Source organism: Veronia pacifica, assembly GCF_001707825.1.
GTDB classification, from domain to species: domain Bacteria; phylum Pseudomonadota; class Gammaproteobacteria; order Enterobacterales; family Vibrionaceae; genus Veronia; species Veronia pacifica.
In genome coordinates this window covers 1-57671 of sequence record NZ_LYBM01000007.1, presented here as the reverse complement: position 1 = coordinate 57671, position 57671 = coordinate 1, and the positions used below count along the sequence as shown (strand labels likewise).

Annotated in this window: 52 protein-coding genes and 2 pseudogenes (1 of these 54 running past the window's edge); 31 read left to right on the top strand and 23 right to left on the bottom strand. The window is 42.7% G+C overall.

Annotated elements, in window-relative coordinates; genetic code table 11:
- The 5 genes from A8L45_RS05910 to A8L45_RS05890 all read left to right on the top strand — a co-directional run.
- A protein-coding gene (locus A8L45_RS05910; protein ID WP_068900204.1) for a 5-deoxy-glucuronate isomerase crosses the window boundary here: on the top strand, positions 1–271 show its final stretch. The gene continues 590 nt to the left of window position 1, outside the view; 271 of the gene's 861 nt are visible here — the last part of the coding sequence; its start codon lies off the left edge, out of view; its stop codon occupies positions 269–271.
- Positions 272–301: 30 nt separating this feature from the next.
- Entirely contained in the window at positions 302–1135 is an 834-nt protein-coding gene (locus A8L45_RS05905; RefSeq protein ID WP_068900202.1) for a class II fructose-bisphosphate aldolase, read from the top strand.
- Positions 1136–1144: 9 nt separating this feature from the next.
- The gene (locus A8L45_RS05900; RefSeq protein WP_068900201.1) at positions 1145–2317 is read left to right on the top strand and encodes a Gfo/Idh/MocA family protein; all 1173 of its coding nucleotides are present in this window, start codon (positions 1145–1147) and stop codon (positions 2315–2317) included.
- Between the two features lie 160 nt (positions 2318–2477).
- Entirely contained in the window at positions 2478–2942 is a 465-nt protein-coding gene (locus tag A8L45_RS05895) for an NUDIX domain-containing protein (protein WP_068900199.1), read from the top strand.
- Positions 2943–3170: 228 nt separating this feature from the next.
- Positions 3171–3668 carry a GNAT family N-acetyltransferase gene (locus tag A8L45_RS05890; protein WP_068900198.1) on the top strand — a complete coding sequence of 166 codons (498 nt, stop codon included), beginning with the start codon at positions 3171–3173 and terminating at the stop codon, positions 3666–3668.
- A 242-nt stretch (positions 3669–3910) separates the two neighbouring features.
- On the opposite strand, the gene A8L45_RS05885 is transcribed toward A8L45_RS05890, so the two are convergent.
- Positions 3911–4333: a VOC family protein gene (locus A8L45_RS05885; RefSeq protein WP_217492126.1), complete on the bottom strand. Its 423-nt coding sequence runs from the start codon at positions 4331–4333 to the stop codon at positions 3911–3913.
- A gap of 794 nt (positions 4334–5127) precedes the next feature.
- Between A8L45_RS05885 and A8L45_RS05880 the strand changes: the two genes are divergently transcribed.
- Together A8L45_RS05880 and A8L45_RS05875 are read left to right on the top strand one after the other, a co-directional pair.
- Positions 5128–6858, top strand: a complete 1731-nt coding sequence (locus A8L45_RS05880; protein WP_068900194.1) for a DUF1800 domain-containing protein — start codon at positions 5128–5130, stop codon at positions 6856–6858.
- On the top strand, positions 6855–8372 hold the full coding sequence (locus tag A8L45_RS05875) for a DUF1501 domain-containing protein (protein ID WP_068900192.1): 1518 nt from the start codon (positions 6855–6857) through the stop codon (positions 8370–8372). The genes A8L45_RS05880 and A8L45_RS05875 overlap by 4 nt, the downstream gene beginning before the upstream one ends.
- 437 nt (positions 8373–8809) lie before the next feature.
- On the opposite strand, the gene A8L45_RS05870 is transcribed toward A8L45_RS05875, so the two are convergent.
- Positions 8810–14167 carry a hypothetical protein gene (locus A8L45_RS05870; protein ID WP_068900191.1) on the bottom strand — a complete coding sequence of 1786 codons (5358 nt, stop codon included), beginning with the start codon at positions 14165–14167 and terminating at the stop codon, positions 8810–8812.
- 811 nt (positions 14168–14978) lie between these two features.
- On the opposite strand from A8L45_RS05870, the pseudogene A8L45_RS25670 reads away from it, so the two are divergent.
- The 6 genes and pseudogenes from A8L45_RS25670 to A8L45_RS05845 all read left to right on the top strand — a co-directional run.
- Positions 14979–15125: pseudogene (locus tag A8L45_RS25670) on the top strand (HD domain-containing protein); the annotation flags it as partial.
- Between the two features lie 915 nt (positions 15126–16040).
- The gene (locus tag A8L45_RS05865; RefSeq protein ID WP_068900189.1) at positions 16041–16478 is read left to right on the top strand and encodes a GNAT family N-acetyltransferase; all 438 of its coding nucleotides are present in this window, start codon (positions 16041–16043) and stop codon (positions 16476–16478) included.
- Between the two features lie 352 nt (positions 16479–16830).
- Positions 16831–17754 carry an alpha/beta hydrolase gene (locus tag A8L45_RS05860; protein WP_068900187.1) on the top strand — a complete coding sequence of 308 codons (924 nt, stop codon included), beginning with the start codon at positions 16831–16833 and terminating at the stop codon, positions 17752–17754.
- A gap of 371 nt (positions 17755–18125) precedes the next feature.
- Positions 18126–18755: a LysE family translocator gene (locus tag A8L45_RS05855; RefSeq protein ID WP_068900185.1), complete on the top strand. Its 630-nt coding sequence runs from the start codon at positions 18126–18128 to the stop codon at positions 18753–18755.
- Between the two features lie 690 nt (positions 18756–19445).
- Positions 19446–20198, top strand: a complete 753-nt coding sequence (locus tag A8L45_RS05850) for a class I SAM-dependent methyltransferase (protein WP_068900183.1) — start codon at positions 19446–19448, stop codon at positions 20196–20198.
- Positions 20199–20355: 157 nt separating this feature from the next.
- Positions 20356–20874, top strand: coding sequence for a GNAT family N-acetyltransferase (locus A8L45_RS05845; protein WP_068900181.1), 519 nt, complete (start codon positions 20356–20358; stop codon positions 20872–20874).
- Positions 20875–21188: 314 nt separating this feature from the next.
- On the opposite strand, the pseudogene A8L45_RS05840 reads toward A8L45_RS05845, so the two are convergent.
- A pseudogene (locus A8L45_RS05840) lies at positions 21189–21443 on the bottom strand (hypothetical protein); the annotation flags it as partial.
- Between the two features lie 186 nt (positions 21444–21629).
- Here A8L45_RS05840 and A8L45_RS05835 point away from each other — a divergent pair.
- Positions 21630–22115 (top strand): hypothetical protein, encoded by a 486-nt coding sequence (locus A8L45_RS05835; protein ID WP_068900177.1) that lies wholly within the window; start codon positions 21630–21632, stop codon positions 22113–22115.
- A gap of 266 nt (positions 22116–22381) precedes the next feature.
- Here A8L45_RS05835 and A8L45_RS05830 read toward each other — a convergent pair whose 3' ends face one another.
- The 5 genes from A8L45_RS05830 to A8L45_RS05810 form a co-directional block, all read right to left on the bottom strand.
- On the bottom strand, positions 22382–23023 hold the full coding sequence (locus A8L45_RS05830; protein ID WP_068900176.1) for a YdcF family protein: 642 nt from the start codon (positions 23021–23023) through the stop codon (positions 22382–22384).
- Between the two features lie 331 nt (positions 23024–23354).
- Positions 23355–24737 carry an ABC1 kinase family protein gene (locus A8L45_RS05825; protein WP_083228224.1) on the bottom strand — a complete coding sequence of 461 codons (1383 nt, stop codon included), beginning with the start codon at positions 24735–24737 and terminating at the stop codon, positions 23355–23357.
- An 85-nt stretch (positions 24738–24822) separates the two neighbouring features.
- On the bottom strand, positions 24823–25215 hold the full coding sequence (locus tag A8L45_RS05820; protein ID WP_068900172.1) for a DUF2750 domain-containing protein: 393 nt from the start codon (positions 25213–25215) through the stop codon (positions 24823–24825).
- Between the two features lie 128 nt (positions 25216–25343).
- Positions 25344–25682, bottom strand: a complete 339-nt coding sequence (locus A8L45_RS05815; RefSeq protein WP_068900169.1) for a zinc ribbon domain-containing protein YjdM — start codon at positions 25680–25682, stop codon at positions 25344–25346.
- A 172-nt stretch (positions 25683–25854) separates the two neighbouring features.
- On the bottom strand, positions 25855–27036 hold the full coding sequence (locus A8L45_RS05810; protein WP_068900168.1) for a quinone-dependent dihydroorotate dehydrogenase: 1182 nt from the start codon (positions 27034–27036) through the stop codon (positions 25855–25857).
- Between the two features lie 124 nt (positions 27037–27160).
- Between A8L45_RS05810 and A8L45_RS05805 the strand changes: the two genes are divergently transcribed.
- Positions 27161–27805, top strand: a complete 645-nt coding sequence (locus tag A8L45_RS05805; RefSeq protein WP_083228223.1) for a hypothetical protein — start codon at positions 27161–27163, stop codon at positions 27803–27805.
- A gap of 108 nt (positions 27806–27913) precedes the next feature.
- On the opposite strand, the gene A8L45_RS05800 is transcribed toward A8L45_RS05805, so the two are convergent.
- Positions 27914–28882 (bottom strand): ABC transporter substrate binding protein, encoded by a 969-nt coding sequence (locus A8L45_RS05800; protein WP_068900166.1) that lies wholly within the window; start codon positions 28880–28882, stop codon positions 27914–27916.
- 632 nt (positions 28883–29514) lie between these two features.
- Here A8L45_RS05800 and A8L45_RS05795 point away from each other — a divergent pair.
- Positions 29515–31839 carry a M4 family metallopeptidase gene (locus A8L45_RS05795; protein WP_068900165.1) on the top strand — a complete coding sequence of 775 codons (2325 nt, stop codon included), beginning with the start codon at positions 29515–29517 and terminating at the stop codon, positions 31837–31839.
- A 104-nt stretch (positions 31840–31943) separates the two neighbouring features.
- Here the strand turns inward: A8L45_RS05795 and pcp are convergent, their stop codons facing one another.
- On the bottom strand, positions 31944–32579 hold the full coding sequence (gene pcp, locus A8L45_RS05790) for a pyroglutamyl-peptidase I (protein ID WP_068900163.1): 636 nt from the start codon (positions 32577–32579) through the stop codon (positions 31944–31946).
- A gap of 171 nt (positions 32580–32750) precedes the next feature.
- Here pcp and A8L45_RS05785 point away from each other — a divergent pair, with 171 nt between their 5' ends.
- From A8L45_RS05785 to A8L45_RS05770, 4 genes are all read left to right on the top strand, one after another.
- The gene (locus A8L45_RS05785; protein ID WP_068900161.1) at positions 32751–33473 is read left to right on the top strand and encodes a YebC/PmpR family DNA-binding transcriptional regulator; all 723 of its coding nucleotides are present in this window, start codon (positions 32751–32753) and stop codon (positions 33471–33473) included.
- Positions 33474–33563: 90 nt separating this feature from the next.
- Positions 33564–33914 carry a hypothetical protein gene (locus A8L45_RS05780; RefSeq protein WP_068900159.1) on the top strand — a complete coding sequence of 117 codons (351 nt, stop codon included), beginning with the start codon at positions 33564–33566 and terminating at the stop codon, positions 33912–33914.
- A gap of 216 nt (positions 33915–34130) precedes the next feature.
- A complete protein-coding gene (locus A8L45_RS05775) occupies positions 34131–34682 on the top strand; it encodes a YtfJ family protein (protein ID WP_068900158.1) in 552 nt (183 codons plus the stop codon).
- A gap of 344 nt (positions 34683–35026) precedes the next feature.
- Entirely contained in the window at positions 35027–36067 is a 1041-nt protein-coding gene (locus tag A8L45_RS05770; RefSeq protein ID WP_068900156.1) for an endonuclease/exonuclease/phosphatase family protein, read from the top strand.
- A gap of 40 nt (positions 36068–36107) precedes the next feature.
- On the opposite strand, the gene A8L45_RS05765 is transcribed toward A8L45_RS05770, so the two are convergent.
- Positions 36108–36374, bottom strand: a complete 267-nt coding sequence (locus tag A8L45_RS05765) for a hypothetical protein (RefSeq protein ID WP_068900154.1) — start codon at positions 36372–36374, stop codon at positions 36108–36110.
- 413 nt (positions 36375–36787) lie between these two features.
- On the opposite strand from A8L45_RS05765, the gene A8L45_RS05760 reads away from it, so the two are divergent.
- On the top strand, positions 36788–38008 hold the full coding sequence (locus A8L45_RS05760; RefSeq protein ID WP_068900152.1) for a NupC/NupG family nucleoside CNT transporter: 1221 nt from the start codon (positions 36788–36790) through the stop codon (positions 38006–38008).
- 75 nt (positions 38009–38083) lie between these two features.
- Here A8L45_RS05760 and A8L45_RS05755 read toward each other — a convergent pair whose 3' ends face one another.
- From A8L45_RS05755 to A8L45_RS05735, 5 genes are all read right to left on the bottom strand, one after another.
- Positions 38084–38380, bottom strand: a complete 297-nt coding sequence (locus A8L45_RS05755; RefSeq protein WP_068900150.1) for a hypothetical protein — start codon at positions 38378–38380, stop codon at positions 38084–38086.
- 62 nt (positions 38381–38442) lie between these two features.
- Positions 38443–38739: a hypothetical protein gene (locus tag A8L45_RS05750; protein ID WP_068900148.1), complete on the bottom strand. Its 297-nt coding sequence runs from the start codon at positions 38737–38739 to the stop codon at positions 38443–38445.
- Between the two features lie 59 nt (positions 38740–38798).
- Positions 38799–39095, bottom strand: coding sequence for a hypothetical protein (locus A8L45_RS05745; protein WP_068900146.1), 297 nt, complete (start codon positions 39093–39095; stop codon positions 38799–38801).
- Between the two features lie 59 nt (positions 39096–39154).
- Positions 39155–39451: a hypothetical protein gene (locus A8L45_RS05740; RefSeq protein WP_068900144.1), complete on the bottom strand. Its 297-nt coding sequence runs from the start codon at positions 39449–39451 to the stop codon at positions 39155–39157.
- A 1001-nt stretch (positions 39452–40452) separates the two neighbouring features.
- Positions 40453–40680 (bottom strand): glutaredoxin family protein, encoded by a 228-nt coding sequence (locus tag A8L45_RS05735; protein ID WP_068900333.1) that lies wholly within the window; start codon positions 40678–40680, stop codon positions 40453–40455.
- A 213-nt stretch (positions 40681–40893) separates the two neighbouring features.
- On the opposite strand from A8L45_RS05735, the gene A8L45_RS05730 reads away from it, so the two are divergent.
- A complete protein-coding gene (locus tag A8L45_RS05730) occupies positions 40894–41682 on the top strand; it encodes a protein-tyrosine phosphatase family protein (RefSeq protein ID WP_068900142.1) in 789 nt (262 codons plus the stop codon).
- Between the two features lie 263 nt (positions 41683–41945).
- Here the strand turns inward: A8L45_RS05730 and A8L45_RS05725 are convergent, their stop codons facing one another.
- Positions 41946–42488: a DUF5943 domain-containing protein gene (locus A8L45_RS05725; protein WP_068900140.1), complete on the bottom strand. Its 543-nt coding sequence runs from the start codon at positions 42486–42488 to the stop codon at positions 41946–41948.
- Entirely contained in the window at positions 42488–42703 is a 216-nt protein-coding gene (locus A8L45_RS05720) for a hypothetical protein (RefSeq protein ID WP_068900138.1), read from the bottom strand. The genes A8L45_RS05725 and A8L45_RS05720 overlap by 1 nt, the downstream gene beginning before the upstream one ends.
- Positions 42704–43493: 790 nt before the next feature.
- Between A8L45_RS05720 and A8L45_RS05715 the strand changes: the two genes are divergently transcribed.
- From A8L45_RS05715 to A8L45_RS05680, 8 genes are all read left to right on the top strand, one after another.
- Complete coding sequence (locus tag A8L45_RS05715; RefSeq protein WP_068900136.1) at positions 43494–44450, top strand: AAA family ATPase; 957 nt, start codon at positions 43494–43496, stop codon at positions 44448–44450.
- Positions 44447–45391 carry a DUF58 domain-containing protein gene (locus A8L45_RS05710; RefSeq protein ID WP_068900134.1) on the top strand — a complete coding sequence of 315 codons (945 nt, stop codon included), beginning with the start codon at positions 44447–44449 and terminating at the stop codon, positions 45389–45391. Before A8L45_RS05715 ends, A8L45_RS05710 begins: the two co-directional genes overlap by 4 nt.
- The gene (locus A8L45_RS05705; protein ID WP_068900133.1) at positions 45391–45945 is read left to right on the top strand and encodes a DUF4381 domain-containing protein; all 555 of its coding nucleotides are present in this window, start codon (positions 45391–45393) and stop codon (positions 45943–45945) included. The genes A8L45_RS05710 and A8L45_RS05705 overlap by 1 nt, the downstream gene beginning before the upstream one ends.
- Positions 45938–46906, top strand: coding sequence for a VWA domain-containing protein (locus A8L45_RS05700; protein ID WP_068900131.1), 969 nt, complete (start codon positions 45938–45940; stop codon positions 46904–46906). The genes A8L45_RS05705 and A8L45_RS05700 overlap by 8 nt, the downstream gene beginning before the upstream one ends.
- Entirely contained in the window at positions 46899–47432 is a 534-nt protein-coding gene (locus tag A8L45_RS05695; RefSeq protein WP_068900129.1) for a vWA domain-containing protein, read from the top strand. Before A8L45_RS05700 ends, A8L45_RS05695 begins: the two co-directional genes overlap by 8 nt.
- 83 nt (positions 47433–47515) lie before the next feature.
- Positions 47516–48697 carry a tetratricopeptide repeat protein gene (locus tag A8L45_RS05690; RefSeq protein ID WP_245680656.1) on the top strand — a complete coding sequence of 394 codons (1182 nt, stop codon included), beginning with the start codon at positions 47516–47518 and terminating at the stop codon, positions 48695–48697.
- A gap of 116 nt (positions 48698–48813) precedes the next feature.
- Complete coding sequence (locus A8L45_RS05685; RefSeq protein ID WP_083228221.1) at positions 48814–50337, top strand: BatD family protein; 1524 nt, start codon at positions 48814–48816, stop codon at positions 50335–50337.
- A 646-nt stretch (positions 50338–50983) separates the two neighbouring features.
- Positions 50984–51790 (top strand): helix-turn-helix transcriptional regulator, encoded by an 807-nt coding sequence (locus A8L45_RS05680; RefSeq protein ID WP_175401922.1) that lies wholly within the window; start codon positions 50984–50986, stop codon positions 51788–51790.
- 21 nt (positions 51791–51811) lie between these two features.
- On the opposite strand, the gene A8L45_RS05675 is transcribed toward A8L45_RS05680, so the two are convergent.
- From A8L45_RS05675 to A8L45_RS05660, 4 genes are all read right to left on the bottom strand, one after another.
- The gene (locus tag A8L45_RS05675; RefSeq protein WP_068900121.1) at positions 51812–52855 is read right to left on the bottom strand and encodes a S66 family peptidase; all 1044 of its coding nucleotides are present in this window, start codon (positions 52853–52855) and stop codon (positions 51812–51814) included.
- A gap of 339 nt (positions 52856–53194) precedes the next feature.
- Positions 53195–54052 carry a sterol desaturase family protein gene (locus tag A8L45_RS05670; protein ID WP_068900119.1) on the bottom strand — a complete coding sequence of 286 codons (858 nt, stop codon included), beginning with the start codon at positions 54050–54052 and terminating at the stop codon, positions 53195–53197.
- 59 nt (positions 54053–54111) lie between these two features.
- Positions 54112–55131: a DUF2804 domain-containing protein gene (locus A8L45_RS05665; protein ID WP_068900331.1), complete on the bottom strand. Its 1020-nt coding sequence runs from the start codon at positions 55129–55131 to the stop codon at positions 54112–54114.
- Between the two features lie 876 nt (positions 55132–56007).
- Complete coding sequence (locus A8L45_RS05660; RefSeq protein ID WP_068900117.1) at positions 56008–56490, bottom strand: glutathione peroxidase; 483 nt, start codon at positions 56488–56490, stop codon at positions 56008–56010.
- 263 nt (positions 56491–56753) lie between these two features.
- On the opposite strand from A8L45_RS05660, the gene A8L45_RS05655 reads away from it, so the two are divergent.
- A complete protein-coding gene (locus A8L45_RS05655) occupies positions 56754–57179 on the top strand; it encodes a MarR family winged helix-turn-helix transcriptional regulator (protein ID WP_068900115.1) in 426 nt (141 codons plus the stop codon).
- 95 nt (positions 57180–57274) lie between these two features.
- Here the strand turns inward: A8L45_RS05655 and A8L45_RS05650 are convergent.
- Positions 57275–57671 (bottom strand): SDR family oxidoreductase (locus A8L45_RS05650; RefSeq protein ID WP_139122316.1); only part of this gene is annotated, 397 nt, incomplete at its 5' end.

Sequence of the window (57671 nt, the reverse complement as noted above, 5' to 3'; positions counted from 1 at the left end):
TCGGTTCAACCCTGACCACGGCTTCGGTGCCCAATTTCTGTATGAACATCATGACGATCATGGGCCTGTCTATCACGTGAAAACCGGCAGTGTCATTGCCATCGATAAGGGTTATCACCCCAGCGTGGCTGCACCCGGTTATGAGATGTACTACTTCACCATTATCGTTGGCGAGTCCAGCCAGTCATTGGTGCAGTATTTCGACCCTAATCACGCCTATCAGGTTGAGACGATTCCTGGAATCAAAGATATGGTCGCAAAATTTAAATAACTGATACTTTTCAGGGCAGGGATTGTCATTATGTTGGTTTCATTACAGGATATTTCACCTGAGGCGTCGCGCTCAACCGGCGCTATTGCTTGTTGTAATGTATTTGGTATTGAAGAAGCTATCGCCGTTATTTCCGCCGCGGAAGAGGCAAAACGTCCGGTCATTCTGGCTGTAAACAAAGACATGGCAGAACTGGCTGGGGTTGAGGCCATGGCAGGCTTACTACTCCCGCTGGCAAAGGCATCATCAACAAAAGTCTGCATTCATCTCGACCATTGCTATGAGGAAGAAACTGTTTACCGGGCCATTCACTCAGGCTTTACCTCTGTGATGTTCGATGGCTCGCAATTACCTCTATCTGAAAATATACGAAGAACCCGTCAGGTCGCCAATGTCACCAAATCGCTGGGTATTTCTCTCGAGGGAGAGCTGGGTTCAGTGCCTTATCAGGAAGGACGTGATCATATAAGGTCCGCGCTGACCGATCCTGATGAAGCCAGCATTTATGAGGAACAAAGTGGTATTGACGTGCTTGCCATTTCTGTCGGCAATGTCCATCGAATGGCAGAGGCAGGGACACCAATCAACTTCGACCTTGTCAGCAAGCTGGAACAAGCTGTGTCACTCCCCCTCGTCATACACGGTACGACAGGGATCACTGAACAAGACATACGCGCCCTGAAGAAGCGGCGTATTGCAAAATTCAACGTGGGCACGACTCTGAGGCAAGCGTTCGGTTACGCTATTCGCGAACGAATGAAAAATGAACCCGACAAATATGACAGACAATATTTTGCGGGCACGGCAATTGATGCACTCAGAAAGGAAGCTAAACGAGTGATCACCCTGCTGGCACCTGAATAGGGAGAGACTATGAGCAAAGCGACAGAAACACTGGGTCGACGACTGCGCCTTGGCGTTATTGGCGGTGGTCCCTCCTCTTTTATCGGCAAAGTGCATCGTTCCGCGGCAACCATTCATGAAGAGTTTGATGTTGTTGCCGGGGTATTTTCGTCTGATCCCGAACGCTCATTGCAAGCAGGACACGCGATGGGCATTCCGCGCCCTTATGGAGATGCTAATGCACTCTTCGCAGGAGAAGATCGCTGCAAAGAGCCTATTGATGCACTGGCAATTATGACCCCCAATAACAGTCATTTTGATCTTTCTGTTAGAGCGTTGGAGGCAGGTTTCCATGTGTTTTGCGAAAAACCACTAACAACGTCACAAGAGCATGCGATATCACTGGTGCAAAAGGTGCGTCAGTCAGGGAAGCGGTACTGCGTTGCTTATGCCTACACAGGCTTCGCCATGGTCAGACAAGCTCGGGCAATGGTTGCTGCGGGAGAACTCGGCGAAATAAAAATGGTACAGAGTAACTATACGCAAGGCCATCTCGCGACGCTGACGGAATCAGAACAGACAGGAAAAAACTGGCATATGGATACGTCGCTTGCCGGACCATCACTAATTTTGGGTGATATTGGTACCCATAGTTATCACCTCGCAGCCTATGTAACAGGTATGGAACCCAGCTCTATAAGTGCAGATGTAACCGCACTGGTTGATGGACGTAATGCCGATGATTTCTGTGCCGTTATGATGCGATATCCTAACCGCGCGAGGGGCATGCTATGGGTCACACAGGCCGCAGCAGGAGGAGTTCACGGATTATCACTCACCCTTTTTGGCACCAAGGGCGGGATTGAATGGCACCAGGAACAACCCAATGAGCTAGTTGTTCGCCCTCTTGGCAAACCCGCTTATACTTTGACAAAGGGTGGTGCCGGACTGGCAAAACCTGCGCAACGTCTATCACATATTGCAATTGGTCATCCAGAAGGTTACAGAGAAGCTTTTGCCAATTTGTATCTGGATTTTGCTTCTAACATTACTGACGATATCGCCAAGCGAACACCTGATCCATTGTCTCTCTGGAATCCGAGTATAGAGGAAGGTGCTCAGGGGATGGCTTTTATCTATGCCGCCCTGAATTCACGAGACAACAACGGACAGTGGACACCTGTCCCGAATCTTACTGACTGAAATCAGTTCATAGGTAGTCATCGGCAACGCACAGGAAATCCGTTGTCATTTTCACTTACACCAGAAAAAAGATAAATGTCTCTCAATATTTGTCCGACAAAATCAGCGCAAACTCATTACTGGTAATATGTGTTCTTATTTGTTCATAAATTATTTGAGTATGTCGGCATCAAACTACATCAAACAACTTCGAGCAAAAGTAGGCAGTATGCCTATCATGATCCCTGGTGTAGCCGCCGTTATTTTGAATGACGACAGAGAGTTGTTACTGCAACAGAAAGCCGATGGCAGTTGGAGCTTACCTGCCGGAATGATTGAACCGGGCGAATCACCCAAACACGCTTTAATTCGAGAAGTTGCGGAAGAGACAGGATTTGAGGTGAACATTGAAAGACTGATTGGTCTCTTTGGTGGAGAGGGTTTTGGTTTTACCTATCCAAATGGTGATCAGGTTGAGTACACCGCTTTACTATTTCGCTGCAAAATAATCGGTCGCTCAATAAAGCCTATGGATACAGAAACAGTAACACTTAAGTATTTTGGCAAACACTCGATGCCTCAACTGGCATTACCCTACCCTATGTCATGCCTTTTTGATGAACTGTCAGTGACGACCATCTTGTAAACGCACTTAAAGTTCGCGGTAAGATAGCTTCAGTTTGTGCTTCAACACCAGTGTTCACGCTGATTTTTAGTTAGCATATCCTAAAATAATATTACGCATATTTCTTTGGGATTTAACTCCAATCATGTTTATCTGAAGTATTAACTGCTTCCAAGTTTTGAATATAAAAGTATAAACAGAAGCCTAAACACATAAAATAATAAAACGTAAATCTATTCGACGTTAAAAATGACCACTATTATTCCCGGTAAAAATGTACATATCCCAGAGATAACTGAAATTTTCAATCATTACATACTTCATAGTAATTCACGATTTGAAACAGAACCGTTTACTGAGGAGAATAGAACGACCTGGTTTGAACAGTTTTCAGAAGAACTTCCTCATCAAATCTACTGTGCAATTGAAAACAACAAAGTGGTTGGATTTGCCTGTACTCAGCCTTATCGTCCATCAACAGCTTTTTCTGATACTGTTGAGATAACTATTTACCTCTCGCCAGATGTTATGACGAAAGGTATTGGATCAGCTCTGTATAGTCGGCTGCTCTCTCACGTCAAAAGCCATAATGTTCATAAGGTATTGTCTGGAATTGCAGTTCCTAACGTTGCATCTATTGCTTTACATAAAAAATTTGGATTTAAAGAGATTGGAATCTTCAATGAATACGCCAAGAAAAATAATCAATATGTAAGTTCAATGTGGATGGAACTGAGTATATCGTGACTCACTATGTAGGATGAAATCTGCTTTAGAGAAATACTAAGGTCATTATATCTATTCGAAGTTTACACAGATAAAAATTAGCCGCCAAAAAAATATGAGCTCAAACTATTTAGCTAACACCTAGACAATTTAACAGTCCAGCATTATAAAATAAGCAATTAAATGGTTTGAGCACCAATATAAATAAAGTTTAACCTTTAAGTTTTCCACAGAAATCGTAAAACAAAATACATAAATTAGAGCTAAGTAAGTGTATTATTTCTCTCCTCAGGTTTCTCGCTGAAATACTGAACAAACTCAACCTCAAAGCCATTAGGGTCAACAAGGTATATATTTCTTCGAAATGGATTTTCTACGCCTACCTTATCAATGCTATACCCAGCTCTCGTCAAGCGGAGAATAAGTCCATCCATGTCGTCTGTGACATATGCAAAATGTCCTAATCCTGTCTGATGCCCGGAGAGATCTCTGTTTTCCCCCTCTCCATTATCACTGAAAGCAATGTAGTGGTAATCATCACCGAAATGAATCCACTGTCTTGGCTTATCTAACCACGTACCTCGCCCTTCAGCTCGCACTTTCCATTCAGGAAAAATAGTTTGATAAAAGTGTAGTGTCTTCTCAATATCTCGAACTACCAGATTTACGTGCTCTAATCTCATTATCATTACCTCTCGATTTACAGTCATACAAAGCTGAGGTCAAACAATCTATAAACAAGATTTACATTTCCTTTTTTCCAGGTGACCCGCTAGCTGATGAAGAGACTATAAAACCTTAACCTAACATGAGGTAAAGCATTAATTTAAAATAATTTATTCAGTGGCCATGTGAGAAGGATTCGACAAAAAAAATGTATATATTGGTTTCAATTTTATCGCTTGAAATTAACTAATATTCGAGCGGCTTACCTGGCTGGAATACGTTGTTGGTAGAGGTTGCGCTGATAAAGAAAGCTATCAGTCACTCTGAAAGCGAGGTGTCTACTGAGTGAAGCAAGCACAGCTCTCAAGGTATAGTAAAAAATATAACGGAGATTTGAACTGGTCGATGCTTCTCAATGACACCAATTCAACGCTTTTTAAATAGTTTATTGATTATTGCATACGGATAGATTATTAATTGTCAGTGATATAGCAACTTATTTTTCTCAGAGTCGATGTAGACATCTCATTTATATCTGCCTTAGTTTTTAATTAACAACCCAGTCATAGATATAAGCATTAAGTTTTATAAAAATCACTTATACTGATAATCAAAAATAAGACACTAATTTCAATAGTTTACTTTTATTTCATTAAAAGCGAATATTCACACCTGTTTAAAAAATAAACATCTATCATTTAAAGAAGACTGCATGATTTGATAAGCAGTGTAACTAGAAAAATAAAAGTAAAAATATCCATATACCGGTTGATAAATAAACGTGACGCAAGGCCTTACGTATAAGGAAGTGAAAATGTCGGAGTATAAACTTTACGGGCAGGTTGCCCAATATATATTACAGAATAAAGACAGTCATAAAGAGGAATATCGAAACATCATAAGACGCTTTTTAAACCGAGCAACATACGGATACACAGAAGAATTGGTAGATAAAGTAGAAAAAGTGGGTTTACAAGAATGGCTTAATACCCAAAGAGATGAGGAAAAAACGGTTATATCGGAAAGAGCGCATATATTTACTGACCTATATTGTGACCACCCAAAAGAAAAAAGGAAAATGAAAATATGTAAGACGATTGACAAAAAAAGTTTTGAAGGACTGCTATGGCAAACCGCCCTTGATGCCCCCGATCAACTTCGTCAACGCGTCGCGTTTGCCCTCAGCCAGATTTTTGTTGTTTCCGGACCCGGCATCAGCCGCGGAGTTACCGTCAGATACCGTTTTTTAGCTGCTTACCACGATATGCTCGTTGAGCATAGTCTGGGATCATTCAGAGACCTTCTTAAACATGTCACCCTCCACCCGACAATGGGCCAAATGCTCGGCCTGAACTCAAGTTCAAAAGCAAACGAGGAAAAGGGTACGTTTCCTGACGAAAATTATGCCCGCGAGGTTATGCAGCTATTCACCATAGGTCTTGTGAAACTCAAGATGGACGGAAGTGTTCTCACCAAAGGCGGCGTTGCAGTGGAAACTTATACCCAGAAAGATGTGGAAGAGATGGCGCGCGCATTGACTGGATGGAGAGGAGGTTCATACGACGAATCGATATGGAATCACAAGCCGCTGAAAGCGAAAGCGAGCCTCCATGACACGGGTAGCAAAGTGATACTTGGCAAAGAAATCCCCGGCGGGAATGCAAATCAGGATCTAAACCATGTATTGGACATACTATGCGAGCATCCCAACACCGCACCTTTTATTTCAAAAGCACTTATTAAAATGCTGGTTCAAAGCAATCCAAGAACGAAGTTTGTTGAAGACATTGCAAACGTTTTTGTCGACACCAAAGGCGACCTATTCGCCGTAGTCAGTGCGATTTTATTGCATGATGATGCCCTTTTAGACATTGGACCTCGCTACAGAAGAAGTGCAGAGAATGACAGATTTGGCAAAGTGAAAGAGCCTCTTATGTGCGTGACGAATGCGTGCCGCTCCTTAGGTATGACATACGCCAAAGAAACAGAGCGATATAAAGGCCTCAATATGGCGGGAATTGGTCAATCTTTTTATGGCTCACCCACTGTCTTTAATTTTTTCGAGCCAGATTTCGCACCGAAAGGCGAGGTAACGAATAAAAAACTTATTGCGCCTGAAGCTGAGTTACTGGGTGTTATCAGTGTAAAACGCTACGAAAATCTATGTTGGAAATTAGTCACCACTTACGAAAAGAATTATAGAAACAATAATTCTCCAGGCTGGGACATCAAACCGTTTAAAAAGGCGCTTGATGTTGATGAGGAGAATAACTGGGAATCAGGTCCGTTTCTTGATCTTATCGAGAAACGATTTTTTATGGGCACAATGAGTTTTTCTTTGAGGAATAGACTTACGAGGCATATCGAAAGAGCGCAGAAATCACAAGATGAAGTGACAAGAGCGGCGTTGATAAAAGAGGTTCTCTACCTATCGATAATTTCACCTGAATTTCAGACCTTTGAACACGAAGTGGTTAACTGGAATATTTGGAAGAAAGAATCCAAAGAACTTATTGAGTTGATGGAAGCGGGAGGTGACGTATGAAAATTTCAAGACGAGCATTTATTAAGACATCTTCTGCCGTCGCAGTTGCTTCTGCGTTTTCCAGAGTAGCGCAAGCCAATGCATCAATCACTCCTGATGACTATAAAGCTTTGGTTGTCGTCTTTCTCAACGGTGGTAATGATGCTTTCAACACTGTGCTGCCCGCACCGGGCACTGCTGAGTGGAAGGCATATAGAAAGGTTCGTGGAACCGTCGCCTTAGGTAGAAAAGAGATTTTTAATAGTCAGTGCAAAGGCATCTATCCATCAAGTAGTGGTAGTGTTCTCTCACTCGACGATCTTTATCTGAATAAACACCTGGTCGCCCTTAAGCCTTATTTCAAAAAGGGGGATGCCAGCATTATTCTCAACAGCGGCCCGCTTATTCAGCCAACAGACAGAAACAACTATGACTATGTAGCGAAGCCAAAACAACTGCATTCTCATAACTCGCAGCGTAAATACTGGTATCACGGTATGGATGTCGTCAACAAAAATGGCTGGATAGGTCGGATCCTCGATAATTTTGACCTAGAAGGCAGTAGTGCAAGAGCTTTATCACCTAGCTTCGGTATCCCCAGCATTAATGCACTCCGGGGCGATCGCTACAATCCGATAGCCTATAAAGCAAGCACCAAAAGCAGTGAGGTGGGGGTTAAGCAAAATCAACTTGAAGGTTACAAAGGGGCCGACCGTCTTAAAGAATCTTATGAAGAGCACCTTAATAAAAGAAAAAGACATTACAGTAATCTTTACTCTCGCACCGTCAGCGAAAGTATGAGAGACAGTGAATTCAACAACGCACGACTTAAAGAGTTGACAGGCGATTATTCAGACCCGGATGACTTGGAGTATGACGATAGCGACATGATTGCCAACTTCGAATCAGTCATCGCACTGATGAAAGCGAACCGCGAAAATGCAAAAGGTGATCTCGGCTACGAAAGACAAGTGTTCTTCATCAACATGGGCGGTTTTGATACGCATGGAAATATGAAAGAACGCCACCCTGAGTTGTTAACCACGCTTGCTGAAGGTCTCGACTATTTTCTCAAAAAGCTTGAAGATGAAAACTTAATGAAAAACGTTGTCACGACAACGATGTCTGATTTTGGCAGACGTTTGTCACCAAATGATAATGGTACCGATCATGGTTGGGGTGGCCATCAATTGGTTTTCACTCATAGAGATAACTTCATGTATCCAAACACAGCTGTTGGGGTATGGCCTGAGGTTGGAAAAAAAGGGAGAAATGTCACAGATACACAACGCGTGATCCCTACTGTATGTAGCGACCAGGTGAATGCAACAGTTAGTCGCTGGCTGGGCTGTAATGAAGAGCAATTAAATACCGTTTTCCCGGAACTCAAAAATTTTGACGATGTAATGATAGAAGGCAGTGAATTTACATTCGATGAATTAGTTGTTCCCAGACCAGAAGTAGCTTACACCGACGACGGTGGAGAGACGATGACAGAGCCCCACCCTCTCTATTGGGACTTCCTGAAAAGCTGATAAGGCGAGTGACATTGGCCGTTCTCTGATATGGGAGCGGCCTTTTTATTCCGATTCATACATACAATGTGAACTGACATAGCCGCGGAAAAAGTGAGAGCAAGAAAGTCATATATCGAGGAATTCGCACCTGACCTATGGCCTATCACAGGGCATATGATTGATAAAAGTGTAGAGGCTATTCTTTATATCGAGTAATACAAAGTAGTCTCCTCCATTGCGATGTTTCCTTGCTGCTGGGGAATGCATAATAGCCCTTTTGTCATCAGACATAGTGGGTTGATATTTCTAATCGTCAGTGTTGCTCGCTCTAAACCATTGGAGTCGCTAATTGTAGGTGATAATGTAACCCTCTTAATTCCCACAAAAATCTTTTTGAAACCTGCGCTTTATGCCAAATAATGCCCCCACTCGATAAAGTGAATGGGGGCAAGAACTCAGTCAAAAATGAAATCAAAGGCAATGGCGACATCGGTAGATTCTGGCGTCGGGCGGAACCAGTTTCCGTTTATCCCTCGCAGGTCGTCAGATTGAGACATCAATAACTTGGTCGGTAATCTCAATTCATCTTTAATGTTGTTTATTAACTCTTCTGGGACTTTGCTTAGCAGCTTTTGGCTAACTTTATCAACAACAATTGGCGGAATATCTGAGCTATAGTTGGTCTGCTCGATAACGTTATATGTCAGATCACTAATGCTCAACGTCGGTAATTCCTGTTCACCCGCATACTTCAAGTCTATCGCTGCCTGCATATCGACTGAAACACTGAACAGTTCTTTATCGCCCTTCAACTCGCCTTGGTCGAGTCCTAGAGTGATCAGTACGTTATCAAAGGCAATTCGCATGACCTCATCACCCTCTGGCATCAGCAGGTATGGAGAACTGATCACCTCGGCGTCAATGACAACAGGCTGTCCAAGACCATTTATTTCAGTCTGCATTTTTAAGATGTGCTCATGAAGAATTTCGCTGACTTGATTCACTGCCTCTGACTGATCCTCAATACCTGCCATGGAACCGCTTGATTGAGAGCTCGTTTTCTCTTGCTCGATAAATGTATCCATCAGGTTTTCAATACGCAAAATATCGCTAATTTGTGCCTGATATCTATGGTCAATTAACCCTTCTTGTGTCAATCCAGATAAGAACTGATTAACCTGCTGACCTTTAATGTAAACAAGCGCATCTCGATTGTTTACAGTTTCCAGATTATCAATCACCGCAGGTGCCGACTCTGACGCCCCCTTTGAAACATCGGCACGATAGCCAAACAGAACTTGTTGGTCATAAGTGCTGGAAAGTAATCTGGGATTAAACTCTGCGATAAGCGAAGACCCTGTTGTTTCCAGCCGCTCTGGTTCAAAGGATAAACTGACGCCTTTGGGCGTGTACTGGCTCACCAATAGCAAGGGGCCAAAAAGGGCATTCACCTCTGTTTCGTGACTCGGATACCCCGCTATAGACTCCTGACTGGACGTCACTTTGGCAAGAATAGGACTGATTTGTTCTTCTACAGCCTGTTCTGCCTGAGCAGTAACAAGCCCCCCTACCAGGCCCTGTGCGGGTTCGCGTATCAGCCATTCAATGACTCCGGCTAAGGGGGAAAGCATCCATTCTGGTAGACCGAGTACAGAAAGCGTTGAATCGGAAAAATACACCGAACCAGACACCGATTTTATTTCTACAATTTCCCTGTTTTTTCTTCCCTCGATAATTTGAATATTAATGGGGCTATGCATAACCGTTTCCATTCGAAGTACACTGGTCGACTGCCAGCAAGGAGGGTTACCCCAAAACCACGGTATACAAAAACGCTGGGTAATTTGGCCGTTCAGAATAAGGTCATTGATCTTAGCCTCTGCTCTGAGGTTAATACTCTCTTTAGAAAGTGCCCCGGTGGCTAACACCACATCTCCCGAATTGGCGGAAATACTGCTAATGTCAGCCCTTAACTCAAAGATTTGGGTATCTACGTTGACCAATTGAAGATTGTTGAGTCCAGATACAACCTGAGGGATAGCCTTCCCAGCGATACTGTCTGCCAACCGGGTAAACAACTCAGACTCATTATCCAGCCTGAATGCCGCCCCTTTTTTTATAACCTGATTTTCAAACAGTATCGTTGTCTGATACGAGCCGCCGTTGGCTGATTCAACCTCTAGATCATAGGCCAACGAGGGCTGAATCTGCTGCGCTTCATCACTGACCGACCCAGTATCGATCTTATGACGTGCTGTTTTGAAGTCGAATCTGCCATTCTCCAATTGCGCTGATTCGCCATTTATCATCATGTTTCCGGTATGTGGTCCAGTAACAACACCCGAAATAAATATCTCATCGTCGTACTTTACAGCCTGTCGGATACTAATACTAAGGCCTGACTCATCTCTGTTTTCAAACTCAAGAAAGTCAATAAAACGTTCAATCAGTTCCTCTATCCAGGCCTTTGCCGACGTTACAAATCTATCAAGCAGCGTGTCAGTGATCGTGGGAATGAACGACTCAAAAACATCACTTAATCTGAGAGCAAATGTCTCAACAACATTCTCTGCCTCCGGCAGTTCGACATACACCGGGTCAACACCCGTTTCTGGGTTGGCCAGTTCACCTATGACAGTGAAAGAGATCTCGTTGAGCTTGTCGTCGAACTCCGTTAATGAGTCAGCCACTTTTGCTGACAAAACGTGAAATCCGGTTGGAAGAGGCTGGCCCAGATAGTTGTCGTCTTCTGTACCAAATATGGCAAAAGGGGCAGAGTCGGCAGTAAATTGTTCGCCATCAAAATCAAACTCAACAAGCCTGGTCAGCGACGACGTCAAAGCCCGAATATTGACCCTCGGTGTTGGCAACAATGAACGGTCAATTGTCATTCCATCAACGAGCGGCATAATGTCGTAGCCAGTGTCTGCATCGACGAGTGTAAAGCCTGAAATAGATGAGATGGTGTTCTTTGCTGATGGAAGAATAAAGCTGTCAATAGGTATACCTTGTTGTTCCAACTGTCGGTGATAGCCATTGTTAAGCCAACCTTCCGGTAAATTACCCCGGATCAGAGCAGGCGGTTGCATCGGTTGTCGGCGGGGATCGTCTTGAGCCAACAAGTTGGGGTCAAACCTCAGGGCATTTAACGATAAGCCTATTGGAGCCTGTTTGTGGTGACAATCAAGACAAAAAGAATTGAACACTGAGTCGGGGCGAGGCTGGTCATAATAGACGGGGCCCTCGGGAAAGTTAACGGCCTCACGCAAGCCAATTGTTCCTTCAGGAAGATTCATCATGTGCGCCGCGTAATCCCAGCTGTTATCAAGATAACAGGCGTATGATGGGTAGGTTTCCTCACCACGCATCCGCATCTCACCGTCCATTACCCTGTGAGTGCTGGCTGGGTAATCCGCCGCGGTTGCTTTCCACGGACCACTGTAATTTGCGGGAAGACCAATGAGAGTTCCATGTGCATGATTACACGCAACTTCCGGAGTAAATCGCCTCGCAAATACTTTAAATTCGTCAACCCAGCCGTGAAAACTCCCTACCGCTTCATTTTCGTCCAAACCATTTTTGGCATAACCAACGCGGAGTTTTCCGGGCACCATCTGAAAAAGCGGCGTATCACTGACATAGTCATCATAAAGTAAGCCGTTGAGCAAAAGTTGGATGCGGTACCCTCCGGGGCCGATGGACATGCCTATATGGCTCCATTGAGTACTTTCAAGAGGGCGCGGTAAGGCGAACTTATGCTTCACATTCCCTTGTGGCTCTCGATAACGAATCTCCTGTTGATCAAAAATAGAAATAACGCTGCCATCAGGAAACTCAATCAGTGCCTGTTCTGAGTGTTGAACTTTGGTACGAGGATCCAGAAAAACCCCCACGTACCAATGGAAGGCATCTACCCGTCTTGGCTGCTCTTTGATTTTATAGCTAATGTAAGTATCCGTTCCGTTGAACCAAACACCTCGACCGCGAACACCACCGAGTGCCACTGGCTCAAGTCGGCCATTGTGCAACTCGCCTGAGACAGGGACATGCCAGTATTCGGGTAAGGTTGTCGCAGAGTTCTGAAGGCGAACCTCTTGGGTAAATGCCAGCTCTCCAACACTCCAACCATCTTTATAATCAGCAGTAAATCGTGCACTTCTGGGGTCAATATCGACCCTGTCCATTAGCCCAACCATATTAGAGACGATAAATGCATGAGGATTGAGATAATCATCAAATGCCAACTCATCTGTGTGACGTCCTGTGCTTGACAGCCATGAGACATCTTTTGGTGTCACCGGCCTGAGCGGTTGCCAAAAGTTAAATCTATTTTCTATCGAGTCAAAAAACGTCGCAAAGAAATATCCATCAGGGCGCCCTGAATGAACGGGCTTAAAGCCAAACGTTTCAGCAGGAAAGCTTGGGACTTCCCGCACTCCCCCCACATGTACTTCACCACTCTCATTGCCATATAAGCCTGAAGCGGGTCGATACAATGAAACATAATTGTGGTTGCTATCATCAATACCAATTTTGTAGTCACTTTCGTTAAGAATGCCGTCGAGCAGTACCACCTTGCCCTGCGTCCAGCCACCAAACAGAGCCATGCCTGTGTAATTGAAACGGTCTTCAAAATCAGCCAGCTGTCGTTCGGTACAACCCGGAACAACACAGCGAGCAGGATAGCGTTGAGATATCACCTTTCCATTTACGTCTAATTCATGGAGCCTCTCCGTCCCCATCATCATTGTTACGTTAATAGCATCTTTATCTAACCAAGGATAAGAACCTTGCATATCGTCGCCATCGGGAATGACTCGCCCTGATGCATCACGAAATGGGAACGCTGCAAACTTGTATCTTTTATTAAGGCGTTCATCGTAAGGCGCATGGCTTAATGGCTTAAATTCTTTCCACTGGCTGGCATCACATGGCTGATGGGGCTCCTCAATATAGGAATAAACGATATCGACATTCTTTCCTTTGACGAACTGTCCGGTATTCTCGTTAAACCAAGTCAACGTCTGCAGTTCAGAACGGGTGACCAATAACCTCCCGTCTGCGGGTGTCATTGGCTCAACAGTCACATGTGTCAAATAGGAATCACGCACAGTTGAATCGCCGCGTGTGATTTTTACGATGCGGGCATCTTTTGTTTTTGGATTCTCTACCTGAAAGGTCATCGGCACGCTGTGAAACGAAATTAAATTTGGTTCACTGGCACTTCTTGGCCGCTGAGTGACAATGTGGAGGTCGTAGCAGTCATCATTGCCACCACTTCCACATGTATATGGATTTTTACGGCCTGAAACAGGGTGCCCCTCTGCAGGCTCACAGATTGACGTTTCAACTACTTTATATGGCAAAGGTTTACCCTGCTCAAAGTCAACGAAATCGGCAATTGCGCCTCTTGGCTGGTCAACTATCGAAGCTTTTACAGCCGTGGGTTTAACCGCGTAAGCTTTTGTTGCGATAATTGCAATTCGCCCATCTCTGGACATTCGGGCAACAGGCAAATGTGGTCGTGAAAACTCCGCACTTATAATCCCTGACACATTCCTGTATATCGCAGGTATCTCGGGGAGTTGATCACTCCCGCTATTGCCGGAAGAATCAAATGGTCCCGCAAAAATATACTTCTGCTCATCTGGGTTATCAGTGGTAGCCTCAAGCTTTTTGATTACTTTAGTGTCGGAGTGAAGGATATTTTTCTTGTAAGAAATTTCCTCTGCTTTGGATGAATGACTTAATAAATAAATAAGTAGGTTTAGTGTTACAAAAAAATTCATCAACAGTAGATTTGATCTCTGCATATCATTCTCCAAACATAATATTGAACACATCTATCACTGCGTCATTTGCAGTTTTTCCGTTTCGTTGTTATGAAACCCGACTTCTCAATGCCATTAATTCTTTACTTAAATCAGGAACTTTTATATAGGAACAGATAAAGATAATAGAATTAATGCATTCGATATTGTTTTGTTGTAATAAGATTTAATGCATATACATGTATGATAGTAATAAATCTTTTAATTCAGTCATATAGGATTAGAATCCCTATATTTTCGTCTATAAAACTCAATATTTATCAATTAGTGTCATATGACACTAATCTATCATTTAGAAAGGGGGTTTATTATTTTTTAGACAAAATAAAATCAATTACCGTTATATGAAATTATTTTTATTTAAAAATAGTGATAGTATTTTTTTTAATTAAATTTATATCTAGAAGTTTACTAGTAAGGAAGGTAAATAATTCATCTAGGTGTGAATATCTTATGAAGGCAATATGGTACTGTTTAAACAGCAAATGAGATGATTTAAAGGGCGTAGATTTGCTGACCGCAATGTGTCGAAGCCAACACTCTTTATCGAAGTTGTTAGATAGAAAGGCATTATGATGTGTTTTTTTGAAAGGCTGCCAACCCTGTAAAACAGGGTGGCGTAGTAGCCATTACTTTTTCTGCTTGCTAAGTCGCTTGCTTCTCAGAGGTAAAGAAGAGAGTTATCGAAGGTTGAAAGCATCTAGGTTTCTGCTGAGCTCAACTGATTAAACCTTTATAAAACATATCGGATAAGCTCTTTTAACAGTAAAAACGTTAACCCGAAAAGGTTAAAAATCTCTGGCATGAATTTGAGGAGAAAAAAACAAAAGAAGCAAAATTTTCCTCTGTCATCAATGGACTTCCCCCGCTTATCAACCACCTATTGCACGGAGTTCCTAACGCCAAAGATAGTGAGATAGCTGTGGAAGAGTCAGAATAAGAAAGTCATATATTGAGGAATTTTCACCTGAACTATGCCCCATCACAGAACATATAATTAATCAAAGTGTAGAGATCGGTCTCTATATCAATTAATACGGAGTAAACTCCCCAGTTGCGATGTATTCTTGCCGCTGGGAAATTCTTCATAACCCTTTTATCATCAGATATACTAGGTTTAATATTTTCTTATCGTCAATACTGCCCGCTCAAAACCATGGGAGTCGCTACCTATAATTGATAATGTAATCATCATAATCTCTAAAAAAATCGTTATGAAACCTAAGCTTTATTCCTAAAATCATCTCGTTTATTTTTGAATATGGTCTAGTCAAAGCCAATCCAACCTTAGACCTTCAATCATTAAAGTTAATGACTTCTCATTTCCTCAACCGATTTTTATGTAACCAAGTCACTGACTCCTGACTTTCCGAGCTATCCCACATAAATATCCATTATTTATTGAAATATTTTGTTATGGTGTCAAACGATAGTGCGGTATTAATTTTCGTTATTTAAGATCGAAAATATGGTTATGCTCTTATACTTCGGCGAGATTGTCATATGGATAGATTAACTAAATGGTGGAGAGCTTTACCGAAAACGCAAAGAACTGCATTACTCATTTTAGTGGGAGTGTTAATAGGCGCTTCTCTAGTCAACTCTGGGATAAACATAGGTTCAGCCATGGCTAAGGTTGCAAATAAATCACTATAAGAAGTCTACAAGAGTAATATCGTATTCGAATTTAATAATTTTTGGCAGGTTGACTATGAAATATTTAGTCATATTGGGCCAACATCAAAAGTCAATATTTTCTTCTTTTACATATCTTAAAAAGTAAAAATATAAAGATTGACTGATTTGAGCTAGCGAACAAACACAAATTATACCTATAGAAGATATCGAGGTGTACATGGAAATAACACTTAAAAAAATAGATAATTCAAATTACGAAACTGTATGTGAGCTAGATGTTACAGAAAAGCAGGAGGAATATGTTGCTTGTAATATGTGGTCTCTTGTAGAAGCGCAATATAATCACGGCTACTCTTGCCGAGCCATATACCAAGATAGCACTATAGTTGGATTCTTCATGTGGGTACTGGAAACACCATCAAAAATTTCAATATGGCGTTTTATGATTGATAAAAAGTACCAAAATAAGGGTATTGGCCGGACAGCCTTATCTCTCGCAATTAACGAAATCAAAGAAACGACTGAGCTTGAAGAAATCGAAATCTGCTACAAATCTACGAACCCCATAGCTAAAGAATTTTATTCAAGTTTTGGATTTCAGGAGGTTGGTTTAGACGAGGACGGTGATGATATGCTTGCTGTGATTAAGCTATAAGCTATTAATGAAAATGAGTTAATCATTAAAATGTTTGTGTGCATTCAGGCATCGGTAGGCAAGGGCTATCTCCTTTTTTAACTGCGTAAGTCGTACTTTTCCCCTGAAAGGACTGTTTTCACAGCGCGCTCATCTTTCTTGGCGCGCTTTTCTTTTTCCCGCTCCTTTCATTACAGCTTTAGACCATTAGCGAGAAAAACAAATTGTTTGTTTCTGGAGATGAGACGCAACAATATACCGCGGTTACTCAAAAAGGTCTGGTATCGTGACCTGTGCTCAAAGAAAGCTTCAAGAAATAATCTTTGGCACTTTTAAGCGTCGTTGATTTTTGACCTCTACGGATGGAAAAAATATGTATAGCGAAGAGCAGGTTTGGAGAGAATTACAACAGTATTTACCATCAGATAATCAACTTACCGATGAATTAATGCCACGAGAGAAATTTTTTGGTTTGTCGAATTATAATATTCATTTAGATGAGTACATACCTACTGACGAGACTGATGTATGCATCATTGTATTTCATGGCGTCGGTGGTAATGGAAGGTTACTCTCGTTTATGGCAATTCCACTTTTCAAACAAGGTTATGAAGTCATATGTCCTGATTTACCCGGTTATGGTTTCAGCGAATTTGAAAAATACCCTACATATAATGATTGGATTGATATTGGCTGTGAAATTGCTAAATCAAAGATAGCTGAAAATAAAAAGGTCATTTTATTGGGACTTAGTGCGGGTGGCATGTTAGCTTACAACGTGGCTTGTAAGGTAGGTAAAGTAAATGGACTTATCATTACAAATATTCTTGATAACAGAATAACGACAGTACGCGAGCATTCAGCTCGGTATAAATTTATGGGTACATATGGTTTATCGCTTCTGAAGAAAGTGCCCTCCGTCATCAAAAAAATAAAAGTGCCAATCTCTCTATGCACCAATATGAAAGGTTTAGTGAATGATAAACGAGTCCTAAATGTTTTGCTAAAAGATAAGAGAGGAGCCGGAAATAATGTTGAGCTGGGATTTCTCTTATCAATGATGAACAGTGTTCCAGTCAAAGAGCCAGAAGAGTTTACTGATATACCAGTGTTACTCTGCCATCCGGGTGATGATAAGTGGACCCCGACGTCTATCAGCGAGTTATTTTTTGACCGTATCAAAGCCTCCAAATATAAAGTTATATTAGAAAATTGTGGCCACTTCCCTATTGAGCAACCCGGTAAAGAAAAAATGGAGGATAAGATACTCAACTTTATCCGATCAACAACAAGCTAACGGTAGAGTTAATAGGGGTTATGTCAAAACAGGCAGCATACTCTCGTACGAACCCCTTTCTTTAAGGGTAAATGGAGGTACTGACTACGAGTAATCTCTTCGTGTTATTTTTTTGAATACGTTTTTTAAGGTTAAGATGTTTTTCCGATACATAATGTGATTTATTTTTATGATCAGACTCCAGCGTTTGGCCTGTATTGGATAGCTCTCATGGTGAATGAGATAACCTGTTGCATGTGCTCATAAACCGCACTGTGAATTGCGGACTCTCAGAGTCTTCGGGCAAGTATTCAATCTGTTATGGCAATACTGCAATACAAGCAGATTGTGTTTATATTTTATCGGGTCGCTACGGCTATTAGGGAAAGGACATGGACGTAAACTCATTATTTTTATTCGTCATTGCTTGTTTAACCATCAATATGATTCCTGGACCTGATGTGATCTATATTGTCTCAAATACAATGAAAGGTCATACAGCTAGTGCCATGAAAGCAGCGCTAGGCTTAGGTGTCGGTTACTTTTTCCATACAATGGCAGCGTGTTTAGGCTTATCAGCCATCATCGTTAGTTCAGCATTAGCATTCAGTTTTATCAAGTGGTTGGGAGCTTTTTACCTGCTTTATCTCGGGGTGCGGTCTCTTCTTTCCGTGTGGCGTGGCAAGCAAACTATCGAAGTCAAAAGTAACTCAGTAAGTAGTCACGGTGTATTCATGCAGGGGGTCATTGTAAGTGCCTTAAACCCGAAGGTTGCAATCTTCTTTCTATCATTTTTACCACAGTTTGTTGATACCTCAGCTGGCTCTGTATCAATGCAGCTTTTGCTTCTTGGTCTTCTATTCAGTACGTTAGCAACTCTATGTAACGTTTTGTATGCAGTGGCTGGCAACTGGATGTTTAGCCGACCAAGTTCGCAGCGATATTCTCGAGCACTGGAAGGTGTATCAGGTGTATTACTAATAGGTCTCGCGGGAAAGTTGGCATACAGTGAGAGCCAATAACTAAATATAGACAGCGCCAGCTCAGCATAACTTTGGTAGGCAAAGCGTTGGCTGTATAGTTAGGTTATTGCTTCTTCTCGATATTCTTAAGTAAGTTATGCGCCAGTGTTCGCTGCTCCCTTTTGGTCGCTTTTTCACTACGCGGGAGCAACCGTTTCTGCTTTATCTCGGCATACCCGCCATCGACTTAGAAACTGACAATGCCCCAGTGTAAAGCTTTACTGGCTAATCCTATAATATCGACAACTAGCTCAGCTATGACTTAATGCTGCGACCAGTCATGTGAACATCAAGACAGCGTTCAAGCGCATCATCGTTTAGGAGTTAAGCACAATTGAACTCAAGAATCACAACAACAGTTAGACTCGCTCTGAACTTAAGTATCTTTTATATTTTGAAATTGAAATAAGGTGTGGACTAGTATTTTTTATAAAACAATGACTAAATTTCAACCAAAGAAAAGTAAAAATCTATTTTTTATTAATCATATATCAATACTATTTTTAATGAAGAAACTAGAGATATGTCGTAATAATACACATATAACTATTTTATTAGTATGATATTATTTATAAATCATATTAGTATCTCAACAAGCCCAATCTAAGAGTAAATGATTCCAAAATTCCGAGTTTATTTTTATAGCCTTTACAAAAATACCTGATTAAAAAAGTGAATAGAGGAACATTAATGCGTGAACAAAGTCAACTCAACAAAAAGGCATGGAACTATCGAGCTTATGAATTCTGGTGTAATAAATATGGTGAACCAAGAGAATTTGCTAAGCGCCTTCTTAGAGACCCCACAAATAATATAAACTCACGATACACAGATTTTTTTCAAGATATAAAAGGTAGTAAAGTCCTTAATGCACTTGGTTCCAACGGCAGAAAGGCAGTACCGTTATGCCTTCTCGGAGCAGAAGTTACTATTATTGATATATCTGAAGAAAATAAAAAATATGCCCTAGAGCTAGCAAACCATACAAATGTGAAGCTTAGATATGAAATATCAGACTTCATTACATACCATGATGATGCATTAAATGAATATTTCGATATTGTATTTTGCGAAGGTGGAATCTTACACTACTTTGACGATCTTCATGTCTTTTTTGATAAAGTATCTAAATACTTACGAGTGGGCGGCATGTTGATCCTTAATGATTTCCATCCTTTTCGAAAAATTATTTCTTCATCAACTGGCACAGATGGAGATTATTTTGACGAAAAGCTGAGGAATTTTCCTGTCGCTTACGAAAATCAGTTTGATGAAAAAGAACAAGAGATATTCCCAAAGTGCTCACTAAAGTTTTATCAACTAGGAGAGATAGTTACTGCTGTGGGTCAAAATGATATGCAAATTACTGAGCTTCGTGAGCTACCGAAACCTGGCGATAAAAAGGTACCCGGAGAATTTACCCTGATTGCAAAAAAATTATAACTTCGAACTGGTCGAATATTCTGAAATTAAATAATTAATCTCTACAGACTTATGATGTTATAAAATTTCACCATTAATTTATATTGGACAAATCGCAGGAATTATATTTGACACTTTGGGGTTTATTACACAGTTATACATAAAAGAGGAATTTAGGATGAAGTTAGTAACTCCAAGGGTTGAATATCAAGAGTCGTACATTGAAATGGTTCGAGAGTTTTTTGAAAGAGAAGAGGTGTTTGTTCCGTTCGTATTAGCTGAAGATTATGAAGACTTTTCTTCGTTGCTTGATAGGTTGTCTGCCTACTCAAGAGGTGAGGAAGTTCCGGGTTTTGTCGCACATAGTTCCTATTGGCTTATCGACGAAAATGAGCAAGTTGTCGGATGTTCGAATCTGAGGCATGAGCTCAACGATGGATTATTGGTTCTAGGTGGTCACATTGGTTATGGAATCAAACCATCAGAGCGGCAAAAAGGTTACGCTAAGCGTATTCTAGAACTCACGTTACCTAAGGCTAAGAGTATCGGTATTGATAGAGCGCTAGTAACGGTAAACAAAGCCAACCTTGGTTCAGTTAAGGCTATCAAGCACAACAAAGGTGTTCTCGAAGCGGAAAAGGAAGTATCAGGACAAAATGGCATAGTTCAGTATTACTGGCTGAACACCTGTACTTAAGGAAAAAATGCGGTGTTATCTCTATCTGAAGAAAAGACCTCATGTTTGATAAGCACGATTTAGTTATATTTTGACGCAGATGACACACGCAGAGAATGTGTTGATGACTCGAAATTTTGCCCACTCAAGGACGATGAGTGGCGCTTAAAAGAGGATGCAATTGAACGCATTCTGAAACTGGGGTTACGAGCAAAAAACTAGAAATTGCATCCAATCGACTTGGGATTTCTCGAAGTGAGTTGACTGATAGTGAAAGCCTAACGTTCTTAGAAAACATGTACCAAAAACCATTTGATTAAAGATTACGAAGCAATTCAGAATTGCCCCCACGAACAGTACAGCGGCTGCGATTTCAAAAAGATTTCGCCGTGGACGTTAATGAACATCTTGAAGCACTTCGATGTTACTTCAGAAAAAGCAGTAATAAGGCCGATCAGTCCGTCCTTTAACAGCTTCTCGGTCAGCCGCTCACCATCCATCTCGACATCGGCCAGTAGCCGAAAGTATTTGTTCCGATCGATACTCGTCAACCTGGTCACTTCAGCCCGCAGCAACGCAACCGTAAACTGCTTCGCTTCCCTCGCCTCCTACTTCACTCTTTCCACAAGTTTTAGACACATCTACCCTTTACACACGATACTTAGTGGCCGAATAGGGTCACATTTTTTATTCATGAACCATATCGAGTAAAACGTAAGGGGTATATTGGTGCGTAGTCGCTTAAGCCATCACATATTAATTAAAAGGAAATGACAATGAGAGCCATTCTTTTGGCGCTGTTCATGGCGGTTACCGGATGCTTGACAATAACATCAAACGAGCCGACTGATTTGGTTAAACCAGACCTGACTGAAGGCTCAAAGCAACAATGGAATCTTATGATTGGCTCCTGGTATGGGAAGCAACCTTCAAAAAATGGAGGTCACAGCGAATGGATAGTAAATCGATATGCTGATGGCACGTATAACATAAAATTTAAATTTGCTGACTCAAGTCAAAGCGAAGAGGTTGGAGAGTGGGGTATTTCTGGCGGCATCTACTTCTCGATATTTAAAGGGTGGCTTAAGAAGAGTCAATTTAGGCCTGCTGACCCAGCAGATCCATATAATCGTGATGCATACGATATATTAAGTCTTACTGAGGATGCATTTTCCTATCGGCACAGGGAAACGGGCGATGTGTATAGGGTAATTAAGGTAGCAAATGATTTCAGATTTACACCATCCACAGATGACAAATAGAAACATAACGTCAAAAGAACAATGATGAAGCAGGCGAAATTCATCATTACGATTTAATAGTGTTGGTAACTGAGCTTATGGGGGCGACAAAATGAAAGGCCAGCTAGTAGGGGCTACTGACTGAAGAAATCTGGTATGGCAACAGAGCCCCCTGAAAGAAAATATGCGGCCTTCTTTAGGTCTTCTTGCTATGAACACATTGTTTATAGAGCAAGTAATATAGACGGCTAACTTTGAATTCTTGATAGCGCTCTTTGTGGTTTCCTCTAAGAACCTAAGAATCCGATATCGACTAATCGGTGATATGAACGCCAAATATCGTCTGGAATAACCTGCTCGATTTGAAAGCCTCTCTCAGGGTAATCACGCATACGAATAAGATCTCCCATCATTGCGTTGACAAGTGCATCCAGCGGAAACTCTTCTGTCACATAATCCAAGAAATTGATATCTGGCGAAGATATTTTGATCGATTGTGGGTATTTTGGCCATTGTTTCAGAAACGTCGCATAAGCACGGCGTTCCATGTATGGTTTGTGTACAAGCTGGATTCTTTCTGGTGTCATTTTATGCCGCTGAAGTAGCTCCCACGACAATTGCACATTTTCACCCGTATTTGATGACTGATCCTCGACCAAAATAGACGACGCTGGTACGCCGCAATCTGTCATAACGTCAGCAAACAACTGGGCCTCAGGCTTCTGAAAAACACCTCGGGTAAATCGACCAAAACCCCCGGACACAACGACAACTGGCGCAATACCGGCTAAATACAACTCTGCAGCTTTTTCAGCAACCCGTAAGTCATTACTCCCCATCACAATGATACAGTCGGCGCTGACTGGCTGATGTTCGAGTTGATGGTAGTCCCAAATTGCGAGGATATCGTTGTAAATACTTGAGTTCATGCTGCTTACCAATAAAAAGCTTATGTACTAATTAGAAGCGCAACCGACTAAAAAAGCGAAGAGAAGAAACAGAATTAGCGTGATAGCTAGCAATAATTGTTATTAGTCATGAAGTTGCAACAGATATTAGACTCAGGTCGCTGAAGTGCTGATTTTTTACGAACAGCGGTTTCTACAAATGCTGTAAGCTCCTGTTTTTTAAAATGCTTCTTAGGATGTGAAATTGATTAAAGAGCAAGTTGTGTGCCATACAGATGAAAGCGATGGGTACCATAGAGATGAGAGACATGGTTGCCACCGAACACGGTGTGATCGGTGGAAGAAAATAAGATTAATTGATGTAAGGGTTTAGCAAATTTCTTACATTTACCTTCGCCTTTAATCGAACAGCCAGCAGGTATAGCCCCCCTATTTTCCTATGAAGGAACATTGCATCGACGGGCGGGGTGTGCCAATAACCTTTTTCCATGCTCAAAGACATCCCTGCCTCTCTAATACGAACTGCGAGATCGGTATTTGCAAAGTCATACTCACCGTCAAAACGCATCGGCTCCATCGCCATTTCAACCAGCTCGACGACCGCTTCTTTTTGTTCAGGCTTTATTTCGTTTCCGAAGAATCCGATATAAGAGAGTGCCTTTTCGATTCCCGGTTTATCACCATGCATCGCAGATGACATCAACATCAAATAACCATGACTGAAACGCTCTGGGTAAACTCGCGTTGCACCAAAGTCCAATAGTGCTATTTTCTTCGTTGTTGGCTGGTAGAGGTAGTTGGCAAAATTCGGATCTGTCTGAACGAGTCTGAATGAAAAAATTTCTTTAAGCAGAAGCTCAAACAAATCGCTAACCACTTGATTTCGGACGGCTTGCGGTTCGTTTGCCAGCGAATCAACATTTTCGCCTTCCAGATAACTCATGGCCAGTACGTCTGACGTCGTTATGTCTTCGAACACATCAGGAACGACAAACTGAGGCATCTCAGCAAGTTTTTCTCTGTATGCTTCTATCATACGGGCTTCACGACAGTAGTCGGCTTCTTCTAACAACTGCTTTTTAGCCTCGGATAACAAGCCTTTATAATCAACAGTATCCGGAACTAAACCTGTCACACGAAGGAGAGTGCCTACGTTGTCTACGTCACTTTCAATGCTGTCTTTTACACCCGGATATTGCACTTTGATGGCAAGGCGGTTTCCATCATCTCCGTACGCCTCATGGACCTGTCCGATAGACGCAGCTGCCATAGGACGAAACGTAAACGTTATAAAGTTATGCTGCCAGTTACTTCCTAATTCTCGTTCAAGGAGTGCAGCAAGTTCTTTTGCCGGCATTGGTGATGCATCAGAACGGAGCTTAGCAAGAATTTCAGTCAATTCACGAGGAAGAAGATCTCCAGCTTCCATACTAATAAGCTGGCCGACTTTCATAGCGGCTCCACGGAGATGAGATAACTTTTCAGCAACCTTGGCTGCGTTCTGTGGAGTTAACAACAAGTCTTTAGCCGAAGGGCGTTTACCGGATACTATCTGTTTGGCACCCTCTGCTACCATATTAGACGCTACTCTGGTGACCAAAGAACCCAGAACACCCAATCGCTGTAACTTGGTAGCTGGTATTTTTGTTTCGCTTTTGCCGTCTGAAGAATTCACAAGCCTGTCCTTTTGGTGTTTCTTGTGTAAGTTTACGTCACGAGTGTATGAATCGTTCATTCATCTGCAACAAATCATTCTGTCTAAACGAAAAAACGGGCAACTGCCCGTTTTTGAGATTCACTTACTCTGAGCAGCGTTTCACTTAACGCTGTTTACCCGCCTTTTTCTTCAGAGACACATCAAGCTCTTCCGGGTAAAGAACCAATCCATCGCTATCTGGATTTGGAAAAACAACGATTGCAAGCTCGTCATTCTCCAGACCATAAGTCCATCGAGAATGCCATTTGTTTAGCGATATACTTTCAGGGCGGCAATCATCCCATTCGCCTGTAGCCCATTGCTCAGCAAACTCTTTGTTCGGCCACACGGGAACACAATCTTCATCCTCTGTGTTAAGCATGACAGAACCGTGGTCATCAATCAGGATCCAGATCTCTCGATTTGAAACAACCTCTTTAAGTAAATAATCAAGTCGCTTCTCAGCATCATAGGCTTGAATCGTTTCTATATCGTTGTCGGACAATTGCTTTGCCATTGTTTTTCTCCATCACAGGAAAGCGTAAGTGCAGGTGCATGAGTTGTTCAGACTCTATGATGCTCACCCGAAGAGCTTATGAAATCAATAAACCACTACGACGGGTGACTTATTGTCGAAAAATGGTATCAGACTTTTTTTACAAACTCTGATTTGAGCTTCATTGCGCCAACACCATCAATTTTACAATCGATATCATGGTCACCATCAACAAGGCGGATATTTTTCACTTTAGTACCGACCTTCACAACTAAAGATGAACCCTTCACCTTTAAATCCTTTATAACAGTGACAGTGTCACCATCTTGTAACACATTACCGTTTGAGTCTTTGATTACTTTTTCCTCTTCAGCGTCCACTGCTGCATCTTGTGACCATTCATGGGCACATTCTGGGCAAACGTATAATGCACCATCTTCGTAGGTGTACACAGAGTTGCATTCGGGACAATTAGGAAATGTAGACATAAATCTCGCCTCAGTCAGCGTTTTAAAGGAGGCGGTAGTCTAAAGCATTACAATGGTAAGGGGTACTTGGCAGAGTGGGCAAAACAGTAAAAAGGTAACAAGTGGCCAATTAACGAGCAAAAAAATTCGAAAAAAGCAGCACGTCGTTAATCAGCCAGCTCGTATTAACGGGTTAAGCGATATCTTTTACCTTATCATCATCGACTGTCTGAACAGCTTTGAGTTTAGGCAGCGGATTGCGCGAACCAACTGCTTCTTCGATAGAATTAAATCCATCTTCCTTCAGCAGCTGAACCAAACCACGGTTTATTTCACTGATGCTCTGCGGCCCATCAAAGATGAGAGTTGAAATCATGTGCAGCAAGCTTGCACCTGAAGTGATCTTCTCGTAAGCATCTCTTGCAGTGAAGATACCACCTACGCCAATGATAGTCAGCTTACCTCCAGTACGGCGATAGACATGACGAACAAGGCTGGTTGATATTCTGTTCAACGGCAGTCCACTCATTGCACCTTTGTGGAACGGCAGTTCTTCTTTTACATATTCTTCGTTGTACTTTGGTTTAGCTAGGTTCGTCAGAACAACACCGTCCATACCGTGCTCAACACATGCATCAACAATGGCGTTGACTTCATCAAGCTCCATGTCTGCCGCGAGTTTCACGTAGATTGGGCGACCTTCAACCCTGTGCTCATTCACTGCTGTCAGCAGCGCATTGAGATACTCTGGGTTAACAAACGGTTCGCCGTCCTGTGTATTCGGACAACTGATGTTAATTGTGTAGTAGTCACCGATATCTTTGAAGCAATCCATCGTCTTAGTGTAATCTTCGATAGATTCTTGCAAATCGAATTCAGGTGTAAGATTTGATTTCGCCGCGTTAATACCGACACGCAGACGACCGAAGTCGACGTCTTTCAAACGAGCTGAAATTTTCTCAGCACCTTGGTTATTCAGACCGTACCAAACCAGAATTGACTTGGACTTGGGCATACGGAACAGACGCTTCCCTGGGTTACCCGGGCATACTTCACCAGTGAATGAACCAAGCTCAGCCAATCCAAAACCAATGGATGGGTAGATACTTGTCAATTCACCGTCTTTATCGAAGCCTGCAGACAGACCGACCGGGTTGCGATATTTCACACCATCGACAGTAATATTCAAACTCTTGTGATTGTAATCAAAGAAGAATGATGTCAATGCCTTCGTCAAAGCGTTAGAACCGAGCAGAACCCCGACCCGCTTGAACCTGTAGTGAGCCGCTTCTGGGTCCATCAAGAAAATGACCGGACGGGAAATGCGGTATACGACTTTGAGAAGGAAGTTTCTCAGACCAACAATGTAACTCATCTCTATCTCCTGTTTTTAGCTCTTTATTAGAGTCTTCATTTACCGTATCAAAAATCTTAATAGCAATCATTATCATTTGTATTTATATTTAGTTTTTGTTTGATGTTTGTTACCGGAGGCAAAAATGAGAAAAATGCTCAGCTTGTTCAGAAAATCGGTGAAGAAAGAGTCGTCGATCGCCAGCAAACAAGAAGCTGAATACTCTGAATGGCTGCCTAACGGACACATATTTTATCTGCTTTCTACTCTTAAACTTCGTTATCAGAGCCAGTCAGGGCTGGCGACTTTTGAACAGGTGAGTATTGATTTTATTGAAGATCTTGCGCGGGAACTGCATAGATGCGAGAGTACACGCCCTACTGTCGTCAAAGGAGTGCCGTCGATGTTTTCTTTGAGTGTGTGTGGTGTTTGTTGGGAAGAGCTTGAAGGGAAAACTAGAGTAAAAGCGATTCCTGAAGCCGCATTATTGAGATTCGAACATATTGATGCTGATCGCACCGAAGCACGCTTTCAAACCGTCTTTCATCAGTGTGACGATGGGACACTCTCGCTTGCTGAACAGGGTAATTTCACTAATAGTATTAATAAGATACATAATATAGATTATCAGCAATTCCTAAATATACTGAAACAAATCAACGGGACAGTACCAAATCATCTCTCCGACGCTATCCCAATTTGTGCCTCAAACTTTGAGCAACCTTTTACTGCAACAGACAAACGCTTACTGACACGCGCCACATCGGCACTCACCCCAATAAACATCTGATTTTCCACTCTTATTTATCTCATTAAACGTTGACAGTCTTACTATAATAATTTTTGAAAAAAGTGGCTGAAATCAGACAGCCACCCATAATTTATGGCATCTAGGTGATTAACGAATAACTTTGGTTGCTCGTTGAACCACAGAATCTGGAAGCTGCATCTTCAGGATTTGCGCAGCTTTTTTGTTAATGAAAAGATCTGAACCCGTCGCCACTTTCGCTGGTAGTTCATTAGGTGACTTGCCGTCAAGAATATCTGCTACATATTCTGCAGTTTCGAGTCCTATTTGGTAGTAATCAAAACCAAGACCCACTAGAGCCCCCCTTTCAGTAAAACCTGTATCCGCAGCAATTACTGGAATGCCTGCTTGATTAGAGACCGCCACAACACTGTCTAGCGCCGTTCCCATCGTATTGTCTGTCAGGGCATAAATTGCGTCAGATTTTGATGCCACAATTTGTGCCGCAGATTGGACATCAGCACTCCGAAGTGCGGTTCCCTCAACGACATTAAGGTCGTATTTTGCCGCAGCTTGTTTTAATAGTGCCAACAGTGATACCGAATTGGCCTCACCTGGATTGTAGATGACGCCAATCGTCTTCATTTCTGGTAACACTTCTTTTGCCAGTGCGACGTGCTGAAACACCGGAGAAAGATCAGACAGCCCAGTAATGTTTCCACTTGGCTTATTCATATCAGTCAATAACCTTGCACCGATAGGGTCCGTTACCGCTGTAAAAACGATAGGTATGTTTTTGGTTGCGGCTGCCAAAGCTTGTGCAGAAGGCGTTGCGATTCCCACCAGCACATCGGGTTGTTCACCGACAAACTGACGGGCAATTTGAACAGCAATCGCCGGGTTGCCCTGCGCAGTCTGAAAAGTAAACTCTAGATTACTCCCCTCTTTATAACCTCGTTTGGCAAGGCCATCGAGAATGCCCATCCGGGCTGAGTCCAGAGCAGGGTGTTCAACAATCTGTGACACAGCCACTTTTTTTATATCTTCAGCCATTGTTGTTGACGGAATAAGCACAGCAGTAGAGATCAGCAGCGTATTTAATAAACGCGATATCTTCATTTAAAAAGTCCCTTTCATTGTTGCAGTAAGATGTGCGAACCAATATTAGTTCTCATCTATAATTATTGATTCTTTTAAACGCATTAATATAAGCAATCGCGAGGGACCATAAAAATTTTAGATACACCTCTCATCATTATTTCTATTAATCAAATATGAATCGTATAAATACCTTCCATCTTTTTTACCTGTTATAACTAATTCAATTAATATCTAGTAGTTTCATTTGCAATGAAATTTAGATGTCAGTCTAAAAATAGATTTCACTTATAAAAAAGAATAAAAAAACAGAAAAATGGATATTTTTTGAATTTATATGCAAAATATAGCCTGTATAGCTCTATATTAATAATCAAAACCCACTAAGCCATTTGCAAACATGAAATAACCACACACACATCATCAATAATGAAAACACAATTTTAACATTTCAGGATTGTGCTTTCTCACAACAAATATTTGGTCAAATATTCTATAAAAATAAATTTTTCATATTGAACCAAGTGCTGACTAGCGATAAACCAATCGTGTCAGAGCGATATTATTTTTTATTTATCACTCTGATAACTCCCCATTGAACAGTGCATGGATTTGCACCAATAAATGTAATTTTCAAGCTATATGGAGCAGCTATGAACATGTATCCAAAGATATCTGCAGTCGCATTAGCGCTTGCCGGTATTATTACACTACCCGCGTCAGCTGCGGATCGTGTCAATCTGGACGTTCCTTCAATACTTTCGACAAATGTGGCGCAAACCATTATTTCAACCAATTCATATGTTGAAGGCGCATCTTTTACCGCAGCAAATGGAAATGAAATTGTCCGTGTCCAACAAACTTATCAGGGCATTCCTGTTTACGGTGAAAGCTTCGTAGCCACCAAAGATACGCTTGGCGTAATGAGTGACTTTTCCGGTGTCGCGATTTCAGGTATTGAAAGTGACGTGATTTCTGTCGTGCCAACCTTGACGGAAGAAACGGCGGTATCAACGCTTTCAACCCAGTGGCAGCATGACTTGCACCAACTAGCCAATGTGAAGAGAAAACTTGTTATTTGGTTAGACAGTGACGACACCGCTCACTTGGCATGGCAAGTTTCCTACGTTGTGTATAGCAGTGAACCAAGCCGTCCGATGGGATTCATAGACGCATATACGGGCAAATTGTTAGATAGCTGGGATGCCATTAACTTCGCAGAGGCTACAGGGCCTGGCGGCAATAGAAAAACCGGGCGTTACGAATTTGGGCCGGGTAAAAAATATGATGCATTTGAGGTCCGTCAAAGCGGCAGTCGCTGCACATTGGACAGCTCAAATGTTGAAACGCTTGATATGAACCATCGTACGTCTGGCGGGTCAGTACATGGGTTTACCTGTCCTGAAAATACAGAAAGGGAAGTCAATGGTGCTTACTCAGCATTGAACGACGCCCATGCGTTTGGCTTGATCACTTTCGACATGTACAAAGAGTGGTATAACATTCGTCCGATCACCCAGAAACTCCGACTCCGTGTTCACTATGACAAGGACTACGAAAACGCCTTTTGGGACGGTCGACAAATGACATTCGGTGACGGTAAAAATACCTTCTATCCACTGGTCTCCCTTGATGTCGTTGCGCACGAAGTCAGTCATGGTGTCACGTCTCAAAATTCTAACCTTGCCTACCGCAACCAATCTGGTGGCATGAACGAATCATTCTCAGATGTGTCAGCTGCAGCTGCCCTTTATTACTTGGAGGGGAGTTTTAACTGGAAGATTGGTGATCGCATCAAGAAAGGTAGCGGTGCGATGCGCTATATGGATAATCCGCCACTTGATGGTAAGTCAATCGGACATGCCGATGACTACTCAAACGGCATGAATGTTCACTATAGCTCGGGTGTATTCAACAAGGCTTTTTACCTCCTGTCGAATAAACCAAACTGGAATATCCGCAAAGCCTTCGATACTTATATTAAGGCCAACCAGGTGTATTGGACGGCAAACTCCACCTTTGACCAAGGCGGTAGCGGAGTCTACAAAGCCGCTCAAGCGCTTGGCTATTGTGTCAATGATGTTGTCGATGCGTTTGCAGCTGTTGGCGTTCAGACTGGTGCCAAGTCAGGAACAAATTGTAGCCCTGGTGATGTCGTTAAGGCCAATTTCACCTATACAACGACCGGTTTGACTGCAACATTCACGAATACTTCTGAAAATGCAGATACTTATTCGTGGGAGCTGGGTGATGGCAACACTGCGAGAAGTAAAAATGTGACTCATACCTACGGCGCGGACGGTACCTACAGCGTCAAACTGACGGCAATTGGAAATGAGTCTAATGATAGTAAAACTCTGCAGGTTACAGTCTCTTCAGACGATAAATGTGTTCAATCTGTGGAGTCGCAAACGTACCCTACCTGGAGCGCGTCCACCAGCTATAAGCTCGGTGACAAAGTGAGTTACAACGGTAATAACTATGAAGCAACTTGGTGGTCAACGGGTGCTCGACCAGACATCTATAGCAACGTGTGGAAAAAATTGACGGGTAACCCTCCTCCACCGCCACCAAAATGTGGCCCGGTTGCAAACTTCACTCACTCTGTATCCGGCTTGACTGTATCAGTAACAGATACATCAACTAACGCGGTAAATCGAGTTTGGGATTTTGCAGGTCAGGCAACATCGACTCAAAAAGTGGCAAGTCACACGTTTAGCTCTGCTGGAACATATAACGTTGGGCTTACTGTCACTGACGAAAAGGGAGTTAGCAGCAAGAAGTCTGTTGCTATCAAAGTGGGTGATGATAAACCATGTGATGGAGAAGCTTGGTCAGCAAGCAAAATCTATCTGACTGGTAATGTTGTTTCTCACAATGGTGGCCGCTATCAAGCACAATGGTGGACTCAGGGTGATGAACCCGGTACGACAGGTCGCTGGGGTGTATGGAAAGAATTAGGCGGATGTGCTCAATAGACCCGAGTGCATTAACTTAACATTATTGGGCGCTGACTAGCGCCCTTTTTTTGAAACCAACAACCACGGTTTCAATCAGGTTAATTCCAGTCAGACGCTTGCGACTAGCAGATCTTACCCCCGGTGATGATCGCGTCCTCTTCTTCTGTTAATACTGTGTTGATCATTATTTTTACAGCTTTGATCATAATATCAAGAGACATAGAGGGCTGGTCATTTTGAGCCTGCTCAGGGAGTAGCGGGATATGAACAAAACCATTTCTGATTGAGGTATCTCTTAACTTGTGCTGGATAGCATAAAAGAGGTGATTACAGACAAACGTACCCGCACTTTCTGAAACTGATGCCTGAATACCTGCAGATGTTAAGTCACGCACTATCGCCTTAATAGGTAAACTCGAAAAGTAGGCTGCTGGTTCATCTTCAAACACTGGCTGGTCAATAACCTGATTCCCTGCATTATCGGCAATACGATAATCATCAATATTTATGGCGACTCTTTCTGGTGTTACCCCTGCTCTTCCGCCAGCCTGACCAAGACAAATAATAGCATCAGGCTTATGCTCCTCAATTGCAGACATAACTTTTTTCACCGATTCATATCTCACAACAGGAGCAACACACGTAACTATTTGCGCACCATTTACATCACTGTCTTTGAGCCGTTGAATGACTCGTTCTGTTGGATTAATGGTTTCACCGCCAAATGCCTCAAAGCCAGTGATCAAAATTTTTGTCATCTTTCTTCCCGATTGTTGATAATTACGCCACGCCATACAGACAAACTGCTGTTTGATTCAGATAAACGGTTATTTCCCCTGCCATTACACCGTCAATGCTGGAAATTAGGCTATCGACGTTGCTAAAATCCATCGCAATATTTGGTTAAGTAATAAAAAGAGAGTGACCCAATGGGACGCAGTTTCGAAGTGCGCAAAGCCTCAATGGCCAAAACACAAGGCGCAAAAATCAAAGTCTATTCAAAATACGGCAAAGAAATCTATGTTGTCGCCAAAAATGGTGGCAGCGATCCAAGCTCAAATCTTTCATTAAAGCGCTTGATCGAAAAAGCAAAGAAAGATCAGGTACCGACGCACATCATTGATAAAGCATTGGAAAAAGCGAACGGTGCTGGCGGTGAAAACTATGAAGTTGCCCGTTACGAGGGATTTGGGCCAGGCGGTTGTTCAGTCATCGTCGATTGTCTGACAGATAACAACAACCGTACCTACATGGAAGTTCGCCAGTGTTTTGTTAAAACCAATGCGAAAATTGGCAGCCCGGGCTCTGTCGCACACATGTTCGAACATCAATCTGTATTCCAGTTCAATGGTGATGACGAAGAAGCTGTGCTTGAAGCGCTGGTAATGGCAGACGTCGATGTCACTGACATTGAGTGTGAAGCTGGCGTTATTACTGTTTTCGCACCGCACACTGAATTTTTCAAAGTGAAGAATGCGCTGACTGATGCGATTCCAGAAATCGAATTGGATGTGGAAGAAATTACGTTTGTACCTCAGACTATGACTGACGTATCTGGTGAAGACGTAGCCACCTTTGATAAGTTCATCGATATGCTAAATGATTGTGATGATGTGCAGAACATCTACCATAATGCCGAAGTTGCTCGATAAACCGCTTCGACTGACAAATTAGATTGTAATGCCCGGGTTTACCGGGCATTTTTATTGAAAATTAGATACCAATTTATAGAGACACCCACCATGGAACAACAAGACTTCGACACTCTGGTAAAAAGCTTGCTCGAAAATGAAAACCTTCCTGCCGCATTAAATGCATTGAAAAGTTGCTCAGATAGCGAAGTGGCTGAGGCTGCTGAATCTCTGGCAGGACAGTTTTCGCTCGCAGATGTAGAAGGCGAAAAACGTATTTACCACGTTTTCACTGAAGCTAATGATGATGGAGAAGAACAGGAATATGTTGAACACGTGATGAACGAGGGCGACGACGTACTGGTCTTCGTCTCTTGGTTCTTTTATGCCATGTTTGAAATCAAACACAAAGACACATATGCGGCGGCTGGACGAACCTATCAACAACCTAAACGTTCTTGATCAACAAAAGAGCTGAACAAAAATAATACAACCCAGCAACCCAATGGGTTGCTGGGCATATTAGTAAAATGTGTTTAGTGTGCAGCCAAAATGCGGTAACAGCGGGCAAATAGCTGGAAAAAGTAAAAATCATGACACCCAGCACTCTCAAATTACTTTCATATCTACTATCATGTCACTTTATTGATAAACATAAAGACGTAATGGATTAGGCTTATGCGTTTCTCTCAAATTATTCCTCTTGCAGCGTTAATCTTTTCTTCCTTCACATTTGCGCACAACTTCAAAGCAGGTGTTCCCGTGGCAAATGTGACGGTAAGTAAACCCGGAGAATTAGTGATAAATGGCGATGGTATAGCCTACCAGCCATGGAGCAGTACCAGCCTCACCGGTAAAGTACGCGTCATTCAGGCCATTGCCGGAAGAAGTTCGGCGAAGAAAATGAATGCCCCAATGATTGATGCTATCAAAGCAGCCAATCTTCCAGCCGACAAGTACCAAACAACCACTATTATCAATCAGGATGATGCAATCTGGGGCACAGGCGGATTCGTGAAATCCTCTGCAGAAGACAGTAAGCGTGAATTCAGCTGGTCTTCAATCGTGCTTGATGCAGAAGGCAAAGTTGCCAAAGCTTGGCAGCTGCAAGAAAAGGGCTCGGCCATCATCATTGTCGATAAAGACGGCAATGTTAACTTTGCGAAAGATGGTGTGCTAACCCCGGGTGAAATCAAACAAGCCATGGATATCATCAACGGGTTACTTTGATAAATTTCCAGACTTAACTTTCAAGAGAGGGCGGCATAATGCAGGCCCTTTTTTTATCATTTATCTTCCCAATTTCTGTCTTTTTCATTGCGGTTCATCAATGTGTTACGCATATCGCTTAGTAGAAAAACAAAGCTAATCTGTGACATTTTACGCTGCCTCACATCAAAGATAAAAGATATGTTTTATGACCTGAATTGAAAGCGACTGTGTAACAGAGTGTCAGTAAACTGAGATCGAACACACGGCATTTATTTTGATGTGTATTTTCACTGATTTGATATGCAGTGGATTGATAGCTTTCGCTATACTGATAAGATTGATTTCAATTGTGAGACATTAACGTGTTTGCAACCAATAAAAGCTCATTCGCACACAGTGCATTCTGCCTAAAGGTAGCCACGGTTAACCTGTTTAATTTTGTCGAGCCACCCTCTGCTTTTTATTCTTTCGATAACATTTATACACAGCATGAGTGGCAAAAGAAACTCAATTGGCTAAACCGCTACATTGGCAATTACCACCCTGACGTTATCGCATTTCAGGAAGTGTTCAGTGCTAAAGCACTTCGCGCGCAATTAGAACACCTTGGATATACATTTTTTGCTGTGATTGATGAGCCAACACAAACAGACGAATATATTTTTCGTGACCCAGTAGTCGCACTCGCATCGCGATACCCCATCTTGTGCGCCGAACCAGTTCTCCCGGATGTCAGTCTGGCACAAAAGACCGGAGTCACAGAGGAATTTTCTTTCAGTAGAACGCCTCTTTTTGCCACCTTGGAGTTACCCGCTTTGGGAGAGACAGATTTTTACGTTGTTCATCTGAAATCGAAACGTCCAAAAGAATTTGCCCTCCCCTCAGATAACAAACAGACTCTTCACGACACTATGATCGATGAAATGACTGGATTCTGGGCATCAGCAATTCAGAGGGGAACAGAAGCCAGTCAACTTATGGCTAACGTACTGAGACGACGCTCACATACTAACAATCCAGTTGTTTTGTTGGGTGACTTTAACGATGAACTAAGCAGCGAAGTCCTCCATCCATTCCATCTTGGCGGTATAAGAAACATTACAGATGACATGGCAGATATGCCACTCTCTCACTACCAACTGCACGACTGTTGGGATCTTTATGTCAAAACGCAGGACAATATTGATTTCGAGAGACCGCCTACTCACTATCACGGTGGACGAGGTTCTGTGTTGGACTACATATTGCTGTCAAATGAGTTTGATCATTCTGATCCCGAGAGATTGGTCGAAGTGGCTGAATATCATTGTGAAGATAAACATTTGGTCAATCCTCACTTTGATCAGGACAGTCACAGTAGTGATCATGCCCTGGTGTCCGTCACACTGTCACTTAGACGCTAATTTGGAATAGATTGCGTCCTTGGTACTTATAAACGTGTAGCTACTTAACGCGCTTATAGTCGCCCTCAATGACCTCACCGCTGCGGGCTTCTTGGCTTTTTGTCTGATTAGAGCGGGTTTGCTTAAATCGCTCCATATCTTCACGCCATTTTGACCGGGCTCTCGCATCGAGGTTTATTCCTCTTTTTCGTGCAAAGGGTGCGATAATCAGCACAACCAATGAAATCAAAAGTACAAACATACCAGAGAGCATCAGGACAAATAGTCCTGCCACAAGCGCAATAATATTGAAGAGAAGTTGTTTCATTGTTCCCTCTTAAAGCTTTTCTTAGCGATTTACTGTATTCCTTGTTTACAGTTATACCAATCAGCGTAAACAATCAATTACTTTTGTTGATTAAAACAACGAACAGAAATATCCGCTGGTAAATTGTACTGCTGAAACATCACTCAATTCACTCTACTCTCCACATAGGTATCAGTTGCGCCGTCGATCAAAAGCGCCTATATGCAAACGAAATTATTCACGGAAACCGTTTGCGCAAACGATACATCCTCCTACAACACCCAATTTCGGTGGATTTTCCACCAAGAGAGGTGTTTTTTCCAACAACTGTCAATGTAATTCGTTACATTTTCTTTTTGAGGGTTGTCACAAATATTTTTGCCGTTAGAATACCGCCGCAATCGTTTTCTATTTCTATTTCCGGAGAATCCGTCATGCAACACTGGGTCAGTGTGTTAGGTATTTTCGTCATCTTCGCGGTTGCTGTTGCTAGCTCTGAAAACCGACGCGCCATTAACTGGCGAACCGTTCTCGGCGCTTTTGCTATTCAAATTACTTTTGCTGGTTTTATTCTTTCCGTTCCTGCTGGCAGAGAGATTCTTAACAGCGTATCCTCAGCGGTATCTGGCATCATCGATTATGGCCGTATTGGCTCAGAGTTCGTATTTGGTGATCTGGCTAAATTCAAACTTGGCTTTATCTTTGCCGTTAACGTACTACCTACTATCGTATTCTTCTCAGCCCTCATTGCTATTCTTTACCACCTCGGCATCATGGGTAAAATCGTCTCAATACTAGGTGGTGGTCTTCGCCGTTTACTCGGCACCAGTCGAACAGAGTCGATGTCTGCTACCGCCAACATTTTCGTTGGTTCGGTGGAAGCACCTCTTGTCGTTCGCCCATACCTTGAAAAAATGTCACGCTCAGAGTTATTTGCCGTGATGGTTGGTGGTCTGGCATCAGTTGCTGGCGGTACCATGGTCGGCTACGCAGGCTTAGGCGTTGAACTTAAATATCTGATTGCTGCCTCTTTCATGTCTGCACCTGCAGGACTGATGATGGCAAAAATTCTTTTGCCTCAAACAGAAGATGTATCCAGTCAGCAAGCTGATGAAACGTCTGTCGATGATAATGCGCCTGTTAACCTCATTGATGCTGGTACACAAGGGGCATTGAGTGGCTTGCAGATCGCAATGGCAGTGGGCGCGAGCCTGTTGGCTGTGATCAGCCTCATCGCACTAATAAATGGTGGATTGGCTAAAATTGGTAGCTGGATCGATATGCCATTTTTGACGCTAGAGTGGATTTTTGGTTACCTATTTGCACCTGTAGCTTGGCTTATCGGTATACCTTGGTCGGAAGCCGTTACAGCTGGAAGTCTGATCGGTAAAAAAATTGCGGTTAATGAATTCGTGGCATTTATCGATTTAATGGCGGTTAAAGACCAGCTTAGTGCGCATTCTCAGGCCATTGTCACCTTTGCACTATGCGGGTTTGCTAACCTGACCTCTATCGCGATGCTAATGGGTGGTTTGGGCGGTATCGTTCCATCACGTCGTGCCGATATTGCCAGACTGGGGCTAAAAGCTATTTTTGCAGCAACACTTGCTAACCTATTGAGTGCTACGCTAGCAGGCTTATATTTGGGTATTTAATCGCTCCTTTATCAGCTTCGAACATAAAAAAATCCTGCCAATGGCAGGATTTTTCGTATTCAGGCTAGGTCACGTTTAGTCTTTATAGACTAACCGAGTTTTGCTTACCTTATTGCCCGCCATATCTTCTGCCGTGAAGACGTATCTGTCATCCTCGTCATCGCTGATGCGGACGAATAATAAACCACTCTCTGGTGTGGTGTAGCTATTGCCGTCTACCGTAACAGTCGCGCCAGCAACAGGAACTCCATTGTTATGAACTTCAACCCAAGCAGAACCAGAGTTAGGGATGACTTTCATATCAAGCGCTGAGGCACTGAAAGCGAAAGTTGAAGCCAGAATCATTGCAGCTGTAGTAACAAATTTTTTCATAATCGTATCTCCATTGGATATTAGGAATATTTTTATAATTTCAACATCAGGTATTTCTATTATTAATCTTTGTAAACCAGACGTGTTTTACTAACTTTATTTCCTGATTGATCCTCTGCTGTAAAGATGTAGCGGTCATCCTCATCATCACTGATGCGCACGAATAAAAGACCACTTTCTGGCGTGGTGTAGCTGTTACCGTCCACCGTCACAGTTGCACCGGCAACAGGAGTGCCATCGTTATGAACTTCAACCCAAGCAGAGCCCGCGTTAGGGATGACTTTCATATCGAGAGCCGATGCATTGAAAGCGACAGTCGAAGCAAGAAGCATTGAAGTTGTGATAATTAATTTTTTCATGTTCGTATCTCCATTGGATTTTTGAAATTTTATAATTTATTTATCGATTTTTTTTATTATTAATCTTTGTAAACCAGGCGCGTTTTACTTATTTTATTTCCTGACTGATCTTCAGCAGTGAAAACGTAGCGGTCATCCTCATCATCGCTAATGCGAATAAATAACAGACCACTCTCTGGTGTGGTATAGCTGTTACCGTCAACCGTTACTGTTGCACCTTCCACTGGCTGTCCACTATTTAATACTTCTACCCATGCTGCCCCCTCAAGAGGAATAACTTTCATATCAAAAGCAGAAGCGCTGAAAGAAATAGCAGAAGCAAGGATCATAGCTGTAGTCATTATTGTCTTTTTCATAATCGTATCTCCGTTGGAATTAGGTAGTTTTATATTTTCGACATCAGGTATTTTTATTATTAATCTTTATAAACCAGACGTGTTTTGCTTATCTCATTTCCTGACTTATCTTTCGCAGTGAAAATATAACGGTCATCTTCATCATCGCTGATGCGGATAAATAACAGACCACTTTCTGGCGTGGTATAGCTATTTCCATCAACAGTTACCGTCGCCCCTTCTACTGGTTGTCCGTTATCTAACACTTCTACCCAAGCTGCTCCTTCAACTGGAATCACTTTCATATCAAAGGCAGAAGCGCTAAAAGAAACAGTAGAAGCAAGTATCATAGCTGTGGTCATCATTGTCTTTTTCATAATCGTATCTCCGTTGGCAGTTTGGCTAGCAAATTGTTGTCGTCTCCGCGACTCACACTTACTATAGGTGCGATAAAAATCACTTTCAAACAATAAATTATGAGATTTTAGGCAAGTAATTTTTTCGCATTTAAAATTTTTGCAATTAAATTTCTTGTAAAGGATCACTTATGTTTCAAATGAAACTAATAATATTTATCACAAAAAGTATGAAAGGGCTGAAATAGTCAATTCAACCCTTACCACACCTGCAATTGAACAGAAATTCACTTAACCCTTTGATAATCATTGGTTAATGTAAATGAAAGTAAATTTGCATTAATTTCAGTTGCGAATTTAGATAACCTGCACATCTTTTACATTGACATTCACTTCTTGACATAAGTTTACACTGTATTATTTGTGATATGACTCGCAAAATCATAGCTAGATAACTAGGCAATGATTAAAATTACAGTAAGAAGCTACCGAAAATAACTTTGTGGTTTCTGATTAGTCGTTAAATATATATTTAAAAAAGACTTATTACGGGATAAGAAATTAACAAGTTCTTTACAATACATAGCTCGAGGGATAGTTGGATATCCACTTCAATCGATAAGCGAGTATAAAATTAGAGTAGGAAACTAATGATAAAAGTTAGTGAGATATAGCGTATTAAGAGCTCATCTCAGACGATGGACCATAGTTCTCAATCAGTAGCAATGACCCTTTATTTGAATAATGCACTTCTGATAAATGAGTTAAAAGTATCGATATGAAATGGGGTTTGATATTACGCTCTTCTTTTAGAACAGCGATACTGTGTAAGCCCTGTCCTGCATGAGTGGGCAACGATTGGAATGAGATTGATCAGCACTATATTGGGGATAGAATCGGTTAACGACACAGTATCTCCCCGATATATCGCGTTGAACGTTGGTATTTCAGTAATGGAGACACAGAGACATAGTCATTAACCAAGGTTATCAACATTGATAAAACCAGTAATGAAAAGGGCTCTATATTTTCAACGCTTTCTCTAACGCTTTGGCTGAGAAGCCATGGAGAATTTTGTCACCGACCTTGATAACCGGAACACCCCTCGCGCCAAGTGAAGCGTGCTCTTTCTTTCCTCTTGGAGTACTCACATCACAAAGGCGAAAGGATAGCTTCTTCTGCTCTAAATACTGCTGGGCGGATTTACAGTGAGCACAATGCCGAGCGGTGTAAAGTACGATACGTTTCATAGTTGTTCTATTCAGCTTTCTTCGGCCCGCCACATTACTCTCTTTACCCTCGTTCTGGCAATAGACAAAAAAACAGTATCTAAATTCATTACGTACATAATCATGCGATTTGCTCAAGTGATCGACGATACTCACTACCGTAACAACGTGCTGTTATGCATAAGTAAAAACTTAGCGTAAGATAAAGCAATAAAATCAGGAGTTGAGGTAAATATGCAAGACGGCGTAACTGCTAAGGAACCCTCCCAAGCAGAGTTACTGATGGGAATCAAAGGTGCAGCGAGACGTATCCCATACGATTCAAGACGAGACCGATTCAATATTCCCCATAGTTTGGAAACTAGTATTCGCAGAGACTTAAATGCAAACTTCATCAGAGTAAATGGTGGAAATATTGCCATAGCCACTCAGTATCCTTACCGCCACCAGCTGGAAGCTCAGCTTCAGCTGCTTGTAGATAACAGAACGCCTGCTTTGACAGTGCTTGCAAGCTATAAAGATATTCATAGCGATCAGCTACCTGAATATTTCTCAACGTCGGCTACATATGGTTCAATTCAGACAGAATCAAGCTTCGTAAAAACGGTTGACTTAGGTGATGGCGTAGAAGCTAAGATATATGAGCTTGAGATTTCAGGTTACCAAGCAACGGTTACCATTCCAGTCATTCATGTTCATAACTGGCCTGATCATCAGACGATAACGCCAAGTACGACCGTAAACCTCGTATCTCTGGTAAATTCAATCGTTTCAGATAAAAAGGATTTTTACACTCAGAGGAAAAGCCGAGCAGTGCTTGATCCTGATAAGTTGTTGCCGATTATTCACTGCAGAGCGGGTGTGGGTCGAACGGGACAAACTATCGCCGCAATGGTCATGCAGAAAAATCCAGAACTCAGTTTGGCGGCAATCACTGAAGCATTAAGGGTATCGCGCAACAACTTTATGATTCAGACCAAAGTTCAGATGGAAACACTGGTTGAGTTAAAAGGCAAAGACTAACGAAATGCTATCTTGATGAACTGAGGTATATCAAGGATGCTCTGCTTTGCTATTTAAGATCGAATAAACACATAAAACACTCTTTTTGTGCTTCAAAGCTACATAGCAACATACCGTATGCAGGTAACATTATTTGATTAGCGCCACATATTTGAAAGAGGGATGACTTCATAGTCATCCCTCTGTCTTTATTGATAAATAAAACAGATAAGCTTTATTTAGCTAGACACGGTGTTTTTGTCAGCGTGAGCATGTAAGGGTGATCACACACTCATCGCTATCGGTCTTACCTCAAATAGGCCAAAATCTTTTCCAATTTCAGCCTCACTCTGAAGTTGCGTTGCCACAGTTTTTAGCGGAAAACCTACCCCAGATGTGATCTGATCCATTGCACCAGCGAACCACCCTTTGAACATGTAGTCGACTTTATAACCCGCTTTACCAGTATGATAAGCAAACGCTGAGTGCTCTAGTCTGATTCGCGCTTTACCCTGTGTGACATCAAGACTCTCGATGAAAAACTTGCCCCAACCACGGTCTGAAAGTCTTTTCATGTAGTGGTCAAAAACAGGGGCTCCCTGTATTTGATGAGTTGCAGATTCTGTCTCACACCACAGGTACGCAGACTGATATCCCGCTTTATATAGCAATTCTGCATACAACTCATGGCCCATCGCCTCTTCTACGGCCAAATGATGACTCATGAAAAAGTGACGCGGAATATATAACATCGGCTGACCATCCGTTGACCACACACCAGTTTCACTATCTACATCAATTGGAATTTCAGGAGGATGTGTTGCCATTACTTACGCTCCTCCAGTTTGGTACCCATAGATTTATCGGGAGAACTGTCGTTGGCTTGCTTATTAAGAGTGGTTGCACATAGTTTGGGAGGAGAGTTGGAGCGGGAGTCTTCTGAATCTGTGGTGAAACGCCACCATGATTGTTTGTTTTGACGATGAACTTTATGTCTTCGTCTCGAATTACTTGAGCGATTGCCAGCTAATGCGCCGCGCATAAATGCCTCTCTGATCTGCTGATGTTTTCAACAATCAACGGGATGGCTTTCCTGCCATTTATCGCTTCCCTGACACGTCTCACCATGACTGCGTTCAGTGATAGCGCCCGCGAGCACTATCAATTCATTGACAATGTAGACAATATAATCTCACCAACACATACTGACTGTCCAAAATGTGACGCCAGATAGCATTCTTTTTATTCTGCGATAGTATCCATTCACAAATCAGATTGAAGTTCATCGTCAACCGTCTATTAAGACTAATTTTAATACCTGAAAAACGCTACAACTCAATGCGCCTTATGTACATATTTTTCATTGGGTGCGTTTAACATTCCTTATTCTCTATGAGTCTCTTTTTGTGTCCCTGACTTAAGTTACTCTTAATGCATCACTCCCCTCTTCCCCTTTCATTTATAAAAAGGACAGACACGAAACAATACGTCTTGAGTCATTGGTATCGGTCGGAAAAAACAATCTACATCTATATTTTTCAATTGGTTATAGGCATTCATTAATCAGTAAGCCACCTAGAACATAGGCATTTTTAATCTTTAGTGACTGCATTTCCTATAATAGAAACAACTGGCCTACAAAGTTTCAGCCGTAAACAATACTCAAAATCACAGAGATACAACTGACACTAGCTTGTTTTTCGACCTAAAATCTATTCATAGTTTCAGACTGTTATCCTACAAATTTTACCGTTTTCGGGACTCCGTTCAGAATCCTTTCGCAAACAAGCGGTAGAGCATACTAAACACAATAATACGGACGTAATGCAGCCATGTTGGTGCCTCTTTTTCAGCGTTTAAGTGACTACATGAATAGCCAGATAGTGGGGCAACCAGATCTTGTGAAAGAGCTGCTTGTCGCGTTACTGGCCGATGGACATATACTGGTGGAGGGACCACCCGGTTTGGCTAAAACCCGCGCGGTTAAAGCGCTCTCGTCTTGTATCGAGGGCAGTTTCCATCGTATCCAGTTCACGCCTGATTTGTTGCCCGCTGACCTCACTGGAACCGATATATATCGCCCGGAAACAGGCGAATTTGTCTTTCAGCCCGGCCCAATCTTTAACTCACTGCTTTTAGCTGATGAAATAAATCGTGCACCCGCTAAGGTACAGGCGGCAATGCTGGAAGCAATGGCAGAAAAGCAGGTTACAGCGGGACGTAAGACTTACGCCCTGCCCCCTCTTTTTCTTGTTATGGCAACGCAGAACCCACTGGAGCAAGAGGGAACATACCCACTTCCTGAAGCTCAGTTAGACCGCTTCCTTCTTAAACTTAATGTTGCTTATCCAGAAGCTGAAAGCGAATTGAACATACTCAAAATCAATCGTGGAGAAGCAAGAGGAACGGTGTCAGCAGAGCCCGTTAAAATTAGCCAGAAAGATACCTTTGATGCACGAAATGAAGTCCTCGACATCCATATGGCTGAAAAAATTGAGCAGTACATCATCAGGTTAACGATGGCGACGAGAAAACCCGGTGTGTATGGCGACAAACTTGCCAGGTGGTTACAACTCGGCGTCAGCCCCAGAGCCACACTTGCACTGGACCGTTGCGCAAGGGCCCATGCATGGCTTGCAGGACGTGAATTTGTAACGCCAAAAGATGTGCAAAAAATGGCGCGCTCAGTCCTTCGCCACCGCTTGATACTGACCTATGAGGCCACGGCCAATGGCGTATCGGCAGAAAAAGTCATCGATGAGCTAATACAAAGGGTTGCTGCGGCATGACTCTAAAAGCCGACCTTCCGCTCCATGCCGATGGGGTTAATCTCACCCTTGAGGAGTTGCTGGCCTATAAAAATCAGGCAGTTCATTGGTCAACACCATCAAAGAGCCTGTGGTCCTCTATGGCAGGACAACACAAGAGTGCGACAATCGGACGGGGAATGGATTTTAACGAAGTCCGTTTATATCAGCCGGGTGATGATATTAGAGCAATCGACTGGCGGGTAACAGCAAGAACAGGCAAACCGCACACCAAACTTTTCTCAGAAGAACGAGAAAGACCGGTAATGCTGCTGCTCGATAATAGCGGGAGTATGCATTTTGGGTCGACACTTTTGCTTAAATCCGTTCAAGCCGCTCATTTCGCCAGTTTGGTTGCCTGGATTGCCGCCAGAGAAAAAGACCGTGTGGGCATGGTCGTTTACAACGGACATAAACTGCGTGACTGCCGACCTACTGCCCGACAGGAAGGCCCTCTCCGGGCGATGCATACGATGATAACGTCACACTATGAAAGTCTGCACCAAACCGCAGGGAAGCTGATTATGTCAGTCGCCATCAAACAGCTTCATTATCTTTGTCCCAAAGGCAGTGATATTGTCGTGATCAGCGATTTTTATGCGCTCACCCCCAGCAGTCAGAGTCTTTTAAGCGAGCTACGTAAGCATAATCAGATCTTTTTTGTTCACGTTTCAGACCCTCTTGAACAGGGTTACACATCCTTTCAGGGCGTAGAAAATATCACAGATGACAAACGTACGACCCGAGTTGATTTTTCCTCGTCAAAGCCACGACATGCACTACAGCACCAATACAATACACACATCAAGTATCTGACTGAATATACCCGTAAGCTTTCAATACCTCTTTACCAGATATCAGCAAGTAAATCGTTACAGCGTCACTTAGACCAATTGGAACCCATTAGCTATGGAAGGCGTTAATGGCTGATCTTTCAAAGATACCGATTGTTGATATTGAGCTACCAGATGCGCCGGGTATATGGCCACTGGGGCCGGGGTGGTGGTTCCTAATTGTTGCCATCGCTCTCATCGCATATGTTTTTTATAAATCGAAACATTTGAGCAAAATTGTGCCTGTTATCAGTCGGCCGAAAGGCCCAAGTGCCAGAAAAGAAGCAATAAAAAAAATGAATCGGCTTACCACAGACGATGGTGTTGCCGAAATTACTGAGCTGTTACGCCAAGCCGCACTCAGTTATTACCCCCGAGAGCAGGTTGCGGGTCTGACTGAAGCGGACTGGTTAGTCTTTCTGGATGATGGTTTACCCGAGGAACACAAGAATTTTGTCAATCTTATCGACTACTGGATGACTGCCAATTACAGTGCCGCAGAAGTCGACAAATCAATTTTTGAGGTGTGCCGAAGTCAGGCACTTATATGGCTCGAGCATGCACTGCCTCCAGCTAAAAAAAGCAGACCTAAGCAAGACAGCAACCCCCAGGAGAAACGCTCAAAGGGGGTCGATAATGATTGAACTTGTCTGGCCTTTCTCGCTTCTCCTGATCCCTCTGCCTTGGCTATTGTATAAGGTCTTGCCCGCCGTTTCTCCGCCACCAAGAGTGAGGATGCCAAGGTTACCCAATGAGTTCGGCAAAGAGGCCAGAGACTCATATATTAACTATGTGGTGATGGCTATTATCTGGTTATTACTGGTTACTGCTATCTCGAGACCAGTTTGGGTAGGTGACCCGGTTCGTCTGGATATCGACCATAGAGACATACTGATCGCAGTTGATCTTAGTCGATCCATGGAAACCGAGGATATGAAAGATGCTGATGATAAGGTGATTAACCGACTATCTGCAGTGAAAACAGTGTTGAAAGACTTTATCTCCCGACGGCAGGGAGACAGGCTTGGTTTAGTTATTTTTGCTGACCATGCCTACCTGCAGACCCCCCTGACCTTTGACTTAAATACCGTAATACAGCAATTGGATCGCGCTGTTCTTGGATTGATTGGGGACAGAACCGCCATTGGTGAGGCTTTGGGTATAGCGACGAAAACCTTTATTGATAATAATGCAAACCAACGTGTTGTCATCCTGCTCAGTGATGGTGCAAATACTTCGGGTGTGTTGAATCCTATTGAGGCGGCTGGCCACGCGGAACGCAACAACGTCACTGTATATACCGTGGGTGTGGGAGCTGAAGACGACGGAAAAGAAACGTCTTTTCGCCAATCATCCAATAACCCTGCCTTGTCACTCGACGAAAGAACACTCACAGACGTCGCAAAGAAAACGGGTGGTCAGTATTTCCGCGCTCGTGATCCGGAAGAGTTGGAGACCATTTATCAGTTAATAGAAAAGCTAGAGCCAGTATCTGAAGCTACTCAATCATGGCGTCCTCGCGATGAGTTGTTTCGTTATCCTCTGGGGATCGCTGTTGCCATATCGGTTGCAGTACTCATCTTTGCGAGGGAAAGCCGTGGCTGATTTTGAATTTCTCTACCCTCTCTGGTTTCTAGCCTTGCTGCCTATGGCCTATCTACTTCGTAAGAGGAAAAAGCAAGCTATTGTCAGTTCATTGATTGCTCCCCATCTTCTTCAACAACTTCAACAGGGGCGACAAACACAGCGTTCGTTCGCGAGAAAATTACTAGCTATTTGTTGGTTGTTGGCTGTTATCGCATTGGCAGGACCCAGTTGGGAGAAAAACAGTATTCCGGGCTTTCAGCTTGCTGGAGCCAGAGTGTTGGTCATGGATATGTCCCACTCTATGTACACCTCGGATGTTCAGCCAAACCGGCTCAGTCAGGCAAAATTCAAAGCACTGGATCTCTTACCGGGCTGGGTGGATGGCAGTACAGGTCTGGTTGCGTATTCCCGGGACGGCTACCTTATTAGTCCGCTGACAGAAGATAGCAAGACTCTAGCCGCTCTTATTCCTGCGCTTTCTCCAGACATCATGCCATTTCAGGGAGTAACGCTGCAAAGGGGATTGAAGAGGCAATTGCTTTAATTAAACAAGCCGGCTTCAAAGAAGCCGATATCATACTGGTTACAGACGGAATCAGTGATAAGGAGCTTGACGACGCTTTGGATGTGTTGGACGACAGAGCTATCAGAGTATCTGCCCTTGCCGTAGGCACAGCCGAGGGAGGCCCGGTTCGACATGCTGACGGATCAATCTACCTGCAAGAAACCAGAACTGTCATCTCCCGTATGCAGGTGAGAAATCTCAAGACACTGGCAGCCAATACAGGCGGTATCGTCAGGAGCTTCTCCGCCACTAATCAAGACGTGAACGCGATAATTGGGCTAACAAAAGTACCGATAGCCGCGTACAAAGATAAAAGGCAGCAAGATCTTGACCAAAAAGTGAATGCTGGTTTTTGGTTACTCATCCCACTGCTCTGTTTTGCCGCTCTCGCGTACCGTAAAGGCATCACACTATTTACACTGCCAATACTGATTATTTTGCAGTATTCACCGCTACCTGCTTATGCAGAACGTCCAGAAAAAGCGTCGAAAGACACAATATCTATGTATTTCGATAACAGCGATCAAAGAGGTTATCGGTATTTCGAGGCTGGAGATTACGAAACTGCGGCCCTTTCATTTTCCGATCCAGTATGGAAAGCAATTGCGTTATATCGCTCCGGTCGATTTCACGCGGCAGTCAGTGTGCTTGAACCCCTCTCAGACAAAAGCACGCGCTACAATCTGGCTAATGCCTATGTTCGAATTGGCGACATTGATCGAGCCATTACGTCATACAAAGAGGCACTCGAGTTCAACCCGCAGCACGAAGCAGCAGCCCACAACCTTAACCTGTTACTCGACGTGCTTGGACGCTCGTCAGAGAAAGTCTCTATTAACCCGAAATCTGAACAACAATTACGTCAGGAACAAAAAAAGCAGGCGGCTCCAAGGTCAACCAGGTCTAAAGACGATAAAACCCGGGGTAAAAATCGGGAACTGGCCTCTGAGCAAGAGGGCAATAAGCAAGATCAATCTAATCGCAATCAGAGTCAGAAAAATCAATCTAGTGATCAGTCAAAAACAAAACAGAACGACAAAGGCAAAAAAAACAATGATACCAACCGAACACAAGCTAAACGTCCCGCCCCAAAAGCAGGCGGTAGCCAATCAGGCGCTATTTCCGACCCTGTCATCAAGAAACTGGAGCAAATACCCGACCAGCCCGAACGCCTGTTAAGAGCCCAAATGCTGTTGCAATCGCAGAAGCGTGATTTACCAGAAGTTACTGAAAATACATGGTGAAGATTTGATGAAATGGCTGCAGATGATCCACACCAAGATGACACTCAAATTGCCTATAGTCGCCTTCGCCCTTGGATTGAGTTTTCTCTTCTCATCACGCGCCGGCAGCTGTTGCCATAGTCAGTGACAATTATATCGCTGACGATCAGACTCTCAGGCTAACGGTTCGTGCAGACGGCAGTTTTAAAAAACATATGCTGAGCTTAGCCTCGCTGAAACGTCAATTTTACGTTGGCAAAGTTTTATCACAGACGACATCAATAAAGGTAAAGGGAAAAGAACAGTTACAAACTACCTGGCAGGTCACTATTGGTCCAAAACGGCGGGGGGAACTCTCTATTCCCAGGTTACGCATTGGAAAACAGAGAACGTCCCCAATCACAGTGACCGTTGTTTCAAGCAATGGTTCTGGCTTGAAGAATAAGCCGTCGGCGGTGACGATCCAAACGTCCATAGACAGGCCCCGAGCTTACATTGGAGAAGTATTGACGTACCGGGTGAAGTTGCTGATAAGAACCAATCTAAGCCAAACAACTATTGAACCGCCGACGGGAAATAAAGTGTCTGTATCCCAGGTCAATGGCGATAGCAAAAGCGAAGAGTTGATCAATGGTATGCCAGTGATCACACTGACCCGAACATACCTTGTTACGCCAGCGGATACAGGAAATATTCGACTTACCGGCGCCGTGTTTAAAGGTTATCAGGTCAAAAATGGTAAAGTCGCAAAAGTTCAGACCCGTCGCAAAGGAAAAGATATCCTTATGGTGATCAAGCCGCCAGCCCGAAAAGGCACTTGGTTACCTGCCCGAGAATTCAAAGTGAAACAAAGCTGGCAATCGGATAGCAACGGAAAATTCAAAGTTGGTGAAGCGGTTACTCGACATATTGAGATAAGAACGAAAGGATTGGCTCAAAGCCACCTGCCCGACCTTAACTTTTCTTACCCCTCTTCAGTCAGGGTATACAATGAAAAACCAACGTACGAGTCTAAATCGGGCTACAGTATCATGCATTTTAAGCAAGTGCTGATACCGCGCGAGGCTGGCACAATATTGCTACCGGGAATGAAGTTAAAATGGTGGAATACTGCAAAGTCAGCATCGTCTAATGCAAATATTGCAGCGAAGAAGCTGGTTGTTAATCCATCTCCAGATAAGGCAGTTGACTTGATTGATAGACCAGCAGGTACCGATATCGACTCAGGCTGGCTGCCTGAAATGCCAGCAATGCCTCAAAGTCTGTCTTCTTTCTTTTCTTGGCAGGGCGTCGCTCTTTTATTTGCGGTCATGTGGCTAATATCAACCGCTTTCTGGCTGCGAACAAGAAAGCGTCCATCGCCGATAATAACGCCGGGTATGCAGAAGCAAGAGGATACACTGTCGGCTTTATATCAAGCAGCATTAGACAAAGATGCGGTAAAAATAGCTACCCTGTTCCAGCTTTGGCAAAAAGGCCATTTGGCAGTGCCATTACAAAAGGCACTGAATACCGAAGTTGACAACATTCAAAATGCGGAGTTTTGTGAAAATAAGAAGGGATGGACAAATAAAAAGTTGCTTAAATTACTCAAAAAAGCACGCAGTCATAAAAACATAAAAAAGATGATGTCCTCGCTCGCAAACATAACACCTGAATAGATGACGCTGGCTGATATACAAGGTTGTTTAACTCAAAATATATCGCGAACTGTGAATTGATAGATCGGACTGATAACACTGTGTGTATATTGTTGGTGTTTACATCATAAACCAACGTTTAAAAGCAGTCGGCTAGCGATGTCGGCGTATCTTAAATGTATTATCAATAAAAAAGCCGGAGAAGATCTCCGGCAAACTAGAGTAGTAATGTTTCTTTTTTATTTCTGGTTCGATTCTGTGTCCAGAGCGAAATGGCAGCAAGCGAAGGTGCCTTCCAGATTTTATTACTGCCATCACGGCAGTGTAGGATTATTGGACTAAAGTCTTAGACTTTATGCTTTTTCAGCTTTTTTATGCACTCTGTATTTATTATGTCTTTGGCTACAGTAGTACATTGTTTTCCGTAATCTTGTTTAATTCGAATTATCCGTTTCGTTATAAATAACTATACGCCTGTCACATGAATCAAATGATACTTTCTCTGCATAAAATGATACGATATCTCAAATGTTAGACTTTAGTGCATACCTTTGTAGTCGAAGTTACTGATTTAAATCAATCTAGAATGAAAAAAGAACGCAAAAAGAATAAAGCTACGCTTGAGGTCACACCTCGGAGGAGAGGGTTTTCGTGGCGCTACAGACATATGATAGGCCCTCAACCGGACTGCATTCTGCATTGCCATGATGAATATGAGCTGGTCTTGCACCGACATGTGGATGGTAAAGCCAGAATTAATCATGCCAATACCAGTGTGAACCACAATCATATGTTATTGATTGGCCCCGGCATTGCGCATTCTTTTGATTCATATGAACAAAGCGAGCAAAGCGAAAGACATTTGTTCTGGTTTAGTCACAAATGGCTAAACGACATGATGTATAACTGCGAAGAATTCAGGCGTCTAAACTCACTGTTAAAACGCGCAGGAAAATGCGTTCACTTTTCTGATTCTGTTGCTGATAAAGTATTCGACTTAGTTGAAAACAGCGGTAACGATACGCCTCTCGAACAACTCGCCACCCTGATAAGAGTCCTCTCAGTGATCACTTATGATAATGAGAGTACTACTCTGCTTACTCATATAGAGTGTGAGAATGAAAACGAACTGGGTGCTGCGAGGGCAAAAGTGGAGAGAGTATGTGAATATATTGCGCACCATTATCAACATCCCATTACCCTCAGTGATATATCAAAAGCTATGCATTGCAGTGAGAGCAGTATACACCGCATTTTTCATACTCACTTCTGTGAGTCCTTCAGTTGTTATCTTCGCAAATATCGATTGGGTGTCGCGTGTGAAAAGCTATTAACAACTCACCTGTCCGTCGCCATTATTGCCGAAACAGTAGGCTACAATAATCTGTCAAATTTCAATCGACAATTTAAACAATATAAAGGTATGTCGCCGAGGGAATTTCGCAAACACTACCAGCCGAAACCGGTAGTGTGACTCTTTTTAGTTGTCTGTTAATTACTCACTGAAAGGTGATTCAGTCTGACGAATGCACTCATTGTCACAGTCAATCTCAATCTCTGCACCAAGCGCGAGTATCAGTTGAGGGTCTGTATGGCCAAAATCCAAGTTACAAATGATAGCCAAATCGTATAAGCCAAATTCGTCTCTAACGACTGACAAGATGGTCTCTTCAAGTGACCGTTTCTCTTCGTCACTGTATCCCGCTGCACGTCCAAATAGTAACCCAGATACATTTTCTAACGCGCCCATTGCACCATAGTTACGAAGACAATAACGGACATAGTCAACACTTGGCTTTTCCTCTGACGTTTCAATCGCTAGCACTCGACCCTGCCAAAAGTCTGGCGATGGCCAGAATGGCGTGCCCTTAGTCATTTCGAGTACTTCAAGGTTACCGCCGAACAGTTTGCCTTTTACTTTTCCACTACCTTGTAAAAATCGAGGGCCGATATTTTCCTGCAACGGATTCAATTTGCCCGTATTGGCTTCATCGCCCCAATCTGGATAACCGCCATAGCCGTCTGAATAAGCGGGGAAAACAGGCCAAGGACGAATAATATTGTGGCCTGCTAAAACATCGGCAACATACTGCTGGTATTGGGAGGAAAAGTTATGAAACTGCGAGAAACCGGCCATCACTGAAGGCCCAAGAAAAGTGACCAGACCCAGTTTATTCAGGTAGATAGCGACAGTGGTAAAATCGGAGTAACCCATCACTATTTTGGGATTTTTTTTGATAACGTCAGTATCCAAATATTTCAGAATACGAACAGAATCTGATCCACCAATCGTTGCCACAATGGCTTTAATTTCTGGGTCTGCAAAAGCGCGATTAATATCATCAGCCCTCGCCTGCGGGCTATTATATACCTCTTCCTGACTCATTTTCGTTGTTGGAAACTCAACAACTTTAAACCCAAGCTCACGCAGATTATTAATGCCGGACTGATAAATGTGAGGGAACGCAGTGGCTCCACCCCACGATGGACAAATGACTGCGATGGCATCGCCGCGTTGTAAAGCTTTAGGTTTTATCATAAGCGATATCCTTTTAATGTATTGAAAAGCAGTTGTATTTACTAATTTGGTAGCTCATAACAGCTAAAAATACGTTATCACCAACATAGTGATAGAAGATATTATGCTTGAAGAAATAAAGCGCCTAAATTCACACAACTTAGAGTCAACTCACAAATAAAAATAGAGACTTGGGGGTTGGTCGTTGGTGAATAGTCTTGGGAGTGATCGTTGGTGAAAAGTGGTCATCGGTACCATCTTACTTCACACGTGAATGTTGAGCGAATTCTGGCTAGGTAAGATATGAATTATTCAGTAAACAGGCATTAAAAAAGGCCGCTCCTGGCAGCCTTATTCACGTCAAATATTTCTATCACTTTCTTTTGGTGGCGCAAATATAGCACCTAACCTTTCTCGAATGCTTGCATCGCGATCAGTCGCTTCTTTTAACATATCACGCCATTCATCAAACGTAGATGCGATTGGGTTTCCACTGTCAACAGGCTTGGTGATGCCATATTCAACCGTTTCAACTTCTGGTTCAAAGGTGCCGAACATTCTATCCCAGATGATTAGCACCCCAGCATAGTTCTTATCGATATATTGAGGATTACAACCATGGTGTACTCTGTGGTGACTTGGCGAATTAAAGATTAAATCGAAAACACCGAAATTCTTGATCCACTGCGTGTGAATGAAAAACTGCAACGCAAGATTAAGCAGAACAGCAAATATGACCCAATTTGGCGGGAAGCCAATAATCACAAGCGGCAGCCAAAACATCCACATACCAGCAACCGGATACATAAGACTTTGCCTAAACGCAGTACTGAAGTTCATATTTTTAGAACTGTGATGCGTTGAGTGTGCCGCCCAGAACCATCTAATACGGTGGCTGGCGCGGTGGAACCAGTAGTAACAGAAATCTTGCGCCACTAACAAGATTAGGAAGTTACTTACGCTCATCTCGATATCGAATAATTGCCAACCGTAGAGCCATACATAAATTTTAATGACCAACAGCCCAAACAAAACATCGGAAGCCTGATGAAGCCCGCCAAGCACAAAATTACTGAATGTTTCGCGCAACTCATAGTCTGCCGACTTAGGCAACTTCCCCTTTCTTACCATCAAGAGCCACTCAAGTAACATTACCGCGACGAATACTGGGCCGAGTAACAACAAGAGATAGTCAGGGTTTTCGATGATGAAATCCATTTTGTCTCATTCCTCAATTGGTTTAATACATGAATGCCCACTCACCTTCTGATGCCGGCTCACCAACGAGCATAATGATCTTCAGTAAGCCCAGTAATCTCATCAATTACGTGTTGCTGGCCATGAGTGTCTATGATGTATCCTGCAAAAGAACCGACAAACTGTCGGAAATTACTTCTAAGCAACCAAAAATTTAACTTTTCTTTACGGTAATCCTTTGGCCTGTATTTGAGGTTAACTCGCCCGTCGTAGCTATAAATTCGCCACTCCGAATTGAGTTCACTACGATCGAATTCAAAAACAACCGGGCCGAGAAGATGACGCTCACCGTTTATCCAAAATGCATTTTCATTGAGACCCGTCTCGTTCACGCCATTGGCGAGGTTGAAACCAACAGTGTCACCTGCTGTTTTCCCACTGGCTGATGCCCAGCACCAGCTCGTATCACGCCGCATATAACCAGCAGAAAAATCATAACTCGCCAGAGCAGACGAAAGCTCGATGTTACTACCATCGATCGTCAACTCACCGTCGACACTAAGCGCATTGTGTTTCTGGGTGTAAGTCCAACCGTTATAACCTGTGCGATTACAAAGAGCGATTGGCGAAGAGTCTTGCTCTCTTTCTAACTTTACTATCCCTTGTAAAAACGGTAGTTCGAGTTTGACTATCCATTGCCCCTGAGCAATATCTATTTCAAACTTATTTACACCAGACTTTATAAATGCAGAGCTGTTATAGGGTGACGGCTCGGTTCTATACCCCACGCTTTTTGGCTTCAGCCATTCAAAGTGACGGTATTTCGCATCCTCGTGGTCGTAAACGTAAGCAAAACCACTCGCTAAGTAACGTATATCGGCAATTGCGGCACCGATTACATACCGCTCAGTAACGATAGAAACAAACTGAAACTGTTTATAATGAAAATGTTTTGCCCATCTGGAAGCAGGCTTGTCCATCACGTTTTTATAGTTAAATGTATCTATGTTGATTGCTGCCACAGCGTCATCAAAATAGCCAAAGATTGGTGTTCCAACTTCATTAATTAGACGGTCTACTGCTGGCTTTGATTTCAGCAGTGTTTCCATTGTTTTCCTTTGCCGCACAACACCATTCCTTGGTTACTCTCCACGTCTAGTTTGTTTACTCTAAAATATAAAGTGATCATTTAAAAGTATTTATGCAACTAATATCATTTATTTTATGTTTGATCTTTCGGTTGATTGTAATTAAACCAGCCATCATGGTAGACATATCAGCCTAGTAATTTAAACAATTAACAGATATTTACTTGTTTAATGGAATCCTGTAAAAACCATTTAATTCATTGTGATATTTAAATAGTCAAGTTGAAGTATCCGATAGCATTTAAATAAAACACTATTATTCTCACTATTTTAAACTCAAGATAAAACCATCAGATTAGATATAAGCTTAAATGCCTAAGACACTCTGGAAATAAACTGATTTTAAAGACGGATGGTATGACTCATATTCAATAATTCGGACGTCAGTCTTATCATTTGAGGCTTAAACCGAACTACTCAGTCAATCGTGCTCTACATCAGATGCGCTTTATACCAAATAGACCTGAAGAGAAGTTATCGAGCAACATCAACTCGTAGGTATCAGAGGTAATTTCGCTACGAATGGCAACAGTAATTCAACAGCCGACTACTCGCCGCATTGAGTCTTTTGAAGGGAGATAAAACCGGAAGCGCTTTTTAAATTGGTAGATATGGAGATGAATTGTTGGCAGCCAAGCCAAGCTTTGAGTGATTAAGTCGTTATCTTCAAAATCATATTTTTATCTACAGACGACAGTCATTCTGAACGCTCAAGATAAACATAACATGCACACATAGCTTTCATTTGCTGTATTGAAAACATAGAACGGTATTTGAGCTTGAGGCTGATACAGCAGGGGCAACACACTGAATGTGTTGCCCTTTTCATTATCGAATTAATGCTTCGATATCTTTAATCAGGTTTTCTGGCTTGGTTGTTGGTGAGTATCTTTTCACTACCTTACCACCTGGAGCAATAAGAAATTTAGTGAAATTCCACTTGATGCTCTTTGTGCCAAGTGCACCCGGTGCCAAAGAAGACAAAGCTTGGTATACAGGGTGTGCATCTGCTCCATTAACGTCGACTTTCTCTGTCAAATCGAACGATACGCCAAAATTAATCTGGCATGCGGTAGCCATCGAATCATCAGTCTCAGGCTCCTGATTAGCAAATTGGTTGCATGGAAATCCAATAACTTTCAGACCCTTTTCTTTGTATTGCTGATGAATCTTTTCAAGGCCCTCAAACTGAGGTGCTAATCCACACTTAGTGGCAGTATTAATAACCAAGATAGGTTGTTCACCCCAGTCAGAGAGGCTGTGTGTTTTGCCTGCGATCTTAAAAGTAGATGTTAGTAATTGATCTTTCATTGGTTACGTCCCTCATATTTGCTTGATAGTATTTATATCGCGCACGATACATTCTCACAAGATAAAATTTTTGCTGATAGCGAATGGATCACAAAATCATCGTTTGAAACACTTGAACCATTCCAATAGCCGAAAAAATTGATAAAATCGCGCGCGATGTATTTAAATACAAAAAGAATCTGCCTGGCGATTTGCAGTTACAGCAGAGAAGTATACGAATGTAAATGCAATAACAAACTAACTGGCCCGCATCGGTGACTACTATGACGAAAATAGCATTAGAAGATCAGCTCTGTTTTCCACTTTATGCGGCATCAAGGCTGATGACCCGCAAATATCAGCCAATGCTTGATCAACTTGGGATCACATATCCACAGTATCTGGTAATGATGGTACTTTGGGGCGAAAATCAGCAAACAGTGAGTGCTATTGGCGAAAAGCTTTTCCTAAATAGTAATACGCTCACCCCCCTCCTTAAGCGTCTGCAACAATTGGACTTAGTCACGCGTGAGCGCAACCCGCAAGATGAAAGGCAAGTGCTCATTTCACTGACAGAGAAGGGAAAGAGTCTCCATGATCAGGCTTACTGCTACCTCGAACCAATGATCACAGCGGGCGATAACAGAGAAGCCCAAAATCTGCGTAAAATGTTAAATAAACTCATCCACCTGCTGGATGATGAGCAATAAAGCATCATCTGTTTAGGATATCCGTAAGCAAAATGCATGAGCATCAATTCTGAGCTCATGCAGCATCTAAATTGCTCACACTCTTCCTGTTATTTTTATTTCTTCATGTTATTCAATGTATCGGCAAGTATTGCCATGGCATACGTCGCGCCAGACTGACTCCAGCCACCGTCCACTGGCAAAATTGCCCCTGAAATGTACGAAGCGGCATCAGAAGCTAACATGCCTGCTGCATTGGCAATGTCATCTACCGTTCCCTGTCTGCCAAGAGGCACAGTTTTTGTTACCTGTTTTGCCAACTCAGGTGTTGGTGCAAGTCTCGACATTCCCTCAGTTTCAGCAATAGGACCGGGAACAATTGAATTAACACGGATACCTTCTCCGCCCCACTCCATCGCAAGCGTTCGCGTAGCCATGTCCACACCCGCTTTCGCCGAGCATACGTGTGCCTGATGACTCATAGGTAAAAATGCCTGAGGTGCAGAAATATTG

Excerpts from the sequence above, each read along its gene's own strand:
- A8L45_RS05655 (WP_068900115.1), top strand. The coding sequence starts at position 56,754 with ATGACGAAAATAGCATTAGAAGATCAGCTCTGTTTTCCACTTTATGCG.
- A8L45_RS05860 (WP_068900187.1), top strand. The coding sequence starts at position 16,831 with ATGTATAGCGAAGAGCAGGTTTGGAGAGAATTACAACAGTATTTACCA.
- A8L45_RS05895 (WP_068900199.1), top strand. The coding sequence starts at position 2,478 with ATGTCGGCATCAAACTACATCAAACAACTTCGAGCAAAAGTAGGCAGT.
- A8L45_RS05845 (WP_068900181.1), top strand. The coding sequence starts at position 20,356 with ATGAAGTTAGTAACTCCAAGGGTTGAATATCAAGAGTCGTACATTGAA.
- pcp (WP_068900163.1), bottom strand. The coding sequence starts at position 32,579 with ATGACAAAAATTTTGATCACTGGCTTTGAGGCATTTGGCGGTGAAACC.
- A8L45_RS05820 (WP_068900172.1), bottom strand. The coding sequence starts at position 25,215 with ATGGCAAAGCAATTGTCCGACAACGATATAGAAACGATTCAAGCCTAT.
- A8L45_RS05825 (WP_083228224.1), bottom strand. The coding sequence starts at position 24,737 with ATGAACGATTCATACACTCGTGACGTAAACTTACACAAGAAACACCAA.
- A8L45_RS05850 (WP_068900183.1), top strand. The coding sequence starts at position 19,446 with ATGCGTGAACAAAGTCAACTCAACAAAAAGGCATGGAACTATCGAGCT.
- A8L45_RS05810 (WP_068900168.1), bottom strand. The coding sequence starts at position 27,036 with ATGAGTTACATTGTTGGTCTGAGAAACTTCCTTCTCAAAGTCGTATAC.
- A8L45_RS05785 (WP_068900161.1), top strand. The coding sequence starts at position 32,751 with ATGGGACGCAGTTTCGAAGTGCGCAAAGCCTCAATGGCCAAAACACAA.
- A8L45_RS05740 (WP_068900144.1), bottom strand. The coding sequence starts at position 39,451 with ATGAAAAAGACAATGATGACCACAGCTATGATACTTGCTTCTACTGTT.
- A8L45_RS05705 (WP_068900133.1), top strand. The coding sequence starts at position 45,391 with ATGGCTGATCTTTCAAAGATACCGATTGTTGATATTGAGCTACCAGAT.
- A8L45_RS05735 (WP_068900333.1), bottom strand. The coding sequence starts at position 40,680 with ATGAAACGTATCGTACTTTACACCGCTCGGCATTGTGCTCACTGTAAA.
- A8L45_RS05855 (WP_068900185.1), top strand. The coding sequence starts at position 18,126 with ATGGACGTAAACTCATTATTTTTATTCGTCATTGCTTGTTTAACCATC.
- A8L45_RS05675 (WP_068900121.1), bottom strand. The coding sequence starts at position 52,855 with ATGATAAAACCTAAAGCTTTACAACGCGGCGATGCCATCGCAGTCATT.
- A8L45_RS05875 (WP_068900192.1), top strand. The coding sequence starts at position 6,855 with ATGAAAATTTCAAGACGAGCATTTATTAAGACATCTTCTGCCGTCGCA.
- A8L45_RS05775 (WP_068900158.1), top strand. The coding sequence starts at position 34,131 with ATGCGTTTCTCTCAAATTATTCCTCTTGCAGCGTTAATCTTTTCTTCC.
- A8L45_RS05745 (WP_068900146.1), bottom strand. The coding sequence starts at position 39,095 with ATGAAAAAGACAATAATGACTACAGCTATGATCCTTGCTTCTGCTATT.
- A8L45_RS05890 (WP_068900198.1), top strand. The coding sequence starts at position 3,171 with ATGACCACTATTATTCCCGGTAAAAATGTACATATCCCAGAGATAACT.
- A8L45_RS05700 (WP_068900131.1), top strand. The coding sequence starts at position 45,938 with ATGATTGAACTTGTCTGGCCTTTCTCGCTTCTCCTGATCCCTCTGCCT.
- A8L45_RS05765 (WP_068900154.1), bottom strand. The coding sequence starts at position 36,374 with ATGAAACAACTTCTCTTCAATATTATTGCGCTTGTGGCAGGACTATTT.
- A8L45_RS05795 (WP_068900165.1), top strand. The coding sequence starts at position 29,515 with ATGAACATGTATCCAAAGATATCTGCAGTCGCATTAGCGCTTGCCGGT.
- A8L45_RS05750 (WP_068900148.1), bottom strand. The coding sequence starts at position 38,739 with ATGAAAAAATTAATTATCACAACTTCAATGCTTCTTGCTTCGACTGTC.
- A8L45_RS05780 (WP_068900159.1), top strand. The coding sequence starts at position 33,564 with ATGGAACAACAAGACTTCGACACTCTGGTAAAAAGCTTGCTCGAAAAT.
- A8L45_RS05800 (WP_068900166.1), bottom strand. The coding sequence starts at position 28,882 with ATGAAGATATCGCGTTTATTAAATACGCTGCTGATCTCTACTGCTGTG.
- A8L45_RS05710 (WP_068900134.1), top strand. The coding sequence starts at position 44,447 with ATGACTCTAAAAGCCGACCTTCCGCTCCATGCCGATGGGGTTAATCTC.
- A8L45_RS05730 (WP_068900142.1), top strand. The coding sequence starts at position 40,894 with ATGCAAGACGGCGTAACTGCTAAGGAACCCTCCCAAGCAGAGTTACTG.
- A8L45_RS05815 (WP_068900169.1), bottom strand. The coding sequence starts at position 25,682 with ATGTCTACATTTCCTAATTGTCCCGAATGCAACTCTGTGTACACCTAC.
- A8L45_RS05720 (WP_068900138.1), bottom strand. The coding sequence starts at position 42,703 with ATGCGCGGCGCATTAGCTGGCAATCGCTCAAGTAATTCGAGACGAAGA.
- A8L45_RS05900 (WP_068900201.1), top strand. The coding sequence starts at position 1,145 with ATGAGCAAAGCGACAGAAACACTGGGTCGACGACTGCGCCTTGGCGTT.
- A8L45_RS05660 (WP_068900117.1), bottom strand. The coding sequence starts at position 56,490 with ATGAAAGATCAATTACTAACATCTACTTTTAAGATCGCAGGCAAAACA.
- A8L45_RS05865 (WP_068900189.1), top strand. The coding sequence starts at position 16,041 with ATGGAAATAACACTTAAAAAAATAGATAATTCAAATTACGAAACTGTA.
- A8L45_RS05715 (WP_068900136.1), top strand. The coding sequence starts at position 43,494 with ATGTTGGTGCCTCTTTTTCAGCGTTTAAGTGACTACATGAATAGCCAG.
- A8L45_RS05760 (WP_068900152.1), top strand. The coding sequence starts at position 36,788 with ATGCAACACTGGGTCAGTGTGTTAGGTATTTTCGTCATCTTCGCGGTT.
- A8L45_RS05870 (WP_068900191.1), bottom strand. The coding sequence starts at position 14,167 with ATGCAGAGATCAAATCTACTGTTGATGAATTTTTTTGTAACACTAAAC.
- A8L45_RS05680 (WP_175401922.1), top strand. The coding sequence starts at position 50,984 with ATGATAGGCCCTCAACCGGACTGCATTCTGCATTGCCATGATGAATAT.
- A8L45_RS05725 (WP_068900140.1), bottom strand. The coding sequence starts at position 42,488 with ATGGCAACACATCCTCCTGAAATTCCAATTGATGTAGATAGTGAAACT.
- A8L45_RS05805 (WP_083228223.1), top strand. The coding sequence starts at position 27,161 with ATGAGAAAAATGCTCAGCTTGTTCAGAAAATCGGTGAAGAAAGAGTCG.
- A8L45_RS05830 (WP_068900176.1), bottom strand. The coding sequence starts at position 23,023 with ATGAACTCAAGTATTTACAACGATATCCTCGCAATTTGGGACTACCAT.
- A8L45_RS05755 (WP_068900150.1), bottom strand. The coding sequence starts at position 38,380 with ATGAAAAAATTTGTTACTACAGCTGCAATGATTCTGGCTTCAACTTTC.
- A8L45_RS05905 (WP_068900202.1), top strand. The coding sequence starts at position 302 with ATGTTGGTTTCATTACAGGATATTTCACCTGAGGCGTCGCGCTCAACC.
- A8L45_RS05835 (WP_068900177.1), top strand. The coding sequence starts at position 21,630 with ATGAGAGCCATTCTTTTGGCGCTGTTCATGGCGGTTACCGGATGCTTG.
- A8L45_RS05670 (WP_068900119.1), bottom strand. The coding sequence starts at position 54,052 with ATGGATTTCATCATCGAAAACCCTGACTATCTCTTGTTGTTACTCGGC.
- A8L45_RS05880 (WP_068900194.1), top strand. The coding sequence starts at position 5,128 with ATGTCGGAGTATAAACTTTACGGGCAGGTTGCCCAATATATATTACAG.